General features: G+C 50.3%; 55 protein-coding genes and 1 other RNA gene (2 of these 56 cut by a window edge). 27 read left to right on the top strand and 29 right to left on the bottom strand.

Annotated features, from left to right (window positions below; genetic code table 11):
- The 4 genes from A0127_RS06265 to A0127_RS06250 all read right to left on the bottom strand — a co-directional run.
- A protein-coding gene (locus A0127_RS06265; protein ID WP_062389378.1) for an AAA family ATPase crosses the window boundary here: on the bottom strand, positions 1-727 show its start. The gene continues 1,988 nt to the left of window position 1, outside the view; only the first 727 of its 2,715 coding nucleotides appear in the window; it begins with the start codon at positions 725-727; the stop codon falls past the left edge of the window.
- Entirely contained in the window at positions 718-1,167 is a 450-nt protein-coding gene (locus A0127_RS06260; RefSeq protein ID WP_062389374.1) for a hypothetical protein, read from the bottom strand. Before A0127_RS06260 ends, A0127_RS06265 begins: the two co-directional genes overlap by 10 nt.
- A gap of 263 nt (positions 1,168-1,430) precedes the next feature.
- Positions 1,431-2,651, bottom strand: coding sequence for a tyrosine-type recombinase/integrase (locus A0127_RS06255; RefSeq protein WP_156471169.1), 1,221 nt, complete (start codon positions 2,649-2,651; stop codon positions 1,431-1,433).
- Positions 2,652-2,844: 193 nt separating this feature from the next.
- Positions 2,845-4,035, bottom strand: a complete 1,191-nt coding sequence (locus A0127_RS06250; RefSeq protein ID WP_062389370.1) for a class I SAM-dependent rRNA methyltransferase — start codon at positions 4,033-4,035, stop codon at positions 2,845-2,847.
- A 144-nt stretch (positions 4,036-4,179) separates the two neighbouring features.
- On the opposite strand from A0127_RS06250, the gene A0127_RS06245 reads away from it, so the two are divergent.
- On the top strand, positions 4,180-4,488 hold the full coding sequence (locus A0127_RS06245; RefSeq protein WP_062389367.1) for a DUF5748 family protein: 309 nt from the start codon (positions 4,180-4,182) through the stop codon (positions 4,486-4,488).
- A gap of 47 nt (positions 4,489-4,535) precedes the next feature.
- Here A0127_RS06245 and A0127_RS06240 read toward each other — a convergent pair whose 3' ends face one another.
- The 3 genes from A0127_RS06240 to A0127_RS06230 all read right to left on the bottom strand — a co-directional run bounded on the left by A0127_RS06240 (position 4,536) and on the right by A0127_RS06230 (position 7,673).
- Entirely contained in the window at positions 4,536-5,660 is a 1,125-nt protein-coding gene (locus A0127_RS06240) for a tripartite tricarboxylate transporter permease (RefSeq protein WP_062389365.1), read from the bottom strand.
- Positions 5,639-6,769 (bottom strand): hypothetical protein, encoded by a 1,131-nt coding sequence (locus A0127_RS06235; protein WP_231855737.1) that lies wholly within the window; start codon positions 6,767-6,769, stop codon positions 5,639-5,641. Before A0127_RS06235 ends, A0127_RS06240 begins: the two co-directional genes overlap by 22 nt.
- A gap of 154 nt (positions 6,770-6,923) precedes the next feature.
- Positions 6,924-7,673 (bottom strand): ATPase domain-containing protein, encoded by a 750-nt coding sequence (locus A0127_RS06230; protein WP_062389360.1) that lies wholly within the window; start codon positions 7,671-7,673, stop codon positions 6,924-6,926.
- 197 nt (positions 7,674-7,870) lie between these two features.
- Here A0127_RS06230 and priL point away from each other — a divergent pair, with 197 nt between their 5' ends.
- From priL to A0127_RS06215, 3 genes are read left to right on the top strand one after another with little or no spacing between them, the layout of a single operon-like run.
- On the top strand, positions 7,871-9,073 hold the full coding sequence (priL, locus tag A0127_RS06225) for a DNA primase large subunit PriL (protein WP_062389354.1): 1,203 nt from the start codon (positions 7,871-7,873) through the stop codon (positions 9,071-9,073).
- Positions 9,066-10,106, top strand: coding sequence for a DNA primase catalytic subunit PriS (gene priS, locus A0127_RS06220; RefSeq protein WP_062389351.1), 1,041 nt, complete (start codon positions 9,066-9,068; stop codon positions 10,104-10,106). The genes priL and priS overlap by 8 nt, the downstream gene beginning before the upstream one ends.
- Positions 10,103-10,948: a DMT family transporter gene (locus A0127_RS06215; protein WP_062389345.1), complete on the top strand. Its 846-nt coding sequence runs from the start codon at positions 10,103-10,105 to the stop codon at positions 10,946-10,948. The genes priS and A0127_RS06215 overlap by 4 nt, the downstream gene beginning before the upstream one ends.
- A gap of 1 nt (position 10,949) precedes the next feature.
- On the opposite strand, the gene rnpB is transcribed toward A0127_RS06215, so the two are convergent.
- The 4 genes from rnpB to A0127_RS06195 all read right to left on the bottom strand — a co-directional run bounded on the left by rnpB (position 10,950) and on the right by A0127_RS06195 (position 13,666).
- Positions 10,950-11,271: RNase P RNA component (gene rnpB, locus A0127_RS06210), an RNA gene on the bottom strand.
- A 38-nt stretch (positions 11,272-11,309) separates the two neighbouring features.
- Complete coding sequence (locus A0127_RS06205; protein ID WP_062389343.1) at positions 11,310-12,935, bottom strand: COG1361 family protein; 1,626 nt, start codon at positions 12,933-12,935, stop codon at positions 11,310-11,312.
- A 42-nt stretch (positions 12,936-12,977) separates the two neighbouring features.
- Complete coding sequence (locus A0127_RS06200) at positions 12,978-13,253, bottom strand: hypothetical protein (RefSeq protein WP_062389340.1); 276 nt, start codon at positions 13,251-13,253, stop codon at positions 12,978-12,980.
- Between the two features lie 5 nt (positions 13,254-13,258).
- Entirely contained in the window at positions 13,259-13,666 is a 408-nt protein-coding gene (locus tag A0127_RS06195) for a DUF61 family protein (protein ID WP_062389337.1), read from the bottom strand.
- Between the two features lie 220 nt (positions 13,667-13,886).
- Between A0127_RS06195 and glnA the strand changes: the two genes are divergently transcribed.
- Positions 13,887-15,218 (top strand): type I glutamate--ammonia ligase, encoded by a 1,332-nt coding sequence (gene glnA / locus A0127_RS06190; protein WP_062389334.1) that lies wholly within the window; start codon positions 13,887-13,889, stop codon positions 15,216-15,218.
- Here the strand turns inward: glnA and A0127_RS06185 are convergent.
- From A0127_RS06185 to A0127_RS06150, 8 genes are all read right to left on the bottom strand, one after another.
- Entirely contained in the window at positions 15,215-16,087 is an 873-nt protein-coding gene (locus tag A0127_RS06185) for an EamA family transporter (protein ID WP_062389328.1), read from the bottom strand. The two genes, glnA and A0127_RS06185, sit on opposite strands and share 4 nt — an antisense overlap.
- Positions 16,088-16,096: 9 nt before the next feature.
- Positions 16,097-16,861, bottom strand: coding sequence for an NAD+ synthase (locus tag A0127_RS06180; protein WP_062389326.1), 765 nt, complete (start codon positions 16,859-16,861; stop codon positions 16,097-16,099).
- Entirely contained in the window at positions 16,848-17,336 is a 489-nt protein-coding gene (locus A0127_RS06175; protein ID WP_062389324.1) for a hypothetical protein, read from the bottom strand. Before A0127_RS06175 ends, A0127_RS06180 begins: the two co-directional genes overlap by 14 nt.
- Positions 17,337-17,367: 31 nt before the next feature.
- The gene (locus A0127_RS06170) at positions 17,368-18,375 is read right to left on the bottom strand and encodes an ABC transporter ATP-binding protein (protein ID WP_062389321.1); all 1,008 of its coding nucleotides are present in this window, start codon (positions 18,373-18,375) and stop codon (positions 17,368-17,370) included.
- Positions 18,376-18,385: 10 nt separating this feature from the next.
- Positions 18,386-19,345, bottom strand: a complete 960-nt coding sequence (locus A0127_RS06165) for an ABC transporter ATP-binding protein (protein WP_062389318.1) — start codon at positions 19,343-19,345, stop codon at positions 18,386-18,388.
- A gap of 10 nt (positions 19,346-19,355) precedes the next feature.
- Positions 19,356-20,900 (bottom strand): ABC transporter permease, encoded by a 1,545-nt coding sequence (locus A0127_RS06160; protein WP_062389315.1) that lies wholly within the window; start codon positions 20,898-20,900, stop codon positions 19,356-19,358.
- A gap of 10 nt (positions 20,901-20,910) precedes the next feature.
- Positions 20,911-21,951 (bottom strand): ABC transporter permease, encoded by a 1,041-nt coding sequence (locus tag A0127_RS06155; RefSeq protein ID WP_331710441.1) that lies wholly within the window; start codon positions 21,949-21,951, stop codon positions 20,911-20,913.
- 190 nt (positions 21,952-22,141) lie between these two features.
- Positions 22,142-24,664, bottom strand: a complete 2,523-nt coding sequence (locus A0127_RS06150) for an ABC transporter substrate-binding protein (RefSeq protein ID WP_062389312.1) — start codon at positions 24,662-24,664, stop codon at positions 22,142-22,144.
- Positions 24,665-25,005: 341 nt separating this feature from the next.
- Here A0127_RS06150 and A0127_RS06145 point away from each other — a divergent pair, with 341 nt between their 5' ends.
- The 6 genes from A0127_RS06145 to A0127_RS06120 all read left to right on the top strand — a co-directional run bounded on the left by A0127_RS06145 (position 25,006) and on the right by A0127_RS06120 (position 31,067).
- Positions 25,006-26,238 (top strand): dihydroorotase, encoded by a 1,233-nt coding sequence (locus A0127_RS06145; RefSeq protein WP_062389310.1) that lies wholly within the window; start codon positions 25,006-25,008, stop codon positions 26,236-26,238.
- Positions 26,216-26,917 (top strand): dihydroorotate dehydrogenase electron transfer subunit, encoded by a 702-nt coding sequence (locus tag A0127_RS06140; RefSeq protein WP_062389308.1) that lies wholly within the window; start codon positions 26,216-26,218, stop codon positions 26,915-26,917. Before A0127_RS06145 ends, A0127_RS06140 begins: the two co-directional genes overlap by 23 nt.
- A 47-nt stretch (positions 26,918-26,964) precedes the next feature.
- Positions 26,965-27,873: a radical SAM protein gene (locus A0127_RS06135; RefSeq protein WP_062389305.1), complete on the top strand. Its 909-nt coding sequence runs from the start codon at positions 26,965-26,967 to the stop codon at positions 27,871-27,873.
- Between the two features lie 145 nt (positions 27,874-28,018).
- Complete coding sequence (locus A0127_RS06130; RefSeq protein ID WP_082781399.1) at positions 28,019-29,053, top strand: ABC transporter permease subunit; 1,035 nt, start codon at positions 28,019-28,021, stop codon at positions 29,051-29,053.
- A complete protein-coding gene (locus tag A0127_RS06125) occupies positions 29,040-30,371 on the top strand; it encodes an ABC transporter permease (RefSeq protein ID WP_062389299.1) in 1,332 nt (443 codons plus the stop codon). The genes A0127_RS06130 and A0127_RS06125 overlap by 14 nt, the downstream gene beginning before the upstream one ends.
- A 48-nt stretch (positions 30,372-30,419) precedes the next feature.
- Positions 30,420-31,067: a hypothetical protein gene (locus A0127_RS06120; RefSeq protein WP_062389296.1), complete on the top strand. Its 648-nt coding sequence runs from the start codon at positions 30,420-30,422 to the stop codon at positions 31,065-31,067.
- On the opposite strand, the gene A0127_RS06115 is transcribed toward A0127_RS06120, so the two are convergent.
- Positions 31,054-33,018: an alpha-amylase/4-alpha-glucanotransferase domain-containing protein gene (locus tag A0127_RS06115; RefSeq protein WP_197463563.1), complete on the bottom strand. Its 1,965-nt coding sequence runs from the start codon at positions 33,016-33,018 to the stop codon at positions 31,054-31,056. The genes A0127_RS06120 and A0127_RS06115 overlap by 14 nt on opposite strands.
- 124 nt (positions 33,019-33,142) lie before the next feature.
- On the opposite strand from A0127_RS06115, the gene A0127_RS06110 reads away from it, so the two are divergent.
- Complete coding sequence (locus tag A0127_RS06110) at positions 33,143-36,586, top strand: CARDB domain-containing protein (RefSeq protein WP_062389288.1); 3,444 nt, start codon at positions 33,143-33,145, stop codon at positions 36,584-36,586.
- Positions 36,587-36,625: 39 nt separating this feature from the next.
- Here A0127_RS06110 and A0127_RS06105 read toward each other — a convergent pair whose 3' ends face one another.
- Positions 36,626-37,255 carry a diacylglycerol/polyprenol kinase family protein gene (locus A0127_RS06105; RefSeq protein ID WP_062389284.1) on the bottom strand — a complete coding sequence of 210 codons (630 nt, stop codon included), beginning with the start codon at positions 37,253-37,255 and terminating at the stop codon, positions 36,626-36,628.
- Complete coding sequence (locus A0127_RS06100) at positions 37,227-37,922, bottom strand: HAD family hydrolase (protein WP_062389281.1); 696 nt, start codon at positions 37,920-37,922, stop codon at positions 37,227-37,229. Before A0127_RS06100 ends, A0127_RS06105 begins: the two co-directional genes overlap by 29 nt.
- 73 nt (positions 37,923-37,995) lie before the next feature.
- On the opposite strand from A0127_RS06100, the gene A0127_RS06095 reads away from it, so the two are divergent.
- From A0127_RS06095 to mfnA, 3 genes are read left to right on the top strand one after another with little or no spacing between them, the layout of a single operon-like run.
- Positions 37,996-38,241: a TIGR00304 family membrane protein gene (locus A0127_RS06095; protein WP_062389279.1), complete on the top strand. Its 246-nt coding sequence runs from the start codon at positions 37,996-37,998 to the stop codon at positions 38,239-38,241.
- A gap of 1 nt (position 38,242) precedes the next feature.
- Positions 38,243-39,433 (top strand): cation:proton antiporter, encoded by a 1,191-nt coding sequence (locus tag A0127_RS06090; protein WP_062389276.1) that lies wholly within the window; start codon positions 38,243-38,245, stop codon positions 39,431-39,433.
- Between the two features lie 20 nt (positions 39,434-39,453).
- Positions 39,454-40,614, top strand: a complete 1,161-nt coding sequence (gene mfnA / locus A0127_RS06085) for a tyrosine decarboxylase MfnA (RefSeq protein ID WP_062389272.1) — start codon at positions 39,454-39,456, stop codon at positions 40,612-40,614.
- On the opposite strand, the gene A0127_RS06080 is transcribed toward mfnA, so the two are convergent.
- Together A0127_RS06080 and A0127_RS06075 are read right to left on the bottom strand one after the other, a co-directional pair.
- Entirely contained in the window at positions 40,604-41,464 is an 861-nt protein-coding gene (locus A0127_RS06080) for a cation diffusion facilitator family transporter (protein WP_062389269.1), read from the bottom strand. The two genes, mfnA and A0127_RS06080, sit on opposite strands and share 11 nt — an antisense overlap.
- 206 nt (positions 41,465-41,670) lie before the next feature.
- The gene (locus A0127_RS06075) at positions 41,671-42,267 is read right to left on the bottom strand and encodes a TasA family protein (protein WP_054840682.1); all 597 of its coding nucleotides are present in this window, start codon (positions 42,265-42,267) and stop codon (positions 41,671-41,673) included.
- A 182-nt stretch (positions 42,268-42,449) separates the two neighbouring features.
- Here A0127_RS06075 and A0127_RS06070 point away from each other — a divergent pair, with 182 nt between their 5' ends.
- Together A0127_RS06070 and A0127_RS06065 are read left to right on the top strand one after the other, a co-directional pair.
- A complete protein-coding gene (locus A0127_RS06070) occupies positions 42,450-43,994 on the top strand; it encodes a flippase (RefSeq protein ID WP_062390861.1) in 1,545 nt (514 codons plus the stop codon).
- Positions 43,995-44,093: 99 nt separating this feature from the next.
- Complete coding sequence (locus tag A0127_RS06065) at positions 44,094-45,254, top strand: site-2 protease family protein (protein WP_062389267.1); 1,161 nt, start codon at positions 44,094-44,096, stop codon at positions 45,252-45,254.
- A 14-nt stretch (positions 45,255-45,268) separates the two neighbouring features.
- Here A0127_RS06065 and A0127_RS06060 read toward each other — a convergent pair whose 3' ends face one another.
- Positions 45,269-45,826: a hypothetical protein gene (locus A0127_RS06060; protein WP_062389263.1), complete on the bottom strand. Its 558-nt coding sequence runs from the start codon at positions 45,824-45,826 to the stop codon at positions 45,269-45,271.
- A gap of 274 nt (positions 45,827-46,100) precedes the next feature.
- Between A0127_RS06060 and A0127_RS06055 the strand changes: the two genes are divergently transcribed.
- Both A0127_RS06055 and A0127_RS06050 read left to right on the top strand, forming a co-directional pair.
- Positions 46,101-47,072 (top strand): TIGR00269 family protein, encoded by a 972-nt coding sequence (locus A0127_RS06055; protein WP_062389258.1) that lies wholly within the window; start codon positions 46,101-46,103, stop codon positions 47,070-47,072.
- A 28-nt stretch (positions 47,073-47,100) separates the two neighbouring features.
- Positions 47,101-47,301: a TIGR04140 family protein gene (locus tag A0127_RS06050; protein WP_062389255.1), complete on the top strand. Its 201-nt coding sequence runs from the start codon at positions 47,101-47,103 to the stop codon at positions 47,299-47,301.
- 58 nt (positions 47,302-47,359) lie between these two features.
- Here A0127_RS06050 and A0127_RS10735 read toward each other — a convergent pair whose 3' ends face one another.
- Entirely contained in the window at positions 47,360-47,518 is a 159-nt protein-coding gene (locus A0127_RS10735) for a hypothetical protein (RefSeq protein WP_231855736.1), read from the bottom strand.
- A gap of 429 nt (positions 47,519-47,947) precedes the next feature.
- Between A0127_RS10735 and A0127_RS06045 the strand changes: the two genes are divergently transcribed.
- Complete coding sequence (locus A0127_RS06045; protein WP_331710440.1) at positions 47,948-48,559, top strand: hypothetical protein; 612 nt, start codon at positions 47,948-47,950, stop codon at positions 48,557-48,559.
- Positions 48,560-48,563: 4 nt separating this feature from the next.
- Positions 48,564-48,863, top strand: coding sequence for a transcriptional regulator (locus A0127_RS06040; RefSeq protein ID WP_054840684.1), 300 nt, complete (start codon positions 48,564-48,566; stop codon positions 48,861-48,863).
- A gap of 4 nt (positions 48,864-48,867) precedes the next feature.
- On the opposite strand, the gene A0127_RS06035 is transcribed toward A0127_RS06040, so the two are convergent.
- Positions 48,868-50,823: a DUF460 domain-containing protein gene (locus A0127_RS06035; protein ID WP_082781398.1), complete on the bottom strand. Its 1,956-nt coding sequence runs from the start codon at positions 50,821-50,823 to the stop codon at positions 48,868-48,870.
- A gap of 166 nt (positions 50,824-50,989) precedes the next feature.
- Here A0127_RS06035 and A0127_RS06030 point away from each other — a divergent pair, with 166 nt between their 5' ends.
- Positions 50,990-51,316: a hypothetical protein gene (locus tag A0127_RS06030; protein WP_062389244.1), complete on the top strand. Its 327-nt coding sequence runs from the start codon at positions 50,990-50,992 to the stop codon at positions 51,314-51,316.
- Here A0127_RS06030 and pcp read toward each other — a convergent pair whose 3' ends face one another.
- Positions 51,317-51,934 carry a pyroglutamyl-peptidase I gene (gene pcp, locus A0127_RS06025; protein ID WP_062389241.1) on the bottom strand — a complete coding sequence of 206 codons (618 nt, stop codon included), beginning with the start codon at positions 51,932-51,934 and terminating at the stop codon, positions 51,317-51,319.
- A gap of 61 nt (positions 51,935-51,995) precedes the next feature.
- Here pcp and A0127_RS06020 point away from each other — a divergent pair, with 61 nt between their 5' ends.
- The 5 genes from A0127_RS06020 to A0127_RS06000 all read left to right on the top strand — a co-directional run bounded on the left by A0127_RS06020 (position 51,996) and on the right by A0127_RS06000 (position 55,091).
- A complete protein-coding gene (locus A0127_RS06020; protein WP_062389238.1) occupies positions 51,996-53,111 on the top strand; it encodes a geranylgeranyl reductase family protein in 1,116 nt (371 codons plus the stop codon).
- 9 nt (positions 53,112-53,120) lie between these two features.
- Positions 53,121-53,456, top strand: coding sequence for an ASCH domain-containing protein (locus A0127_RS06015; RefSeq protein WP_062389233.1), 336 nt, complete (start codon positions 53,121-53,123; stop codon positions 53,454-53,456).
- 133 nt (positions 53,457-53,589) lie between these two features.
- Positions 53,590-54,024 carry a prenyltransferase/squalene oxidase repeat-containing protein gene (locus A0127_RS06010; protein WP_156471167.1) on the top strand — a complete coding sequence of 145 codons (435 nt, stop codon included), beginning with the start codon at positions 53,590-53,592 and terminating at the stop codon, positions 54,022-54,024.
- A gap of 256 nt (positions 54,025-54,280) precedes the next feature.
- Positions 54,281-54,631, top strand: a complete 351-nt coding sequence (locus A0127_RS06005) for a hypothetical protein (protein WP_156471165.1) — start codon at positions 54,281-54,283, stop codon at positions 54,629-54,631.
- 49 nt (positions 54,632-54,680) lie between these two features.
- Positions 54,681-55,091: a hypothetical protein gene (locus tag A0127_RS06000; protein ID WP_054840688.1), complete on the top strand. Its 411-nt coding sequence runs from the start codon at positions 54,681-54,683 to the stop codon at positions 55,089-55,091.
- Here the strand turns inward: A0127_RS06000 and A0127_RS05995 are convergent.
- Positions 55,077-57,671, bottom strand: the 3' portion of a protein-coding gene (locus A0127_RS05995) for an NHL repeat-containing protein (RefSeq protein WP_062389222.1). It continues 846 nt past the right edge of the window; only the last 2,595 of its 3,441 coding nucleotides appear in the window; its start codon lies off the right edge, out of view — the gene reads right to left on this strand; its stop codon occupies positions 55,077-55,079. The genes A0127_RS06000 and A0127_RS05995 overlap by 15 nt on opposite strands.

Genomic DNA, 57,671 nt, shown 5'->3' with positions numbered 1-57,671 from the left:
TTCCTCTATTGAGCGAAATTAATGTTCCCTTGATTTTAACGGGCTTGTAGAGATAGAGTTTTCTGTTTTTGTTATATTCTGTTAATGTTATTGCTTTCACATTTTCTAATTTGAATTTGATTGTATCGATTGTCGGATACTTTCTCAAAACATTATCGATTATGACGTCAAAGTCAAGCGGATATAATCTCTTATACTCGTCGAGTAACGGTTCTATGTAAACTATGCCTGCCTTGTTTGAGCCGTAGTACTTATAGTGGGCAACTATATACATATTTGTATCTGCGTCTGTATACGTGAAGTCTTCTTCTGTTAGTGTTTCAACTCCCCCTATCTTTTCTGTTGTATAGTATCTTATGAAGCCGGTAATGTCAAATTCGAAATCTCTTACGGTGTTTTTTATCAATTCTATTTTTTCTGCGACTTCTTTTGACGGTCTAAAGATTTCTTGAAGCAATTTGTTGTTGGAATTGTAGAGCTTAACAACGTCGCTGAAAACTTCTACATTTGTTAGTATTGTTTGCTCATCAAAATCCATCACTGTGAGTGTATCCTCTATTTTCTCTTTGAGTTGTGTGAGTATGTTTTCGATCTGCTTATACCTGACTATGATCTCGTCTGCTGTTTCAACCGTTTCTTTGATGTCATCGAGCATTTCGATGAGTTGTAGTGCTTTTTCTGTGTTTTTCTTGAATTCTTCTATTGCTTTTATTGTGCTTACTGCCATTTTCTATCACCCCCTATAGTGTTAATTGTAATCACCTCCTCATCTCTCCTATCATTTTTGATATTATCTTCTGTATTTTGTATTATATTTTGAACGTTTATGCCAGACTGAACAATAAGCATTATATTGTCTCTAATGATGACATCTGCCTCAATTGTTTTACTTTCTAAGTAAGCTTTTGCAATCGAAAGTGGGATTTTATAGCGGATTATGTTTTTGTGTTTGAATGTATTTGTTTTGAATCTAACAACGCCTTTCTTAGTAATGAGAACCGCGTTATAGTCTGTTTTCAAGACTATGTTTGATGGAAGTGTCCTTTTATGTATAACAAGCTCCGCAGACTTCTTATCACTAATATTATAGATTTTTGCCTTGCATCTTACAGTGTACGTTTCGTCATAGGACATTATATAAGGGATCTTGGAATTGATTTCTATCATCCTGACCACCTCTTTATTATATCATTAATACCAAATTCACTTAGGGTTTCTATAAATATAGAACATTCAGTTTTTATAAACTTGTGCATAATTTCAAACAAAAAAGTGATCAAAAATAAAATTAGTAACTGTTAATTTTCTCCAAAACTTCATCAAAGACACTCCAAGTTGTACAACAAAGCGGATATGGAGGTTTTAATTTACTTTTCATTTATTTTGAATTCAAAGATTGAAAAATGATAAATTGGGGGCTTACCCCTGATTTACTCTTTTATTAGCTCCTTTTGAAAGTGCAAAAAGAAATCCCTCGGGAGTAACTTGACGTCCTTGAACGCCTTATACCACATCGACCTAAGCTCTTCCCTCAATCCAGCGTCGCTATGAGGATAGCGGTTAAGATAATGCTCATATATTGTCTTTTGCACAGGGACAGGCACATCTTTGCGACGGTGGTGGGTGAGAAGCGATATGTGCGGTTCTGATACTCCTTTTGCGAGCAGGCGATTAGCATAAGCCTTCTTACAGAACTTGAGTTGCAACGGATAAAGCTTTTTGACAATAGTGTTGTTTGTGATGTACGCCATCGCCAACGTTTGCGGTGTATAGAGCTTCTTACGGGTCTTTCTGAGCTGTTCATCTAATCTGACAAACTGGAAGAGCTTATCATCATTGTTGAGACCATACCAGTTAATGTAGAATTTGATTAACTCTGTAGCCTCATCTGTTAAAAAATAGATTTCTGGAAGCCCGATTTTTGTGTTTTGCCCCCAGATGACCTTTTCTTTGAAATCAATGTCAGAGACTTTGACTTGTTGCAAATCATTGAACCTCATACCCGTTGTACTTAAAACAACATAAGCAAGGGCTGATGACAGGGTAAAGTTGTCTGTAACCAGCTCATTTAGATAAAGCTGGAATATGACCTCGATCGACTTCTTGATGTCTTCCAGCGAGACATCCTTCAACGTCCTAGCTTCCCGCTCTGCTCTCAGTTTGTTGGGAGATACAAGCTTACGGGGACTGAAATTCTTCTTCATAGCTTTGAGAAATATTGCATTCTCCGCTTCAACGTCACTAACTGTTTCAATAAAAGCTGTATAGAAGTCGAGGAAGTCAAAGAACATATGGTAATACTTTTCATAACTACTGTAACTGTACTTTCTGAATAAATGTCGCAAAAAGTTTACAATGAGATTTCTTGTAATGACAATGTAACGCTCATCATACTGTCTCCGAATGAGGTCTGGATAGTTCTCTTCGACGTAGTTGATGAAATCAACCTTAAAAAAGCGTTCAATCTTCCTGAGCCAGTTTGCCGTTATTCCTTTATCCCTCTTGAACTCGACAAAGCGGTCAAAGTCACTCTCAAAGACTGTGATATACCTGACGCCTGCATTCTGTCGCACTAATTGAGTGTCGAGCATCTGCTGTTTTAATCTTCTCAACTCATCTGCAACGTAAACATCTTCTCTCATCATCTTCATCACCCATGTTTTCGGGGCAGGTGAGGTGACTATTACTCACAGCGGCGTTGCTTCTTTTAAAGATAACCATATGTTCTGTTTTCGAACCTGAAAAACGGCTGTTTTTGGTAGTCTCTACTGTAACTTTCCAATACAAAAATTTATAAAGGTGGGGACTTTTTGCGTTGTGCTTTCTCCTCATCGTCCCCTAACTTCATTTCATATCCTCAACGTAGAGGAAGAGGGCTTTAAGGTACTCGGTGTCCTTTGAAGCCATCAATATTGGGTGGTCTGGGGCCTGCGTCCTGTAGGGTTCGAGCATCTTGAGGAACTTGCCGGCCTTGGCTGCAGCAGCTATGACCATGTCCTTGAAGGTCTGCATGTCAACGTGCTGTGAGCAGGAGGCAGTGACGAGTATTCCTCCCTCCTTGACCAGCTGAAGGCCCGCGTAGTTCACGTTGAAGTAGGCCCTGAGTCCGCGCTTTAGGTCTTTTTCATGCTGAACGAAGGCGGGGGGATCGAGGATGACGATGTCAAACTTCTCGCCCCTCTTTATCATCTCCTCCATAACTGGGAAAGCGCTTCCAACGATGTACTTCATTTTATCCTCGACGCCGTTCAGCTTCGCGTTCTCCTTCACCATGTTGATTGCCCATGGTGACTTATCAACTGCCACAACCTCGTCGGCACCTGCAACAGCTGCGTGGATGGCAAAGCCGCCCGTGTACGTGAAAACATCGAGAACGCGCATACCTGGCTTGACGTACTTCTCAAGTGCTATCCTGTTCTCCCTCTGGTCGAGGAAGAAGCCCGTTTTCTGGCCGCGCATGTCAACTATGAACTTTGCCCTGCCCTCTTCGATTACCGTCCGATATTTCTCCTTCCCCAGGAGGACACGCTCTATCTCCGGGAGTCCCTCTCTCCTCCTGCTCCTGCCGGTGTTCTTCTCAAAGACTGTCTCGATTTCAGGCTCTGCTTCCATAATGGCCTCTGCAAGGTCGAGCTTGAACCTCTCCATGCCAACGCTGGAAATCTGAATCGACGCTATTTCGTTGAAGCGGTCAACTATCAAACCCGGGAGATAATCAGCCTCGCCGTAGACCATACGGTAAGCCTTATCGTAGCCGAGAACCTTCTTTCGGTATTCATTGGCCTTCTTTATCCTCTCGCGGAACAGCTCCTTGTTTATTTTAGTCTCCCTATCCTTTGTGACGAGCCTGACCATGATGTTTGAGTTCGGGTTGACAAAACCTTTCCCGAGGAACTTTCCGCCCCTTGTGTAAACCTCAACGATGTCACCGGGAGCTATCTCACCCTCAGTCCTCACGACACCCTTCTTGAAGACTATCATCGCGCCCTTACCTATTGCCCTCGCTGCTTGAGCATCAACTATAACTCTCGCCATTCTCACCACCACCTGCGTTAAAAGGTGAGGGCTTTAAAAACTGTTGCTTTTCATTGCTGGATTTCTAAGCCCTTCAAAACCTTCCAACACTACCGAGCGATAGGTATTTAACCATTGCCGCCCTATAATCTCAAGGGTGATTCTATGCACTTCGAGGTAGTAAAGGAGTTTCTGGAGGACATCGGAGCCGACTGGATTGAGATTGAGGGGGAGATACACCTCGACCCCGAGGTCTTCTATGAGGTCTGGAAGTATGTCGGCCAGCCAGAGCTTAAGACGTATGTTATTGAGGACGAGGTCGTCGAGCCCGGTTCTTACGACCCCCCCGAGATGAAGTATACAGACGTTAAGAAGGTCAAGATTAAGAAGGTCTATTTCGAGACCCTTGACGGTAAGAAAATAGTTACCGATTACTCCGAATTCCAGAAGATTATGAAAGGCAAGTCTGCTTGATTCTTTTTCTGCTTAACTTTCGTTTTGTAGTTTTATTCATCTAAGGCTTAATTCAGGAGTATAGGCACCATCAGAGCGCCCATACAGTTTGTGCGTTTAACTCCGAGTAGAACCGCCAGAAGGCCAACAATGGAAGAAGCAACGAGAGCCAGAGCTCCAGCAATCCCGTCGAAGTACACCGAGAGGACAGCGAGGAAGACAAGCACTCCAAGGTTGAGGGCTTTGTACGGAATTTTAAAAACAACCGATGCCAGAATTTTTGAGATAACCTCACCGTAGAGCATTACCAAAATTCCGACGAAGAGCGAAGCGAAGAGAAATGCTAGAAGGGCGGAAAGACCCATCGGGGGCATCCTCATTACTATGCCGTTTCTGGCTCTCCCGGTTTCGAGAAAGTTAACCAGAGAAAAGAGGAAGTTTGCCGTGTTCGTTGAGTAAACAACAGTCAAAAACGAGCGTTCGTCCTTTGAGAAAAACGACCCCATCAGCGCCGCCTGGGATGATGTAAATGCGGGAACCAAAGAAGCGATCATCCCAAGAAGTGTTCCCAGGAAGGAAAAAGAGAGTAAAGATTTAGTATCCATCTCAAGGTCAGCACTTCCAGGCGATACCCCAGACATCTCATAAAACAATGCAACGAGAACAACGGGAACTCCAAATAGACCCGTCAAAAGATGATAAAGAGGTTCATGGAGGGAAATCCTGAGAACCATAAATCCAACCAGTCCAGAAAGGATCACTATAAACGCCGCCCAGAGCTTTTTTATGCCCCTTTCTGTTAGCACCAGCAGGGCTATTAAAAACAAGACTGCAATCTTGCCGATATTGAAAGTGTACAGCGGGGCTATCACAAGATAAAATGGGACTAGGGGGATAAATAGCAGTGTCGCAAGAAAACTCGAATACAGCGCTATCCTTATGACTTCCATTCCTTTCCCAGCAAGGACGAGTCTATGTGCTGGCAAAATGCTGAGGGCAGTCCCTTCATCCGGAATTCCGAGGAAAGTTGATGGAAACGCGTCGAGGTAGGTGTGGGTAAGTCCCATTGCAAACAGAGTGAGTGAAGGTAGCAATGCACCATTGAGCAAAACTGCTAAAGTATTGACATGGACTCCCGGCATTAGACCAGTAAAGGTCCCAAAGAGCGCCCCTAGCAGGAGCTCCCTGAGCATATGTCATCACCCGACCGAACTTCAAATGCAGGCTTTTCTCGGTAAGTCGTGAAAAAGCCGTAGGCGGTTACGTTCTCGCCAGAAGTCACTGATACTCCAAGGGATGTGGGGAGTTTGAGAAGAACCCAGCAGTTTCCATAGGTAACGTTGGCCAGCCCGAAGCCGTTCCGATACCTCTTCACCCAGGTAACGGTTCCAGATATCTTGGCGAAGTTTCCAGGTGAGTAACCACAGAGCTCGTTTGGCAGCTTTTCTCTAGGCTGAACAATTGAGCAGTTTAGACACAGTAGAGAAGACTTTCTCCTCAAAGCCCGGATGTGGAGGAGATCCCCCGTCCTCGCTTTAAACCCGTAGAGTCTTAGGTCAGTACAGTTAAGCTTTAGAGTGCTCCCCGAATTCAAAACGAGGCACTCCGTTTCAACAATGTCACCGATGGACGAATTCCAGAGGGGTTTAGACTCTGAATACCCCAGAAGTGTTATATCCTCCGATTCTGAAGGATAAAGGTAGATGTAATCTCTAACTCTGACAATACCAACTACTCGAACCCTCTGGCCGGGAGAGACCTCCACGCCCCTTAACTTTAAGACTTTGAACTCCTCGCTCCCGTTCCAGATTGATATGTATCGGCCAGTGGACAGGACCACGCCTTCAACCACAAATGGAAACCCGTTCTTGGGGGATGCAGGAAGTCCGCGCGTATGGACTTCAATGGGGTAGAAATTCTTCCCATACTCCAGACCCTTCACTAAAACCAGCTCTCCCTTAGAGGCGTTAATTGGAGACGCCAGATACACCCTCTCCGGTGTTAGAAGCTGAGGAGACCTATCTGTCCAGTATGCCCCTTCAATCGACTCCAGTGGAAAGTTGGGAGGCGATACCTGAAGAGATGACACATCCATCCAGAGACCTCTGCTAGTCTTCCTTAAACGACCATAGGCAGTGTAGACTCTTCCAACTTCAAGGGATCTCCCAATGGCGACACTCTGATTTCCATTGTAGAGGGTGGAGAAGCCCGGTGACGAATACACGCACAGCCCGGTGAACGCATCCTCCTTTGGTGGAGAGATTCGAATAAGCGCGAGAGAAACTATTGTCAGGGATATCAATAAAACGATGATTAATCTAGTTTTCATAACTCCTCAAAAAGGTAAACATTCGGAAGATTTAAAAATGTTTTGAAACGAAGGAGAACACTAACCAGAACAGAGCACAGTGTAACCAGTCGAATCTTCAAGCGAACGCTTTTCACCAGGAAAATGCTCAGTATATTTCGCCGCTCGGGTATACGACAAGCCCGTCGCTCATTATTTCAAAGGGATATTTCTTCATTGAGTGCTTAGTCTCACGCATCTTCCTTATCAGGAGGTACCTCTTTAATTCAACCTCACGCTCGATGAAATCCAGGAGGACAACACCTCTAGCTATGTACTCCTCTATTCCATACCTGCTGATTTTTCCTCTGGCCGGTTCGGGGGCCTCAGTAGTCAGGATAGAAGTTACGCCCATTTCGAGGAGTATCGTATTCAGCTGAAGAAGAACTTCTCTGAGTTCTTCCTCTTTCTTTAAGCGGAACGCGATAGAAGGGATCGAATCAATTACAAGTCTTTTGGCATCTATGGCCTTAACAACACGGTATATGTACCTGAGAAAGTCCTCGGTATTCAGATTGCCTTCAAGTACATACTGCTCCTCGGAGGGAAGACCAACAACCGCGCTGACACCATCAATTATAGCTATCTTGCCCTCTTTTTCGTATTTCTCTATGTCCCATCCAAACGCACGCATCTCCCTTCTGAGATCAACAGCACGCTCTTCGAGTGTCACTATGACACCCGGCTCGTCGTAGAGTTCAACACCTTTATAAACAAACTGAACCGCGAAGGTAGTCTTACCGCTACCAGTAGGACCAGTTACTAGAACAGTTGTACCTTTGGGGAACCCGCCGTTTACAAGCTCATCGAACCCCGGAATCCCGCTTTTTACTCTCGGAACAGTCCATTCACCGGTCATTCTAATCACCGCGATATTGCTATGATTATATTAAACCACACCTACCGACTGCTACGTATTAGAAACTATCACAATATAAAACTTTTGGATGTTCAGGCACCATAGAGAATTTTATTGTCCCCATAGTACATTATTATACACCCCAAAAAAAGGAAACCGTTTTATGGTTGATTATGCCACTCACATCAGGTGGGAGCATGCTAGACCCCTTTGGAAAGAGAGCTGAGGGCTTAATAAAGGAAGAATTTGGGGACATAATAACTTTCCTAGAGCGAATACCTTCTGCCCTCTCAATTGACGAGCCAGTAGCTATGATACAGCTGCTGCTTGAATCGGAGAATCCACCTCAAGAACTGATTGAAGTAGACAACCTAGAAGAACTTCGTGATCTGTTCAAGTTTTATGCTCTTCTCGGAGCGGCCTCCATCTCACCCTATGGGCTTGAAGCCGAGATAGTTAAGAGGGCCGCTCTGCGGTTGTATTCCGAGAGAATAAAAGCCTCCAAGAAGCTCAATGAAACTATGTTGCCCGTTACGCCCGTTGAAAAGGATGAACTTCCCCATAATGACCTTAACATCCTTGAAAGGCGAATGGACCGACATCTATCCCCCGAGGAGAAGGAAAAACTTGAGATAAAATATAGGATACCCCTAAAGAGCTTTCTGAACCTTTGGACGGGTTCCCTGAAAGAAGTGTACATAAGAAATGGGCACGCATACCTACGATGGGAAACCACCCTGAAGATGTGGGAGAAAGCCTTCGAGAGGAGGTTTGAGAGGGCCATTAACCTCCTCTACGATTACAGAGATGAACTCCCAGAATTCTACCACAGGCTCAGGGAGAAACTCGAAGAAATCGCTGAGGAGTACTTTAAAGAGAGGGGGGAGATGTTCAAAGGGACAGCATCTCCATTAAGGTTCGACCTTTTCCCGCCGTGCGTTAAGGAAGCGCTCAAGGGAGTGCCCGCAGGCATGAGAAACTATGCCATAACCGTACTCTTGACCAGTTTCCTCAGCTACGCGAGAATCTGCCCTAATCCACCCAAAAAAGACGTCAGAATAAAGGACTGCATTAACGACCTCAAAATCATCGAAGAGGAGATACTCCCCGTCATAATAGAAGCTGGAAACCGCTGCAAACCGCCGCTCTTCGAAGACCAGCCCCATGAGATAAAGAACATCTGGTACCACCTCGGCTTTGGTCTGACTGACAGCCCAACAATGGAGGACAGCGGAAACTCAACGTGGTACTTTCCTCCAAACTGCGACAAGATCCAGACAAACGCCCCCCAGCTGTGCAAACCGGACAGGTACTGCCGCGGAATAAAGAACCCGCTGAGCTACTACCTTAAGAGGCTCTACCTTGAGGGAAAAAAGAAAGAAGGTGAGACCGGTGAGTGAGCTGCTGAGAGAAGCGACACCGGAAGAAAGGAGGCTCTACTACTCAAGGGAATGGGACGCCAAAAAGCTGCCAGAGTTCATAGTGAAAAGCATTGAAAGGAGAGAATTTGGCTTTGATCACACAGGAGAGGGGCCAAGCGACAGGAAGAACGCATTCTCAGACGTCAGAGACCTTGAGGATTACATAAGGGCGACCGCCCCATATGCCGCATATTCCAGCGTTGCCTTTTACAGGAATCCCCAAGAAATGGAAGGCTGGATCGGTGCTGAGCTCGTCTTTGACATAGACGCCAAAGACCTCCCGCTCAGACGTTGCCAGAACGAACATCCCTCCGGCCAGGTGTGTCCAATCTGTCTCGAAGACGCAAAGGAGCTCGCCAGAGACACGCTGATCATTCTAAAGGAGGACTTCGGCTTTGAAAACGTCCACGTGATATACTCCGGCAGGGGATACCACATCAGGGTGCTCGATGAATGGGCGCTCAAGCTCGACTCCAAGGCCCGCGAGAGGATACTCTCCTACGTCAGCGCAGCAGAAGAGGTAACTTTTGACGACATCCAGAAGAGGTACATAATGCTGTCAAGCGGGTACTTCAGGGTTTTCAGGCTGAGGTTTGGATACTTTATTCAGAGAATAAACGAAAACCACCTCCGGAACATTGGTCTTAAGAAGTCAACGACCGAAAAGCTCCTTGACGAAAAGACCAGACAGAATATAATTGAAAAGTTCGTCAAAAAAGGCTTGCTTGCCGCATTTCCAGAGGGGGTTGGATACAGGACGTTGCTGAGACTGTTTGGACTCTCAACAACGTTTTCAAAGGCCTATTTCGACGGCCGTGTTACCGTTGACCTGAAGAGAATACTACGCCTTCCCTCAACTCTCCACTCCAAGGTTGGACTGGTTGCGACTTACATCGGAAGCGACGAAAAAAGGCTGGAAAAGTTCGACCCCTTCAGGGACGCAGTGCCGGAGTTCAGAAAAGAGGAAGTGAAAAAAGCTTATCAGGAATGGAAGGAGCTACATGGGGGATGAACGGAAGGACAAAAGTAGCAGTTTCTATGCTCATATGGGGCAGCGTAGGGATATTCGGAAGATTATCCCGCCTAAGTGGTCTTGGGGTCGCTTTTGCCAGAGTTTCCCTGGGTGCTCTGGTTCTGCTTATTGTTATTGGATTAACTAAGATAAAGCTACTAAGGGAGCTCCCCATAATTTTCAGAAACAACTGGAAACCGTTGCTTGGCCTCGGCACAGCCCTGGCACTTAACTGGGCGTTCCTGTTTACGGCCTTCAACTACACCACCATAGCAAATGCCGTAATGGTATACTACATCGCTCCCATTCTGGCCACTCTCATGTCCTGGCGTTTTCTTGGAGAAACCATAGACAGGAAAACGCTGGGCCTTATCATCCTGGCATTTTCGGGCCTCCTCCTGATAATGAGCGGTCAGGAAATAGGTTTCGAAAACCGAGACTTTGTGGGAATCCTGCTCGCGTTCACGGCAGCGTTTTTCTACGCCATGATACCCAACCTCGGAAGGTTCTTGAGGGAAGTTGAGGGAAAAATCCTAACGCTCAGCCAGTTGGGGATTGCTTCTCTCGTCCTCCTCCCCTTTGTCGTTGTCCAAGACGTTGGAAAGCCAGTCTGGTGGGCGGTTTTGGTACTCGTGCTCATCCATACGATTCTCGCGCTGTTCCTCTATATGGAGGGCCTTAAGGAAGTTGAAGTAAAGGACGCGGCGCTTTTGAGCTACCTTGACCCGGCAAGTGCAGTAGTTTACGCGTATCTCGTGTTTGGGGAGATTCCAAAAATAACGACGATCATCGGCGGCGCTTTGATACTTCTCGCTTCTGCCCTGGACATACTGAAGAAGTAAGGCGAGGGGGCCGTAGCCCGCCTTCTGTATCAAGGGGGCATTCGACTGAGCGGCCTACCACGGGGCTCACACCGGGAACTCATCGCCCCTCCCTTGGCCTTGCACCCCGCGGGACGGCCGTTTCACCGCATCCTCCGGGATCGTCTGCGGGTTAGCTCGGGCACCGTCGCCGGGCCCTTCGCCGCCTTCATCCACATCCCCCGGAGGCCGTGTCGTTTCTGCGCCGTTGCCCGGCCTCTCGGCCGGTGCCTTGCGGCACCGCGGCCCCGGTGCGGTGGGCGGAACTTCCTCGGGAGCACCCCGAGAGCCCCCGACCCCCTCGCCCGAATAAGGTTAGAAGAGGGGAAATAAAAAGGTTTGGTCACCTTTTCTTCGGAAGTGACTTAAAGCTCCTGAATTTTGGCGGTTTGGGCCTCTTGAACCTCCCCAATGGGGAACGGCGCTTTGGCCTCGGCCTCACCCTTCGTTTGTTCTTTGCTCCAAACTCCCGTTGCCACACGACCCAGGCCAGGGTGGTAATAAGGACGATAACCAAAAGGATTACTCCCCAAAACGCTCTCCCGCGGGCAGAGTAGATCTCTCCCACGGATGAATTCGATTCTGAGGTTGGAGTAGTGCTGGTGGAAGTTTCGGATGACGTTACGACCGTGGGAGTGCTTGTTTCTTCAGGCGCAGGATAGACCCAGAGCCCAGAATACGAAGAGATGTACTCACCAACCTTCAGCGTGAAATTGTAGGCAACGTCACCAGCGGCAGCTAGCGGAATGGTAAGAACCACCAAACCCTCTCCCGGTGGAATCTCAACAAGGGTCGAACCAGAGTAAGAAACTGCCCCATCAATTGTTACGTTGTAGAGAAGAACTCCCGATTTTTTGGAATCGGGATTATACGTCTGAATGTTGAATACAACCCCCTTTTCACCTCCGACCACGCTGATATTCGTGATGCTTGGGGGACTTAAGACCGTGTAATGAACCTCACCCCCACTTATTCCGACACCCAAGAGAGATACGCGGTACTTGAGTGTATAGTTCCCAGGAATCTCAGTCAGCAACGGAACTTTAACGACCTGAGTGCCTTCTGTTACAGTTACTGGAATAGTCGTATTTTTCACAAACCGATTCTCATTATAGTAACTTGCAACGAGGGTTAAATTTGCATTCCTCACGGACATCAGAGTTATGTACAGACTTCCGGTGTCATTCAGATAGAGGCGGTCTTTTTCAAGGGAAACAGAAACCACTGAAACACCCATAAGAACCTTAAACTTTCTTAGCCGTGAGATTGAAGTATTGGAGCACCTGACAGTAAGCTCAACCGTGTACTCTCCCTCGGAATACTTTGAATCAATAGGAATCTCAAAAACCAGCGATGAATCCCCTGGGGCAATGACCATGCTTTTGGAGATAGAATAGAGCTCTCCAACCCCCCTAACTGAAAGACGGACATTGACGCTTACATTCTTGTGTCCCAGATTAGATATTGGAGAATAAACCACTAGAGAATCCCCTATGAAAACTGTCCCGTCTTCAGGCTGAATACTCAATTGTCCAACGCTTACTGGGACAGAAAGAACCTCCAGGGGAATTGACACGACGAACGTTCTTAAACTGCCCGAAGGGAGAGTCGCAAGAAAACGAAGTTTCAAACTGTAGTTTCCAGCGGGAACCCGCTCGGAACAAGTTATATAGTAAGAAAAAGTGACAACCTCATCTTTGTTCCAGCCTCCCAGAATTAAGGGGGTGAGTGTTACATTGATACCTTCAACTTGACTGCCATTCTGGGACTCAACCCAGACGGCCCGAAGGTATGTTCGCCCATACGCCTCCCCAGTTGGATTCATAATCGGTACTACGCCTTTAGAATAGTCACCAGAAACAACGACTATAGACACGTTGACAGAAGACTCAGAGAGCACAGGAGGAACATAGGTGACGAAGATGAGCAGAGCAATGACTACTGGAATTATAGACGCCTTAATGGCCATAGCAATCACCTGAAAATAATTGGAACTTTATGATATAAAACATTAGCGCATGTTCAGCAAAATTAAAACGCCTCCGCCAACGAGGAACAGCGCTATACTGAGGAAAATCTTGTAGAGGGAAGATTTCGAAAAATGGTCTCTAACTACCGCCGCTAGGATCGCCAAGACCGTGCCATACACAAGAGAAAATATCCCCGCAGCCATCTCAGGCCTCACTTTAAGAACCAAAAGGACTCCCAACAATGCCCCTGCAAGGACGGTTGCATGGGGTACTGTAAACATAAGGTACCTGAGAAAAACTTTCTCGTCTTCGTTCATAGCCATCACTCCATTATGAATGCGTAGGTGGTCGTTGTCGGAAGGACTCTTCTTATCCTCGGAAGGAGATACCTAGGGTACCTCCCCTCCGATTTTTCCTCTAACGGGTCAAACTGTCCAAGAACGGTCTCGATTACTTTGACTTCGATCTTCCCCCTAACCCTGAAGTATCCCCTATCAACCGTGCTGATCTCCAGGACTATCGGAAGCATCAATCTGTTTTTCTCGTCCTCATCTAAAATTGAAGATAGATACTCAAGTTCTGAACTTCTAAAATAGTGTCTGCTCCCGTCCCTTAGGGTAACGTAGTCCTTTCCACCATCGATAAGATCCCCAAGAGTGACCCTGCGCCGGGGGAGGTGGAGGTTAACACGCATTATCTCCCTGTTCAGGATGTCTTCGATTTTTGACATGAGTAGTGTTAAGGTTTGAAGTTCAAAAACTTTGATAATCACCTAACTGTTAATTACTGGACTATATTCAACAAAATTTGAACAGATAAATGCAAAACTCTGATTCGAGAGGCTCAGTTTTGTCATTGTGACAAATGTTCAGTAGAAAAGATTAAATTTGAAAATAAGTGCAATATATAGCGATAACTATGAACTAACTCACAAGTGTGGAGGGAGCTAAATGAACGAGATTAAAACAATCCCAGAGGAGTTCAAAACAAGTACGAAGAAACCAAGATTTCTGCTGCTGGCGTTTACTGACATCAACGGATCGCTAAAGGGTATGGAAATACCAATAGAGCGCTATGAAGAGGCAGTTGAAAATGGAATCTCCTTTGATGGATCCTCAATACCCGGATTCGAAGGAATAGAGGACAGTGACCTTATATTCAAGGCCGATCCCGACACCTATGCTGAACTACCGTGGGAGGGCATTGGAAGGGTCTACGGGTACATATACAAGGGGGACAAACCGTACCACGCTGATCCGAGGGGAATTCTGAAGAAAGCCCTCGAAGAACTGGAAAAGAAAGGAATAAAAGCCTATATCGGCCCCGAGCCAGAGTTCTACATATTCAAGAAAAACGGGACATGGGAGCTCCATATTCCCGACAACGGCGGCTATTTCGACCTTGTTGCCCTCGACAAAGCCAGGGATATAAGAAGGGAGATTGCACTCTACATGCCCTATCTCGGCCTCAAGCCGGAGGTTCTGCACCACGAGGTTGGAAAAGCCCAGCACGAGATTGACTTCCGCTACGACGAGGCCCTCAGAACTGCCGACAATATAATAAGTTTCAAGCATGTTGTTAAGGCAGTTGCAGAGCTCCACAGCTACTACGCCACCTTTATGCCCAAGCCCCTCTACGGTCTTCCCGGGAACGGAATGCACCTCCACATAAGCCTGTGGAAAGATGGCGAGAACATCTTCGTCGGCGAAAACGGCTTGAGTGATACGGCCCTGTACTTCATCGGCGGAATACTGAAGCACGCGAAGGCCCTAACGGCCCTTACCAACCCAACCGTCAACAGCTACAAGCGGCTCGTACCAGGTTATGAAGCACCGGTTTACATCAGCTGGGGCTACCGTAACAGGAGCGCCCTTATCAGGGTTCCGGCCTTCAAGGGAAGCGGTGCGAGGATAGAGTACCGCTGCCCAGACCCGAGTGCAAACCCATACCTCGCCTTCGCTGGGATACTTATGGCAGGACTGGACGGAATAAAGAGAAAGATTGAGCCGGACTCATACGTCGAGACCAACGTTTATGAAATGGACGAGGTTGAGAGGGAGAGGCTTGGAATAGAGACACTCCCGGGAAGCCTTGGAGAGGCCCTTGAAGAGCTGAAGAAAGATAAAACAGTCAGAGAAGCCCTCGGCAGGGCCTGCAGGAACTTCATCGATTACAAGGAGAGGGAATGGGAAGAATACCTTGAATACCTGAGCTTGAGGGATATCCCAATTGACACCAAGAAAGTTACAGAGTGGGAGCTTGAAAGGTACTTCTACGTTTAATGTGTCTCCTCCAGCGAGGCCTCTTCAGTCCTCTCCTTCTCCCCAATGTGCACTATGATGGAACCCCCTATTATGAGCGCCGCGCCTAGTAGCTGAACTGAACCTAACTTCTCTCCAAAGAGGAGAAAAGCCAGAAAAATTGCCACGACAGGCTCCACAGTTGCCACTATACTTGCCCTGCTGACTTCAACTTCTTTGAGGGCATGGTTATAGAGAACATATCCTAGAAACGTCGGAAAGAGTGCCAGAGCAAAGAGGTATGGGATTGCTCCAGTTGGTACACTAAAATCTGAGAAGGGAGCGAGGAACATTAGACCAAACAGCAGTGTGTAAAAGAGCGCCTTTTCGGGCTCTTCTTTTCTAACCGCAAACTTGGCAAGGACACCATAGAGAGCATAAGTAAAGCCCGAAAGGAGACCAAAAAGCAGGGCTTTGGCCGAGAATGAAGCACCGAACCCGTTCACCAGAAACACACCAATGGTGACCATAACCAATGCCGTTAGCTTTTCCTTCGTTATTTTTTCATTGAAAATCAGCCTTCCAAGGATTATAGAGTACATCGGAGCAGTATAAAGCAGGAGGACGGCGAAGGAAACGGAGGATATCGTGACCGTGTAAAAGTAGAGGGTGTAAAACAGGAAAATGCTGAAGAAGCCATAGAGGACGTAGAACCTGAGCCTCGAGCGTTCAATTGAAAAGCCGATGCCCTTCAGCTTGATGTAGGTACCGAGGAGAAAAAGGGCAAAAACGACGCGGTAAAAGACCATCGTGAAGGGCGTCAGGCCAAAGCTATCCAAGTATTTGGCAAAGATGCCGAGTGTTCCCCACATCGAAGCCGCCAGAAAAACAAAAAGGTAGCCCTTCTTCATGATTTCACCTCAAAACTCAGGCCCCACTGGAAGTCTCCGCTTGTGCTCGCTTCTCCTTACAAGGCTCTCAACGTATTCGACTTTCTCGACGCTTATTCCAAGCTCCTCCGCTATCTCCTCTTTCGGCATCCTGAGGTCAACGAGGCGCCAGAGTATCTCGTCAAGAAGGTGATAGCTTATTCCCAGCTCGTCCTCATCAGTCTGTCCTTCCCATAGACCCGCCGTGGGCTTCTTCTGGATTATCCTTTCTGGAACATCGAGCAACTTTGCTATCTCCCAGACTTCAGTCTTATACAGGTTTATCAGCGGTGCGTAGTCGCTCGCCCCGTCTCCCCACTTCGTAAAGTAGCCAGTTAGGAACTCGCTCCTGTTGCTGGTTCCAAGGACGAGCCTGTTGAGCTGGTTTGCGTGGGCGTATAAAAGTATCATCCTCGCTCTAGCCATGATGTTCCCAAGGGAGCGTTTGTCGGGCCTGAAGCCGAGCTGAGAAACGAAAGACTCAACAATCGGCTTGATGTTTATAATCTTGCACCCTATCCCGAGAGAACTGCAGACGAGCTTTGCATCCTCAACGTCGCTGTTCTCGTAGTAGGGCATAATAAGACCCAGAACTTTTTCTTTCCCTAAAGCTCTGACGGCCAGATATGCCGTTGTGGCGCTGTCTATTCCCCCGCTTATACCGACGACGACACCTTCAACCCCAGCCTCCCCGACCTTTTCTCGAATGAACTTCGCTATCCTCTCAACCACTGAATGGTAGTCAAGATTTCTCATCTTTCCTCCCCTCCCTAACATCCCGGAGAGCTTTGGCATAACCAACCCAGAGAAAGACCGACCCCACCACTGCCAGGATTAGTGCAGGTATTGAGAGGTCAGAGTATGGATAGTCCAAAGCTTTCACGCGATAAGTATAACTGACACTCCCATTGTAGACGACAACGTCTGGCCTTTCGTTGGGATAAAGAACTAGCTGTCCTGTTAGGTTGTATGAATGGTTTTCGCCCGAAGAGACGAGCAAAGTGGCGTTATTGGATGTGAGAACAAGTGTTCTATTTGGATACAGGTATTTGCTCTCAAAGCTCTCGTTTCCCAGGGTATACTCACCAGGCCCGAGTTCTCCACTCTGGCTGTACACCTTATCCTCAACTACAAAACTTGCTACAGCAGACAGCACGAGGGCTAAGATGAGCATGAGGAGGCCCAAAGACAGAACTCTGGACTTTTTAAACGCCTGAATGACTTCTCCCATAAGCACCACCAGAAAAATAGAAGGAAAGAAATCAGTACTTGCCAACGAGGTGGCACTCTGCCCAGTGGTTGTGCTCGTATTCGATGAGCTTGGGCTGCTGGACGTCGCAGAGGCCCTTCTGAGCGTAGATGCACCTCGGGTGGAAGCGGCATCCCGGTGGTATGTTGACGGCGCTCGGAACTTCACCCTTGATGGGCAGTTCCTTTATGACGTTCCTCCTCTCCGGCTTCGGCTCGGGAACCGCTGCCAGCAGTGCCCTCGTGTACGGATGAAGCGGGTTGTCAATAACCTTCTTTGCAGGTCCCATTTCTACGATCCTTCCGAGGTACATCACCGCCATCCAGTCGGCGAAGTACCTTGCGGTAGACATGTCGTGCGTGATGTAGAGGTACGTAACGCCCATCTTCTCCTTGAGTTCCTTCATCAGCTCGAGGATTTCCGCACGTATGGAAACGTCAAGCATCGAGACAGGCTCGTCCGCTACAACGAACGTTGGGTTGAGGATGAGGGCGCGGGCTATGGCGACACGCTGCCTCTGACCACCTGAGAGCATGTGGGGGAACCTGCCGACGTAGTCTTCCGGTGGAGTAACCTTGACCATCTCAAGGGCCTTGTATATAAGCTCCTCACGCTCCGCCCTGGTTTCGCCGATTCCGTGTATGAGGAGCGGCTCTTCAAGGACGTCAAATATCCTGAAGCGAGGATTGAGGGAAGCGAACGGGTCCTGGAATATCATCTGGACTTTCCTTCTGTAGGCGAGGATCTCCTCCTTGGTGTTTATCTGAGTAACGTCCTGCCCTTCGAGGTATATCTTTCCGTCGGTGGGTTCAAGGAGCTTAACTATCAGCCTCCCGGTAGTGGACTTACCACATCCGCTTTCACCAACGAGGGCAAAGACTTGCTTCTCGTATATTTCAAAGCTCACTCCATCAACGGCATGAACGAAGCGCTGAGGTTCACCGCGAAGTGCCGCAAGCAGACCCCTCTTGAGCGGAAAGTACTTCTTGAGGTTTTCAACTTTGAGTATTGGCTCCGCCATCTCTCACACCTCACAGCAGCCAGCATGCGGCGTAGTGATCCTTATCAATTTCCTTCATCTCGGGCTCCTGCTCCCTACAAACGTCCATGGCATATGGACACCTCGGATGGAAGCGGCATCCCTTTGGCGGGTTGATGAGGTTGGGCGGCTGTCCGGGTATGAATTCAAGCCTCTCAACGTCCTCATGGAGCCTTGGGATGGCTGCAAGAAGCTTCTGGGTGTACGGGTGGGCCGGCTCGTAGTAGATTTTCTCGCTGTCACCTATTTCCACTATCTTACCAGCGTACATTATTGCAACCTTATCGCTGATCTCTGCGAGAATGCTCAGGTCGTGAGTAATGAATATCATCGAGAGGTTGAGTTCCTTCTTGAGGCGCTTCATCAGGTTGATAATCTGGGCCTGGACGATAACGTCAAGGGCCGTTGTCGGCTCGTCCGCTATGACGACGCTCGGCTCCATGAGGAGAGCCATGGCTATTACGACACGCTGCTTCATACCGCCGGAAAGCTCGTGTGGATAGCGGTAAACTATCTCGGGGTCGAGACCGACGAGCTCAAGGTACTTCTGAGCCCTGTCGAGAGCTTCTTCCTGGCTCATTCCCTTGTGGTAAATGAGCGGCTCCGTCATTTGGTAGCCGATGGTGTAAACTGGGTTGAGGGCGTTCATGGCACCCTGAAAGATCATGGATATCTTCTGCCAGCGAATTTCCTTCCTCAGCACATCCTCGGGAAGTCCGACTATCTCCCTGCCCTCGATCTTGATGCTACCATCTACTATCTTGCCAGGGGGCGTTGGCATTCCTAAAAGGGTAAAGCCGAGGGAGGACTTGCCGCAACCGCTCTCTCCGGCAAGTCCCAGAACCTCACCCTTGTTGAGGGTAAAGCTGATGTCGTCCACTGCCTTGACAACGCCCTTGTTCGTGAAGTAATACATCTTGAGGTTCTTAACTTCAAGTACTGGCCTGCTCATCTAAACCACCTCATGCGCGCTTGAGCTTCGGATTGAGCACGGTGTCGAGCGACACACCTATCAGGACGAATATCAGTCCAACGAACGCTATTGCCAGTCCTGGCGGAATGACCTGCCACCAGTAGCCGTTGAGCGTTGCGCCGTTCTGCTGGGCAGCGTTGAGCATCTGACCCCACGTAATCATATTGTTGCTTGTCAGGCCGAGGAAGCTCAGACCCGCTTCGCTGAGGATGGCACCCGGAACGCTGAGGGCTATGCTGGCGAATGCATACGGCAGGAGCTGTGGAACTATGTGCCTGAACACAATCCTGCCGGTGCTTGCCCCAAGTGCCCTCGCAGCTTCGATGTAGGTCTGCTCCTTGATCTGCAGTGCCATACTCCTGGCGACCTTGGTCGTACCCATCCATCCGAAGAGGACGAGAATCAGAACTAGCTGCTTCAGTGTAATCCTGCCTCCAAAGTACAGGGAGAGCAGGATGAGCATAGGCAGTACTGGTAGTGTCATAAAGAACTCCGTTATTCTCTGTATTACCTCATCGGCCCAGCCTCCAAGGTAGGCACTGGTAACGCCTATGAGGATTCCGATGACGACAGAGCTTATGGAGACTGCAAGGCCAATTGCTATAGCAACACGGATTCCCCACAGAAGACCAACCGCTATGGGCCTTCCGTACTGGTCAGTTCCAAGGAGACCAAACGTCCTACCGACCATGGCAACCTCGAAGTTGCTGAGGTCAACTTTGACGTTCTCCGGAGCTTTTACAACGATTGTGAACTTGTAGTCGCCCTGGAGGGCTACTGGCTCGCTAATAACCTGCTCAAGGGTACGGAGCTGTCCGTTCTCTGTGAGAGAGCCAAAGAGAACCTTCATCGGATCCATTGACTGGAAGTACCCGTAGAGCTTGCTGTCGAGCTGTATCTGCTGGTTAATCTGCATGAGCTTAATCTCCATCGGGAGGGCCTCTGGGGGAGCCATTGGGAGCTGGATGATACCGTTCTGGTAGAGCCAGTAAAAGAGGAGGGTCTTGACTTCCTTCAGGTATGAAAGCTGGAGCACACCCTTGCTGGGGAGCTGAGTATCCGGTAGCAGGAGAAATTTCTCAACCGTGACACCCTGCTCTTCGGGTCTCTCCACGTAGACTGACACCAGCGGGTTGTCCTGAGGTCTGCTTGCATTGGAGTTCAGTCCGGTAATGACGATATCCTTCGGTGGAACGTCATAGTTCATGTTATACGTGAAGGTGAGTGTATACACCTTGTAACTACCGTTCTTACTTTCAGCAACGTTCATATCGTGTATTGTATATACTTTTTGATCAGCAAGTTTCTGGTCTGAAAAGGCGTTTTCCCATGAGGGAGGGGCGTTCTTTGGATTGACAATCCAAGCCTCACCGGTCTGCCATTGCTTGGGTATGTCCGGGCTTGTGATGTAAGGGGCCCCTATTCCAAGGACTAAGAGGATAATGAGGAATATTAGACCAAGCATTCCACTCTTCTGGTGCTTGTATTCGCTCCAAAACCTCTTGACACTGTCCTTAAAGTCAACCCATCTCATTCACATCACCTCATGAACGGGCGGCTGCACCAATCCTGATTCTCGGGTCGAGGTATCCGTAGAGTATATCCGCGAGAACCATCGAGAGCACGGTAAGCACTGCGAACATGTAGTTGAGAGCCATCATCGTCCTGACGGCGTTGAGCTGAAGGGCCTCGTAGTAGAGACGTCCCATCCCCGGCCAGTTGAAGACGATCTCCGTGATGATTGCACCACCAAGAGAACCTATGAGTCCGAAGATAACCATGGTAATGATCGGCGGGGCGGCTGCCTTGAGAGCGTGTCCGTAGATAATCTTCCTCTCGGGAACACCCTTGGCCCTGGCAACCATGATAAAGTCTTCCTGCATGGTGCCGATCATGATGTTTCTGGTCGTCCACGCCCATCCACCGAAGGACACGAGAACTATTGTGAGGACCGGAAGGCTCATCTTCTTCAGTATGTTGATCCACCCGGAGACTTCAACCTGGGAGTAGAGCGTTATTGGGAGCCAGCCAAGATAGACGACGAATAGGAGTATCATAAGCATTCCGACCCACCACATTGGAAGACTCGAGGCTATCATGGCCAGTATGGATATTGTCCTGTCAAGCAGGCTTCCTGGGTGGCGGGCGCTCTTCAGACCAAGCGAGAGACCTATGAGAATTATGAATATCTGTGAAGTTGTGAAAAGCAACACTGTTCTTGCGAGTGCCGTCTTAATCTGGCTTACAATGTCCGTTGTTCCAAAGACTTTGACAAATGAATTACCCCATCTAAAGAAGAATGTGTCAATTGTATACATCCACATCCTCTTCCAATAGGGCTGGTCAAGGCGGTAGTATTTGATTCTTGCCTCACGGTACTTTTCTATCATCTCCTGCGTGGGCTGCTGGTGGTGCTGCTGTGTGTATCCACGCACCCACATCTGGACTTCTTCGTCAACCTGAGAGGTTAGCTGGATTGTTGCCAGTTTTGTAAAGAGGGCGGACATCAACAGAACCGCCAGGAATAGTATTATTACGGCGTTCACAAGCCTGTACGCCACGTATCTTCCGAAGCTCATTCCCATTCTATCCCCTCCAGATGTGATACTACCAAGCTTTCATGGAGTCAACTTTTACGTGAAAGTTAAACTTTAAATAGTTTTCTCCCTTCAGTGCACAAATGCACACAAGAGGACATAATCACTTCATTTTATTCACATGCACCGAAGATTGCCAAGAAACATTCAAGGAAAAATCAAGAAAAGAAGGAAAAGGTCACTTCCTCCTCCTGAGGAGGAGTGGGACTACTGCGAGGCCAACGAGGAACGCCGGACCGCAGATTCCGCCCTTCTCGCCACCGCTGCTGGTCTGGGTAGCGCTGGTCGTAGTAGCGGCCGGCTTGCTGGTAGTAGTGCTCTGGGTGGTGCTCTGCGTGGCAGTCTTAGTAGTCTCAGTAGCGCTTGTAGTGGTCGTCTCAGTCTTGGCCGGAGCAAGGCTCCTGGCACCGAGGAAGCCACCGACACCGCTGATCGGGTCAACCATCACTGCCTGAATCTTCTTGTTGGTCAGGAAGAAGTTCCAGGTCTCGGCTGTGTAGACGCGAGGAGCGTTGTAGATGTGTGCACCGTAGGCGAGCTTGAAGAGGTCCCAGAACTGGTCGAGGCTCTGGAGTGAGACGGTGACGTTGTTCGGGCCGGTCCACTCGGCGTACGGAAGGACGTTGGCGAGGTCGTAGCCCGTCCAGTCCATTATGTCGTTGAGCTTGTCAGGGGTGTTGTAGTACTTGAGATCGAGGGTCTGGATGAACTTGTTAACGTCGCCACCGGCGATAACGTTAACGAGATCCCTGACGGTAATCGGGTTGTGGTAGTCAGTACCCCAGTTCGGGTCAACGTAGATGTCGAAGAACCAGAAGTCCCAGGCAAGGCTGGCAACGTCCTGTATTCCGCTGACGACCCAACCCTCAGTGTAGACGTTCCACTGGAGGGTGCTCGGGTCGCTGAGGTAGACAGCCTTGCTGGCCTGGCTCCTCTGCCACTGAAGGAGGTTGACCTGGAAGCCAGCCTTCTCAAGGAGCTGGGCAATGTACTTACCCTCATCAAGCCTCTCGTCCTCAACACGGGCAATGACGCTGACGGTAACCGGCTCGCCGTCGAAGTACCACTTGCCATCCTTCTTCTCGAGGGTGTGGCCCTTAGCCTTGAGGGCCTGAGCGGCCTTGTTCATACCCTCGTCGATGAGCTTAAGGGCGTAGTTCTCGTCACCCTGGGCGGTAAGGCCGAGGGCCTTTGCAACCTTCATGTAGTTGGTGTAGGCGTCAACCTGACCGCTGACCTCAGCACCGAAGAGCGGAGCACCGCTACCCTGGAGGATCTGGCTGACGATGTACTGCCTGTTGACGAGCCAGTTCATCGCGTACCTGACTTCCCTGATGGCGAACGGGTTGAACTTCTCGGTTCCTGAGGAGTTAACGAGACCGGTCTGCGGGTCGCCGACGAGGTTGAGGTTGAGGCTCCACCAGACGGCGATGGTCTTTATCGGGTTGACCTGGTCGCCATACTCCTCAATGGCCTTGGCAAGCTTGTTGTAAGGCCTTGCGTACCAGTAGAGGTCGTACTCACCCTTTGCAACGGCAAGAACTGCGGTGTCGTCGTTGAGGCTACCGTAGATGTCGATCTCCTTCCAGAACGGCTCAAACGGTATCTTCTGGCCGTTGACCTCACCTGGGAAGCCAACCCTCTTGTTGTTGGCGAGCTTAAGGACAACGGTCATGGCCTTCGGGTCGTACTTCTCAACATAGTACGGACCGTCGCCGATGAGGATGTTCTTGTAGTTGTCAACCCACTTGATGATGTTCTCATAACCGACCTTGGCCATGTCGTCGGTGAGTCCAGCCTGCTCCTTGCTGATGCCCCACTTCTGGAGGTAGTCGGCGAGGTTGCTGCTCAGCCAGACCGGAATGAGTTCGCCGCTGTTGAGGATGGCCTGGGCTTCGGCCTTGAAGTACGGGGCCTGGTCCGGGTCGATCATGTCAAGCTGGTAGCCGTCGGTCGGCTGGGTGCTCCAGTCGAAGACCTTACCGTTAACGCCCTCAGCAACCATCTTGCTGACGGTGTAGTAGACCTGCCACGGGAAGCCGGGCTTAACCATGTAGTTAACGGCGGTGGCCCACTCGCTGTACGGGACGACGTAGTCCTGGTAGACGGTGTACTCGATGTAGTCGTCGGTGAGCTTGTCAACATTGATACCCATTATGCTCTCAAGGGTGCCCTGAAGGGCGTTGCCCCAGTTCTCGTTGTAGTACTTGTCGTCCTCACCGTTCTGGTAGGCCCACTCCCAGTCCATTGCGTATGAGAACAGATAGTCCGCAAGGGTTATCTTGTGGCCGTCAACCCACTGGCCGAGACCACACTTCCAGGTGACGGCACTCTTAGCGGTCTTTCCAGCGTATGGAGCCTCCCACTTCTTGGAGGTTCCGTTCCAGATTATGGCGCTGTCCGGAACCTGGACGTTGTACTTAACATCAACAAGCTGGCACCTGTAGCCGTGCCTTTGGGCGTCGGGACCCATAACAATGGCGGCATCGTTGAGGAAGTACCAGACACGGTTGGTGTAAACGTCGGTCATTCCATCGGGTGATGGGTTGAAGACGCCCATGAAGAGGCTTCCCTGGGCGGCGAGATAGACTATTTTGAGGGTGTCCCCTGGAACTTCTGCGGCGCTTGCTGGCTTGGCCACGTAGAAGGTGCTCAACAGCATCAGGCCCATAACGAACAGGCCTAGGACTTTCCTACTCATATTCCACTGCCTCCTTCAAGTTTATAGCAGCATTTGCCATATACGGCGTGTAATGGCATAATGCTATACATTCGAGACCTATTTAAGGGTTACGTTAAAAACCTTGAGCAGGCATGAGAACAGACTGGAAAAAGGTCAACTAGCCTACATCCAGGATAAAGGCACAGCATAATTTGATTGCGCCACATATCACATATTTAATGGATTTTACAACCTTGGAAATTCTAAATCAGAGTAAAAAACAGCAGACATACCTGTAGAAAACCAGAAAAAGGATGTGAGTTCAGAAACCTCTACAAAAAAGCTTAAAACTAAGGAAGATTAAGCCCGCGTGGGCACTCATGCATGAGCTGGTTCTATCTGGAAAGTTTGTACTAAACGGTGAGATAGTCAGAGGGAGCATCGGCATAGATAACGGCATTATAACAGATATCTCCAAGAGAGACATTAAAGGTGAAGAGACAATAGTTTTCAGGAATAATGAAGTTATACTGCCTGGTCTTATAGACACTCACGTCCATTTGAGAGACTTTGAGCAAAAGGAAAAGGAGACCGTGGAAAGTGGAACTAAGGCAGCCGTCCATGGAGGCATAACGGCAGTCTTTGACATGCCGAACACAAAACCTCCTATCATGGACATCAAAACTTTCAAAGAAAGATTGAACATCCTTGAGAAGCATGCCTACACCGACTATGCCGCGGGCTTCCTTCTTGCCGGAAACTGCGGGGAAGCGTCTGGAGTGAGGGCAGATTTTTATAAAATATTCATGGGAACATCGACCGGAGGGATATTCTCAGAGGACTTTGAAATCGACTATTCCTGCGCCCCCGGCATCGCCAGCGTCCATGCCGAAGACCCAGAGGCCATAAATAAGAATCCCGACCGACCTCCGGAAGCTGAAATCAGAGCGATAAATAAAGCTCTTAATGCCGCGGAAAAACTGGGGAAGCCACTCAACATATGTCACGTCTCAACTGCAGGTGGAATTGAGGCAATACTCAAAAAGAACTTTCCCTGGGTGAGCTTCGAGGTTACACCACACCATCTCTTTCTCACGAAAATGGACTTTGAGGAGAACCCCCTGCTCAAGGTCTACCCGCCGCTGAGAAGTGAGGAGCACAGAAAAGCCCTCTGGCAGAGCCTCTCAAAAATCCCAATAATAGCGAGCGACCACGCGCCGCACACCATTGAAGATAAAAAAGCGGGCGCAGCAGGAATTCCGGGGCTGGAAACCGAGGTAGCACTCCTTCTGGACGCCACAAACAGGGGACTCATGACGATATTCGACATCGTTGAGAAGATGCACGACAACCCCGTGAGGTTCTTCGGCATTAAGGGACGCGATTTCTCACCGGGAAACGAGGCGACTTTCACGATAGCTGACCCCCGGAGAGAATGGACGGTCAAGCCCGAGGAGTTCTACACAAAGGCAAAATGGAGTCCCTGGGAAGGGAAAAAGCTGAAGGGAAAGGTCGTGATGACTGTTCTTAAGGGAAGGGTCGTTATGGAAGACGATGAAATCATAGGAAAGCCGGAGGGGGTAAGGCTGGATGTACAGGGTGGTAAATATTGAGGAGATATGGGATGTGGCAAAGGACGTGAAGGCCTTTAGATTCAATAAGAGGATCGAGTTCACACCGGGGCAGTTCGTGATGACCTGGCTCCCGGGTGTTGGGGAGAAACCATTCAGCCTAGCATGGAGGGATATGATAGTCGTAAAGCGCGTCGGACCGTTCACTACAGAGCTCTTCAAGCTTGAAGAGGGGGACAGGCTTTGGATCAGAGGGCCCTACGGCCATGGATTTATCAAGAAGGGAGAAAAAGTAGCCCTCGTCGGCGGGGGTATAGGTATCCCACCCCTATATGCCTTCGCAAGGAAAAACCAGAAAGAATTCGACCAGATAACCCTCATATACGGGGCCCGATCAAAGGACGAACTTGCACTACTGGACATTGGAGACTACGTGGACGATGTTGTAATAACAACGGACGATGGCTCCGCAGGAAGGAAGGGTTTTCCGACTGATATTCTCACCGAGAGAAAGGAAGAGTTCGACCAGGTCTACGCCTGCGGTCCGGAGCCGATGCTGAAGGCGGTGCTGCGGGCTATGGACTACAAAAATGTCCAAATATCAGCGGAGAGGTACATGAAGTGTGGTATAGGTGTCTGCGGATCCTGCAACCTTGGGAAATATCTCGTCTGCAGAGATGGACCCGTCTTTGAGGGAGAAAAGCTCGTTGGACTTCTATGACCAATCACCTTTTTAAACCCACCTTTTCTGCTCTCTCCGGTGAGAAGATGGGTATAAAGATGAAGTGGGAAGACTTTGCGAGGAGCATGGGCGTCGAACCCCAGATACTCGAGAACAAAGAGGCCAGGCTTTTAAAGCAGTTCGTGATGGATTTGAAGTTTCCCACTCACTGCCAAGGCTGCCAGGGACTTGATTTAAGCAACCCGAATCCTGTTCACCATCCAAGCTACGAGCTGACTCCGGCGTGCAACCACGACTGTATCTTCTGCTACTCAAACGTCGCGGTGAAACTCGGAAAGGCACCGAAGCCCGGCTACTACGGCTGGGAAAACCCGTACGCAATAACAGTTTCCCAGTACGGAGAGCCGCTGATAAGCCCGCGCATAGTCGAGGTCAACAGGATGCTCCGCGAGAGGTTTCCGAATGCAAGACTTGATCTGCAGACCAACGGTTCCCTCCTGACCGAGGAGCTGTGGGCAAAGCTTGACTTCGATCTCGTAATGATAAGCCTCGACGCCGCGAGCAGAGAGAAGCACCTCAAGATTACAAACGCGGACACTTTTGAGGCCGTCGTCAACGCCCTCAAAATCGTTGGTTCAGACAAGTCCGTCCACTCGGTTGTGAGGACCATCTTCATGCCGGGCATAAACGACGAGGACATACCGAAGATAGCCGAGCTCGCCGCTTCCCTCGGAATAGACGAGATGATGCTCCAGCCGCTAACCATTCACGAGCTTAACGTTGAGAGACTGAAGAAAGCCGGTCTGGACTTCGAGAGAGCAGAGAGCATAAGGGAGTTTCTCAAGGCGGCTATGGAAGCCAAGAAGTACATAGACGTGAGGATAAGCGGCTGTCAGCTTGCGATATACAGGACAATGGATCCGCTGACGCTCTTCAGCGCGAAAAGGGTCGCTAGAGAAGTGGCACCTGCAGTTAAGAGGGAGAGGCTCCTTTAGTACTATTGCATGACATTATGACATCATTCGTCCTATTACTCCAGAGAATTATCTGCTTTGGACGTTCCCATATGCAACTATTTTGAATTCTATTAATTTCCACAAAAGTAAAAGTTAAAAACTTCGGAACTAAACTCGCTCAAGGGTGAAGCCCATTAGGCAACTAATGGAAAACCTTCTCCTCGTCGTTATTGCGCTTCTCATAACGGGGATCGCCATAGCATACGCCGATGAGAAAGCAGTTATGATTGGAGAGGAGCCACCCAGGGACCTAACCCTAAAAGAAGCCCTCTACAGAACCTGGGAGTATTTCCAGTTTTCAATAAGTGTTTTCACGAAAGGGAAAGGGGAGATAGGGTGGAGGGGCATCTTCTTCGGAGTGTTTAGGGACTATAAGACGACACCAAGGGAGCTTTTCCAATACGTAACTGGTATAACCCCCGAGACCACTGTTCTTACTACACTCTCGTTGCTGACGATTGTAATGCTCATAGTTCTGCCCCTCGGCCTCTACTGGGGGCTCCACGCGGGATATAGGGGCGGATTATCGGATAAAATCCTGCTCATCCTCGCGCCGGTTTTCTCTGGAATCCCCGCCTGGTTCTGGGGTTTATTCCTCCTGTGGACGCTGTGGTGGAAGTTCGACATAGGTACGATCAGCTATCTTAATTACATACACCGCGAAATGGCCAATGGAGGCCCCGGGATAAGCGACTATTTTACAGCCCTTCTAATCCCGCTCCTCGCCCTAACAATCGGCAACATAGCGGTCTACGCGTTCCACGTGAGGAACTTCGTGAAGAAAGAAGTTAAGGAGGACTACTTTTTCGCCGATGTCATGAAGGGACTTCCCGAGAGGAGGATCCTCCGAAAGCTTTTGAGAACAGTCACACCTTCCTTCTTAACCTACACGAGCTACAACTTCCTGAACCTTATGATAAACGGAATGGCTCTCGAAAAGCTCTTCGACGTTCCTGGCATTGGATTCGTCCTGACAAAGGCCATAGACAGGTTCTACGTCTTTACTGGCGATGGGTGGGCGCCAATGTTCTACTTCAACCCCTACCTCGTTTTCTTTGTGGCCTTCATCATGGCAATCCTCTACTTCCTGAACTCCACGATAATGGAAGCTCTGTACCTTCGCCTGGACCCCAGGAGGGAAGTGTATGGCGAGGATTAGAGTACCCCTCAGGATCATCCTGTCCATAACAATAGTCACCTCATACATCATAATGGCAATTATCGGACCTCACTTTTATCCGAATATAGCCGAGAAATGGGACGACCTAGATCTGTGGAAAAACAACCCTCCAAACGCTCCGCCCGCATTCTACGGAGAGCTGAGGGGACTTCCAAAGACGGAGTGGCTCCCCGGCGAGTACGTGGACGGAAGGGTGATTTTCACTTACGACTTCAAGTACTCCAAAGTGCCTAGAGATATACTCGTTCTCGCAAATTCAACTAGAAAAATACGAATAACAATCATAACCCCTCTCAACGAGAGCTACACCCTCTACGAAGGAGACCCCTTCCCAGATGGCATCTATATCGGCAGGAACCTGCTCTTCGCCCCCGACTGGGAGAGGATGAAGACTGAAAAGTGCCCCAACCTTGACAAGAAGGTCATGCTCAGACCTCCGTTCTCGATACTGTTTACAGAACCCGACACTCAAGACTGTTTCAACAATCCCAAATTGGTAAAAGGGAAGTACAAAATAATCTTGGAGCCGTTTTATTTTCCCGATGAAAAGTTCAGCCCAAAAGAAAGTGCTAGAATCCTAGTTCAAGGCGAGAGCTACGGGGTTCTTGGAACCGACCCATTCGGAAGGGACGTGTGGGCTGGCTTCATCGGGAGCACAAGGGACACGATACTGGTAACGATTGAAGGGGCATTCATTGCCGTCGGCCTCTCCTTCCTCCTCGGCATGAGCGGGGCTGTCCGGGGAAAAGTTGGCAGGCTCTCAAACCTGATCTCAAGGCTTCTCACGATAATTCCACTTCTGCCCTTTGTTGGAGCGGTGGCAATAGACCTCGGAACGTTCAACGCCTCAAAACAGATGGCCACTGCAAGACCTATAGTGGTGGCATTCATCCTCGGCCTTATAGTTGCCGGTGAAGCATCAAGAAGCGTCAGGGCGATAGTGAAGGAAGAGCTTAGGAAGGGATACGTAGAATCCGCAATAGCACTCGGGGGCAACTGGTCGTGGATATTGAAGAAACACATGCCTAGGGTCCTCATTCCATACTCCCTTCACCAGTTCTCGATAACCATCCCGAAAATCCTCGCTCTGATAACGCTCCTCGGGTTCTTCTCCATAGTGCCGGGCTTTAACTGGGGCTCCATAATGAGCCAGACTGTCGTGATGGGCAGGACGAGCCTCTACTCCTACAACCTCAATTGGTGGCAGGTTCTACCGGTGGCCGTTTCGATAGCGGTGCTTTCGGTTTCCTTCACTCTGATAGCCACGTGGATAGAGGACGAGTTTATGAAAGTCTAGCCAAAGTTTTATTTTTTTCAACCCATATGACTACGTGGTGACCCCCCCATGAACGTCTGGACGCTGGTGGCGGTTTACATCCTGATACTCCTCTCCCTCGCAAACCTCTTCATCAAGCCAATCCTTTTTGCAAAGCGGATGGCTGGCAAAGTTCTGAAGAAGCTCCTACGCATCCAGGTTCCTGAAAACCAAAAGAAAAGTTTGGAGAGGTTATACACCCCAGTGTGGGTCCTCATTGGCCTCGGGGCCTTTTTCAAGCTGAAAGATGCAAGTCTGCTCGGCGCGGTCTTCGGTCTTTTAGCCTTCCGGAGCGGGGCGAACATAGCGAGGCTCCTAGTTTACTCCAGCCACGATGGAAAGATTCTCAAGGAGATGGCAGAGGGAAGGGTTTTGGGCATCCTTGAAAAAGCCGTCAGGATTTCTCTAATACTCGAAGCGGCGTTCCCATTTGCCATGTTGCTGGCGTACAAGACTCTAAGTGCTGTAACGATTTCGCACGGGAGCGTGGGAAAGTTCCTCCTGGAGCTTTGGGTCGCCGGAGCGATTTTCGGGCTGGTATTTGGATACTTGATAGCGAAGGACAACAGGGGTCTGCTCCTTGAAGACAGTGTTGAGGCTCTAACATTTATGATAGCACTGAAAGGGAAGCAGAAGGCGGAAAAGGCAAAGGAGAGAATAAAGTTCAGAGCTCCCTGAAGCGGAGTCTGAACCTGAGTTCTCCCTCGACAGGGAAGAGAACGGTGTAGCTAACGCCCTGCTGGATGAAGTCCCATCCACTCTCACTCTGGCTGAGGGTCTTTATAGGGTACTTCCAGACTTTTGCCCTTCTGTCGAGCTCTATCTCAACCCTTCCGATGCCGTAGGGGTCGTTCACCTCGAACTTCTCCGCCTCGAACTCGGCCGGCTCCTCCATAACGCTGTGGACTGCCAGGTTGAGCTCGACGCCGAAGAGGGCTCTGGTATCGCTTCTGACGGTGTAGTCCACTATGAAACCATCATCGGTGAGCCTGACCGACTTTTCTACCCTGGCCTGCTTCTTTGTAACGCTCCCGTCGCGCTCAAGGGTTATTCCGTTCTCAATAAGGCTGAAGTTGTAAGCACCGGTGAGGAAGTCCCCAAGCTCGATGTAGCGGCTCAGCCTGTACTCGTCGAGCGTCGTCTCTGGGTCGAGGAAGTGGTCCTGCAGGATGGCCCTCAGGTGGCTGTCGTAGGCGAGCTCGCGCCTTATCTCGTCGGGAATCTGCTTTCCAAGCTCGTGGATGCTGGCAACACCCTCCCCGCCTTCTTCCTCTGGGGTTGCCGCCTCAGGAACCTCGTGGTAGTGCTCCCAGCGCCTCGCGAGAACGTCGTTGTAGTTGACTGCTTTCCTCTTGGAGGAGAGCTCGAAGAGGGCCCCACCGTAAGCTGGTTTGAAGACGGCGTAAAAGTTCTCGTTCTCGATGAAGACCTCGTCCCTGCCGTCGAAGTCGATGTCCCTGACGAAGTTTCCGGTTTTAACGTAGCTGTTGGCCTTTATGATGTTCTCCCAGACGGCCCTGCGGAGGTGCGGGAGGTAAACACCGCCGAAGACGCCGTGCCAGTAGGCGTCATTGCACTGGGCCCTGAGGATGAATTCCCTCGCCTCTAGGTTGTCCCTGACTGCCTTGCTCACCATCAGCATTCTCTTGTGCATGTAGTTGCTCTCAGGATACTTGAAGAAGAAGTTCTTCCAGATTCCGCCGCGGACGAAGACGCGGTAGCGGTCAAACTTGTTCTCTTTCTTCAGCTCCTCGACGAACTCTACAAAGAGCTTGGCCTGCTTTGCCGGAAGGCTCCACTCGCTCATCTCAAAGTAGGAGGCTATCGGGAGATAAACTAGGCCACGCGGCCTGAACCTCTGAAGGTACTCGGAGTAGAGTATGAGGTTTATCCTCTCGTCGCTTGAAACATTGTCAAAGAACTCCCTGAGCCAGCCCTTCTCGTAGACCCACTCGTAGGTTCCAGGCCAGACGCCGAACTTCTCGCCGTCGTCGTGGAAGACAGCAACCTTGCTTTCATCGCCGTCATCGAGCGAGTGGAGGTACTCAATGGTCTTATCAACCGGGCGGAAGGGGATTAGATAGCGGAGCTTCTCATCTATCGGAAAGACGGATATAACCTCTCCGCCGTCCTCTGTGTAGTAGGGCCAGAACAGTTCCTCCTTCGAGAGGCCCGCACTCATGAAGTGGTAGTCGTCAACGATGACGTAGTCTATTCCAGCCGCGCGGAGGCTCTTAACCAGTTCTGGCTGCCAGACCCTCTCGGTGAGCCAGACCCCCTTTGCCTCGTACCCGAGCTCCTTGGCAAACTCCTTGAGCTTCTCTATCTGGACTATTCTGTCTTCCTTCGGAATCGAGGCAAGAACAGGCTCGTAGAAGCCAGCAACCACTATCTCAAGCTGTCCCCTCTTGACGAGCGAGCGGAGCAAATCGAGGTGTTCTGGTTTGTTGTTCTGTATCCACTCGAGGAGCGGGCCGGAGTAGTGGGCCGCGACCTTCATGTTTGGATACTCCTCAAGGGTCTCCATGAAAGGCCTGTAAGACTTCTCGTAGGCGCTCTCCATCACCCATCCAAAATTTCCGAGTGGCTGATGGTTGTGGATACCAAATATGAAGTTCACCATCCCCATCACCAACAAACCTTGTTATCACTAGCGGTGATATGAGAAGAAAGGCATATAAACCTTTTCTTCTCAATACTCACTGAAGGTGACTACTGAACCCCCACAGGGGAATGGAATAGAGGTGAGCACTATGGGGAGAACAGCTACACTCCTGATAGTTTTTGTTTTGATGTTTAGCTTAGTGCCAGCGTCGCACTTTGCCTCCGCGATGTACGGCACTAAAATAATAGATGGCAACCTCAACGACTGGACGATTTCAGACCTTGTGACTGTTGGGAAGGACAACGGCCAAGCGGGGGCCAACCTAGACAAGCTCTACGTTGCCTGGGACGACCAGTACCTGTACATAGCAATAAAGACAAACAACACCCAGAGTTGGGACGTGGCCTACGGCTTTGGGATAGACGTTGACCCAGGGACAGGAAACGGCTACAACGGAACAAGCGACTCCTGGGGAAGAAAGATTGAGTTCTCCAATGGCTTTGCGGTTGACTACGAGATATACTTCTGGTGGAGTGGCGGTTCAGGAATGGGAACCGACAACTTCAACACTTGGACCGGGAGCGGATGGGACTACAAGGGCATAGCCGAGGTTGGTGGAGAGTTTTCATACATCGGAAACACCTCAATCGGTCTCCAGACCCTTGAGATAAAGATACCATGGAGTGCCCTCGGCGGAAGACCCGACGAGATCGCAATCATAGCATGGGTGGCCGGTGGTGACGGATCATCGGCTGTGGACAGTCTTCCGGTTGACCCTGCCATAGACTACTCCAACATTGGAGGCGAATGGGGAGACACCGACACCTTCACCAACCTTGCAGTCCTCTACGTCGAAAGCAAGACCATCGACGGTAATTTGAATGACTGGAGCTCTAACGAGATAGCGGCCGTTGACAAGATGGGTGTTGGAGTCCCAGGCGGCAACCTCAGCAAGCTCTACGTCTCCTGGGACAAGGACTACCTCTACCTTGCAATAGTCACCAACAACACCGCCAACTGGGGGATGGCCTACGGCTTTGGGATAGACGTTGACCCAGGGACAGGAAACGGCTACACCGGTGGTGGAGACGCCTGGGGCAGGCAGATAAACTTCACAAACGGCTATGCGATTGACTATGAGGTCTACTTCTGGTGGGACGACGGACAGGCCAAGATAACGGCCGCCCAGCTCAACCCGTACAACGGCAACTGGGACTGGCCGAACCTCGTGGACGTTGGAGGCAAGTATAACTACACTGGAGACTCCTCAACGGGCCTCAAGACCCTTGAAGTGGCGATACCATGGTCGGCCATAGGTGGGATGCACAGCCACTTTGCGGTTTCAGCATGGATAACTGGGGGAAGCGGAAGTGCAGTTGACATCCTCCCTCAGGAAAGCGTCGCCGTAGACAGCGCAGATGAGTGGAATGACATCGACGCTATCTCCCAGATGGCGGAGTTCGAGATGTTCCTTATGCCCGACCTCAAAGTGAGCCTCAGCGGCCCAGGTGTAGCCGGCCTCAACAGAACAACCACTTACAACGTCACAGTCGAAAACGGAGGCTCCCTTCCGGCGAACAACGTAAACGTCAGGGTTTACGTAAACGACACCCTCTACACCAACTGGACGACCGACCTGGGAGCTGGAGAGAAGAAGTGGTTTACACTCACATGGAAGCCCAACGAGACGGGCGTTTATACAATAAAGACCACTGTTGATGAGGAGAACAAGATACCCGAGGCCAACGAGGACAACAACGTTGCGACAATGAACGTTGAGGTAATCTGGGTCGGCAAGATCGACGTTGACGGCGACCCGAGTGACTGGCCCACTGCAGAAATAAGTGAGAACAACTACACAGTTGTCAACGGCACGTTCATATGGGCGGACAAAATTGGGGACAACAGAAAAGACAAAGATGAGTACCTGCCTGGAAAAACATCCTCCCACGCCGACCTGACTGAGATCGCCGTAACAAAGGACGACCGCTACGTTTACTTCATGTTCCGCTTCGCAAACATGAGCAACATAAAGATAGGAGACAACGGTGCAACGTTCGTCGCGGTTCCGATAGACTACAAAGATGGGGGAGCCGACTGGGTAGCGGGAAGAATGGACACCAGGACGAGCTTCCTCTGGGACGTCCAGATGGCGGTCAACCTCAAGTGCAACCAGGACGTTGGGAAGACCAGCGCCATCGAAGGAGCTGGAAACTCGCTTACCTCAATGCTTTACTTCGTAGACCCCGATGGGAACATCCTAACTGTCAACGGGGCCGTTGTTGGCGTTGACCTGTCTAAGAACACCATTGAGGTTAGGGTTCCAGTCGAGCTGTTCGAGAACACGACCAAGTTCAATTTTACTGTGGCAACGGGACTGAGCTACGGAGAGGGCGTCTGGAACTTTGGAAATGACTTCGAAGACGACACCAAAAGCGATGCGGTCGATGTGCTGAGCATTAAATCTACTGAGGACGAAGTCGCGGATGGCTACCTTGACTATGCAATACAGCTGGAAACCAACGGAATCGTCGAAAACGCTAAGAGCATCGACTACGAACAGATCAGAAGGGAGATACAGAGAAAAGAGGAGGAGAGAAAGAGAAGGGAAAGGTGGAACCACTTTATCAACCTGAACAAGTACTACGGCGCAACCAAGTTCAGAGAGTACTACATGAACTACACCTACCTAGACCAGTACTTGAGAAACCAGACGCTTACATCAGAAATGGCCGAAAAGCTCTCGGAGTACGAAAACGAAGTTGCCGAACTCCTCAGCATGTACAACGAAGGAATGGACATGATAAACAAGGAGTCTGCCGTGTTCATCGGGGCCATAAAGGTATTCAGGGCGTACACTGGACTCATCAAGATCGTTAAAGAAATGCAGGAGATGAAAGAGCTCATTGAGATGGGAATCGCGGAGAGGCAGGCGCACATCGAGGAGCTCTCCAAGAAGCTCACGAAGACCATAGACGGCAACCTTGACGACTGGAAAGTCCAGCCGGTCGCAGTTGACACAGAAGGATACGGCCAAGATGGTGCCAACCTTAAGGCTCTTTACGTGGACTACGACGACAACTTCCTGTACATAGCCCTCACCACGGACAACAAAGCTTCCTGGAGGGTTGTCTATGGAATCTCCCTCGACTACAAGGACGGCGGCTACACCACCGGACAGGACAGCTGGGGCAAGAAGCTCAGCTTCACTAGGGGAATAGATGCACAGCTCTACTTCTTCTGGAACGGTGAGTTCTTCGGAGACCCCGGAACGAGCACGATAACCAGCGCTCAGCTGGTGATCTGGAACGGAAGCGGATGGGACTACAAGAACCTCCAGTGGGTTGGATTCTACAACTACACCGGAGGAGCAGAAAACGGCCTGCAGACCCTTGAAATAGCCATCCCATGGGAGGAGCTTGGTGGAAAGCCCAAGGAAATCAACATCGTTGCCTATGTCACTGGACAGGGTGTCGGAGACTCCGCCGTTGATTCACTGCCGCTCCAAGATGCAGTCAGGGACAAGCAGCCAGGAGACGAGTGGGGCGACGAGGACACGTTTACCGAGTTCGCCTCGGTCTCCATAACCTGAAGCCTTCCTTTTCTTCCTTTTCGCTTTTCTCCCGGTGAATCAAACTACCACCGATGCCAAATACACTGCAACTGCAACGGCCAGCTGGTTTGAAAAGTTATCATCGGGTGGAACGTTGTAGAACTCCACAATAGTGCCGACGGCCGCACCAATTAAAGCGGGAGCAAACCCCACAAGAGGGATTAAAACCAGCAGGGCTGTAACGAAGTATGCCAAGCTCCCCTCAAGGCTCTTACCATTTGAGAAGCGGTGCCTCCCGAGGCTTTTACCGATTATAGCGGCCAGGGCATCCCCCAGAGTTGCAACGGTTATGGCGCCCACCGCCACCTTCATCGGGAAGAAATACACAACTATGAACGAAGCGGCCGCAAAGTAAATGTGAGCCGCAACCCTCTCACGCTCATGGGGTCTCGTTATAGCCTCAATATGGTTTTCTATAAGCTCAATTCCCCTGCCCAGCTCGGGGGAAGGATACATATTCAGAAGGCGGTACTTTATCCTATCCCTCCATTCTTCAATTATCCTGAATGGCTCAAGCACGACGAAGAGAACAAAAGCAAAACCTATGAAAACAAGCGTTGTGGTCTTGCCACAGCAGAGATAAATGGCAGGCACCGTAAGTCCAGTGAGATGGAGCGCCTTACGCTTCAGCTCGCTTCTTATGCTCACGCTCTATCACCTCCAGGGCCTCAAGAAGGCTGTTCACAACGTAATCAGCGAACCTGACTTTTCGGGACTTAAAGTAGCCCCTGCGAACCAGTATGGTAGTGGCCCCAATCGCCCTACCTCCGCGCATGTCAGTCTCGTCACGGTCACCAACAACGTAGACCTCGCTGGAGGGAAACTTTTGAAGGGCAAGCCTGAAGTTGTAGTCCTCGAGCTTGCTGTGGCCGGTTTCACCGCTTATTATGATTCCATCAAAGTACTTGGAGATACCGAGGAGTTCAAGTTTTTTCCTCTGCCACTCAGTTGATGAGTCTGTCACGAGGACGATTTTTGCTCCGAGTTCCTTCAGACCGGAGAGAAACGGCAGGGCATCGGGGAAAAGACTGAGATGGTCAAAGAATGTGCGCTCAACAAAGGACACAACTTCCCCGATTTCATCGTCAGAAGCATCTGGGTAAACGTCCCTAAAGACGGTTTCAACAAGCTCATCCAAATCCATCAGGTGGACTGCCTCAGAGCTTTCAAAACGACGGTACTTTTTTAGCAGGAAGTACGCTATGGCCCGGAGCTTTCTTCTCCTGAACAGGAACAGAAGCGTCCTAAGGAGGGCCTTTTTTCCCGCCGCCCACGTGTTGCAGAGGGTATCATCGAGGTCGGTGATTACCAGCATATTGATATTATTCCTCTGGGGCTTTTAAAGGATAATGCAAAGCTTTTAAAGACGACAAACGAGTTCTGGATTGATGAGAGGCGAAGAACTCGTACTGGCGGGGATAGCCCTGATATTTCTGGGGTTCATCCTAGTGTTCATCGGGACTCTGCTATCCGCCTTCAGCGGTGAGACGGACGTTGAGGGCGGTGGGGTCATAATGATAGGCCCCATTCCAATAGTCTTTGGGACTGGGAGAGGCGTCACCCTGGCCATGATTCTGGCGGTGCTCCTGATGGTTCTGTGGATAATAGGTACTCTTCTCGCAAGGAGGGGATGACGTGGAGTTCCTCGGCTACCTTGCAATCCTTCTAGTTGTGGCAAAGAGCATAGAATGGGTCTTTGAGAGGGCGGAGATACACCCGATCATCGCCCACGTTATAACGGGCATTCTCCTCGGGCCGTTTGCACTTGGAATCGTAAAACAGGGAGAAGAAATTGAGGTACTGGCCCAGTTCGGACTTATAATGATGATGCTCTACATGGGACTGACCAGCAACTTCTCTGCAATAGCCCAGAACACGAAGAAAGCCACGTTCGTGGCCGTTCTCGGGGTTGCTTTCTCATTCATACTGGGCTTTGCCACTGTGTACCTCTTTGGAAAGGGGTTCTCCGCGGCGGTGTTCGTTGGCGTAACCCTCGGGAACACGGCAATCGAGGTCACAAGCGGCGTCCTTGTTAAGGAGAGGGTGAACAGAAGGGTCTCTGCCATACTCATGGGAGCGGCGTTCGCGGACGACATACTGGCCGTTTACCTAATAGGCATCATAACCGGCATGGCGAGCGGGAACTTCAACGCCCAGTCCCTCCTTATCCTGACGGGGAAAATCTTTGCCTTCATAGTCGCGACGCTCCTGATTTCGGAGTACATCTTCAAGCGCTCCAGGTGGTTCTACAGCGTGGTCAGAAACCTGAACGTCTTCTTTACCTTCACCCTCATCCTCACGTTTGCACTCGCCATAATATCGGAGTGGGTCGGGCTGAACCAGATAATCGGGGCATACTTGGCAGGTTTGACCATAAGCAGGCTCCGCGAGAGAAAAGACCCCCTCGTCGTTACCAGGATAAAGCTCAACGAGCTCATAGGCGACCTTCAGGTTGTTCTCACGGAGTTTTTCATGCCGCTGTTCTTTATCTACGTCGGCCTGATGTTCAACCCCCCCATCAGAGACATCAACGTTCTCCTCATTCTGGCACTCTACGCCTCGGCAGTCCTTGGCAAGCTGATCGGCTGCGGTCTTGGTTCAAAGCTGGTTGGCCTCTCCTGGGAAGATTCGATAGCAGTGGGAATTGGGATGGGTGGAAGGGGAAGCCTGGAACTGGCTATCCTCACGTTCGGCCTCAGCACGGGACTCATAGACCAGAGCATCTTCGCGAGCGTTATAATAGTGTCAATGATGACGGCCTTAACAACGCCGATATTCTTCAAGGCGTACCTGAAGAGGCAAAGGCTTAAAGCCGGGGAGAGTTAGTACCGCAAGGCGGTGAAATAATGTTTCCAGAAATGGGGGCGAGCGAGAAAGAAGTCCTGCGGGAGCTTGAAGAGAAAACGAGAGAAGACTTGACCTTTGACTCGGGCAAGATACTCGGTTCCATGTGCACTTACCCACATCCCTTAGCAGTGAAGGTCGTTATGAGGTACATAGACAGGAACCTCGGCGATCCTGGTCTCCACGTTGGGAGCCAGAAAATCGAGAAAGAAGCCGTTGACATGCTGGCCAACCTCCTCGGACTTGAGAAGGGCTACGGCCACATAGTCTCCGGCGGGACGGAGGCCAACATCCTGGCAGTGAGGGCAATGAGGAACCTCGCTGGAATAGAAAAGCCCGAACTGATCCTTCCAGAGAGCGCTCACTTCTCATTCATAAAGGCCGCCGAGATGCTAGGGGTGAAGCTCGTCTGGGCGGAACTGAACGATGACTACACAGTCAACGTGAAGGACGTTGAGGAAAAGATAACGGACAGGACGATAGGAATAGTAGGGATAGCAGGGTCAACTGGTCTCGGCGTGGTTGACGACATCCCGGCCCTGAGCGACTTAGCACTTGACTACGGTCTTCCTCTCCACGTTGATGCCGCCTTCGGCGGCTTCGTGATACCCTTCGCAAAGGCCCTCGGTTACGACCTCCCGGACTTCGACTTCCACCTTAAGGGCGTGAAGAGCATAACCATAGACCCACACAAGATGGGCATGGTACCGATCCCAGCGGGGGGAATAATCTTCCGCGAGAAGAAGTTTCTGGACAGCATAAGTGTTTTAGCTCCGTATTTGGCTGGAGGCAAAATCCGGCAGGCGACGATAACGGGGACTAGACCAGGAGCCAACGCTCTGGCAGTATGGGCAATGATAAAGCATCTCGGCTTTGAAGGGTACAAGGAAGTTGTAAGAGAGAAGATGGAGCTCGCTAGATGGTTCGCATCGGAGCTGAAGAAGATTCCAGGGATTTACCTCATCAGGGAGCCAGTGCTGAACATCGTCTCCTTCGGCTCTGAAAAGCTGGAAGATCTCGAAGAGGAACTTAAAGCACGGGGCTGGGGAATAAGTGCCCACCGCGGCTACATAAGGATCGTCGTTATGCCACACGTGAGAAAGGAACATCTGGAGGCGTTTTTGGTGGATTTAAGAAGCATTATGGCTATTCTCACTCAGTAACGCCCTTTATGTCCACGTGGACAAAGGCCCTCTCAACTTGGGGCATACCCTCAATCTTCTTCCTGACTTCCTCGCTGATGTCATGGGCCTCCTTGAGTGTGATTTCCGGTGGAACCTCAATGTGGAGCTCGACGTGGAGCTTGTTCCCGACGTAGTGCGCCCTGAGGTCATGGACTCCGAGAACGTTTGGGACGCTCATAGCACGCTTTTCAATCTCCCTGCAAACCTCAAAGGGCGGAGCTTGGCCCGTCAGGTAGCCGAGGTTCTCAAGGAGGACATCAAAGGCCACCTTCACGAGAAAGAGAGATACCAGGAGGCCTGCGAGACCATCCCCATACCTGAACCCGAGCCTCTGGAGGCTAAGACCCACGAGAACAGCCACACTGCTCAGCGAGTCGCTCCTGTGGTGGTAGGCGTCGGCAACGAGGATCTGGCTGTTGAGCTTCCTGCCGACGTGTAGGGAGTACCTGAACATAGCCTCTTTAGCAAGGATTGATAGAACCGTGACTCCAAGCATTAGGGAGTTTACCTCAATGGTCTCCCCCTTGAGAAGCCTGAAGACTGAATCCCTTCCGATTTCATAGGCGACCAAGAGAAGCGCCTCGCCTATGAGAAAGGCCACCAGAGGTTCAAAGCGGGAGTGTCCGAAGGGGTGACTTCTGTCCGGGGGCTTTGATGATACCTTCATTCCAAAGTAGCCGATGACGCTCGTGATTAAGTCGCTCAGAGAGTGGATTCCATCCGAGATGAGGGCTATGCTGGAGTATAGAAAGCCAACTACCAGCTTGAGCACACCGAGGAGAACGTTTCCGACTATCGAAACCCATATCGGTCGGTAAAGTCCCTCCAAACTCCATCCCCCATGGGCAACTTGGGCGGTCAGTCCGTCACTCCCTCGTCACAGCTCGGACAAGGCTGAACTCATCATCCCAGAAAAGGTAAAGGATGGGGCTTAAAAGGGTTGCTCAGCGATCACCTTTCCTTCCTCATCGGTCGGTTCGCCCATCACTCATCATCGCAGGAAAAAATTGGAGAGGGGGTTTAAGTGGCTTCCGCTCATTGTGAAGCAGTTATGAGCATAGCCACCTCGGAGGTATCGGTCTGGCACTCGTTTCCGGCATCGGGAGAGAGTTCTATACGCATGGTAACTTCTATGGCCTTGTTCTCAGCCAGTTTGCCGTCAAAGAGGTGTATTAGTGTGCCGTTAAGCTCCCGAAGGGATTTTCCAGCATAGCGGTCAAGTTCCATGACTGTCCCGTTAAACGAGACACGGATGTCCTTAACTATCAGGTACTCGCTGAGCTCTCCAACGTCGGGCGTGCTGTCCACGAGCACCTCGGCTTTGGATGGAGTTCCATCTTCACGATCGGTCACGTTGAGAATCATTGAGATTCTAGAAACAGGGTAATCGCCGCGGTTCTTGATGTAGAAGCGGATCGTCCTTTCCTCTCCCGGCAGGAGACTTCCAAACTCAAAGACCTTGTAGGCATCGTAGTACCTCTCGCCATTCTTGCTTATCCCGATATCGAACTCGCCCGTTGAAAACTCGTTGCCCGTGGACTTCGCCACATCGCTGAAGTACGAGAGACCGAATCTAAGGCCGACGAGGAAGACCAACAGAGCCGCCAGCATGACGATCAACATTTGTTTCATCACTACCACCAACTATAGTTTTCAAGTGAAAAACGAGTAGCAATATATAAGTTTTTCGGAAGCCAAGTTGTAAAAATTGCCAGCGTAACATATTCTACTAAGCCATAAAAATAGAACAGAGAGAATATCCAATTAACAGACCCAAAACTGTTTAAAGGTATTCCTTGGAAGACAGTACCACGGTGAAACCCTTGGAGAGAGGCGAAGAGACTCTGGGGAAGGTCGCAAAGGGGGCGGGCATAGTCCTCGCCGGGACCGTGCTGGGAATGCTCCTCAACTTTCTCACAAAGGCGGTTCTAGCGAGATACTACGAGAGAAGCCAGTACGGGTCGTTCACGCTCACTGTAACAGTTCTGAGCATTGCAATGACCATTGCACTCCTCGGACTTCAGAACGGCCTCTCCAGGGAGATAGCCCGCCACCTCCAGAGAGATAGAAACGTTGCACTAAAACTTGCATCAACGGGAGTTTTGATAGGGTCTAGCTCATCCCTGGCTCTTACGGTACTCGTATTTACCTTGGCCCCCAATCTTGGGAATGTCCTAAACGACCCTCACCTCAACTTGGTTCTCAGAATAGCCTCTCCAGCGCTTCTCCCGATGGTTTTAACTATGATAATCGTGGCAATATCCCGGGGGCACGGAAGAGTCCGGGAAAACTTCTACTACAGGAACGTCCTCCCACAGCTCCTTTTTCTGATTCTCTTACTCATTGTGCTCATCCTAAATCTTAGCTTCAACTGGGTGTTCATTGCGTATGTCGCCGCTTGGACAATCCCAGCGTTTTTAGGCTTCCGAGACGGCAGGAAGTTCGGACTGTTGCCGAGAAGGCCAGAGTTCGATTGGGATCTCGCAAAAGAGCTTTTAGCGTTTTCATTCCCCCTCATGCTGACGGGCATATTGGACTATGTTCTCGGCTGGACAGACTCCCTGATGCTGGGCTACTATTTTGGACCGGATAAGGTTGGCCTCTACAACGGGGCGGCGCCAATAGCCAGAGCGTTGCCCGTGGTTCTAAACTCGCTTGGATTCGTTTTTATGCCGATGGCGACGGTGCTCTTCACAGGCAGGGATCTTAAAGGATTGAAAAGGCTCTATCAGAGCACTACGAAGTGGGGCTTTATCCTGACTTTTCCGGCCTTCCTGCTGCTCTTTGCATTTCCAGGGGGGACAATAAACCTGTTCTTCGGACCAAAATACACTGAAGCGGTGACCGCCCTAAGAATACTGTCCCTAGGTTTCATGTTCCATGTGGTAATGGGGCTCAACGCGATGAGTCTGGTAGCCGTCGGAAGAACTTCAGACAACCTCATCGGCAACCTCCTTGCCGCCGTACTTAACATAGCCCTCAATGCGGCACTCATTCCAGTGTACGGGATAAATGGGGCAGCTTTGGCAACGGCTTCCTCATATATAGCGGCGAACCTGTACAGGGTGTCCGTCCTCTACAGGACGACGGGAGTCCAGCCATTTGGAAAAGCTTACACTAAGGCCCTCATAATAGGCGCTGTAACGCTCGTCTTCGGAGTTTTCCTGGGAGATTCAGGCTCGATCCCTGGAGCGATCTTAAAGACTGCCGCTCTCTACGGCGGTTATTTCCTCTTAGTCCTTCTAAGTGGGTGCATAGAGAAAGAGGAAGCTAAAAATCTGGAAAAATTCGCAGAGAAAGTTGGTTTGAATCTGGAATGGCTCATTAGGATTATAGAAAGGCTTTCAAAGGATGAATGAGGCAAAAAGGCTTTTGCGAGTAGAAGTCCCAACACCTCGGCAAATTTATAAGCCTGCCAATTTAATACGCACACGAGAAACAAAAAGAGGAGATGGGTTATGGTCTCAACTCTCGCAGTGATCCTCGCGGGAATCGTGGGCTTCTGGATAGTTTTGTACGCCCTCTTCGGAAAGAAGGAGATAGACCCGGAAACGGGAGAGCCCATAGAGAAGGAAGAAGGTCTCAGCGTTAACATGTTCATTGCAATGTGGAGGACAAAGCGCCTTTTAGGATTCATAGACAGGGTATCACGCATCAATCCACGCTTCTGGAAGGTCTATGCCGACGTTGGGATAATCCTCGGTTATATGGGCATGGTCTACGTCTTCTACGCCCTCGCAAAAACCGCCGTTCAAACTCTTCAGACTAAGGGCCAGCAGGCAGGAGTCCAGCTCGTGATCCCGGGAGTGACAATCCCCCTGTGGTACGGATTGATAGGTCTTGTGGTTGTGATGGTAGTCCATGAGCTAAGCCACGGAATAGTCGCCAGGGCGGATAAGCTCCCTCTGAAGTCCGTCGGGCTGGTTCTCCTGGCCGTGATTCCAGGGGCTTTTGTTGAGCCTGATGAAGAGGAACTGGCAAAGGCACCTCTCCGCTCGCGCCTTAGGGTGTATGGAGCGGGATCAATGGCCAACATAACAACGGCAATAATAACGGCCCTTTTAATAACCTACGCGATAAACCCGCTTCTTATCCCCTCGGGGGTGGAGGTGAAGGGGATAATACCCGGCTCGCCCGCTGAGAAAGTCCTCCAGAAGGGTGACGTTATAATCGGCATAAACGGGCAGGAAATAAAGACCATGGAAGATTTCATGGAGTTCATGGACAAAACCAAGCCTGGAGAGACCCTAGAACTTGAAGTCCTTAGAGATGGTGAAAAAACCAGCGTTAAACTGACCCTCGCAGAGCACCCAGACAGGCCAGGAAAGGGCTTCGTAGGAATACAGCCAGCACAGCACGTTGAATCAAAGGTGGGGTCTGCGAAGGTAGTCCTCCCGATTTTCTTCGCCCTCTACTGGATATACCTGCTCAACGTCGGAATAGGCCTCATGAACCTCTTCCCGCTCGTGCCCCTTGATGGAGGGAGAATGCTGGACGACGTCCTCAAGGAGTACCTCCCAGAGAAAATAGCGAGGCCGGTGAGGTACACGACCATAGGTGTTGGACTGCTCCTCCTTGCCCTAAACCTGTGGCCGGCCTTAATGAACCTCGCCGGTTGAAAGCGTTTTTCTTTTTACTTTAACATACTCGGCCTTATCTCAAATCTGCCCTTTGAAAACCTGAACTCTGCCTCTGCAGGGGTGAATTCTGGGAGAAGGGACTTCCTAACCACCATGCGTTCTACTCCAGGTATCTCCGTAGTATTAAAGTCCACTATGTGCTCCGCGTACTGCAAAAGCCATGCCATGAACTTCGGAGAAACCCTGTCCCTATTCATCAGGAATATGTTTAACGGCCCCGGTTTGTTTTCGCTTTCTCTGGCTTTAATTTTGAGTGCTATGTTCCTGCGGAGAATTTTGATTGTAGCTTCTTCCCCAAAGAGATCCACCATGCCGTCTATTGTCAGGGTATATTCCAATCGGTTTTCTGTTTCCTGAAACTTGGAGAATTCTGCGGTACACTGCAACGGTCTTCGCCAGAAATGTCGTGGGATCAACACCCGGGATGTAATGTACAAACGGATAATCAGCCTTGAATCATTAAAACTGCCAAAGATGTCTATGATCGTCAGTTTCTCCTGGAGACCTTCTTTGAAAACATCGTAGCGAACGGCAAGCCCGTACCTCTCCAAGAGAAGGGTCGGAAACGAGTAGTTTGTGACTACGCCAAATCCTCCCTTATCAACAAGTCTTCTGAAAATTCAACAGCCAGAACCCACCCGAATGAATAAGTCTCGTAGATGATTAAGAAGCGTACTGTCGTCTAGCAGTCCTCCACCAAGCATCCTATCAAGTTCAGGGATGCCAGTCTTTACGATATTCTCCATAGCCACCACCAAGTACCCAATATCCAGCATCCGCATTAACAGTTTTAAGCCTATCAAAGAATCCAGACCCGGTGAGGAAATGAAGTGCTCCAAGTGCGGAAGACCCGCAGTATACCACGCGCGCTACACAGGAAGGTACTACTGTAAGAAGCACTTCAATGAGATGGTGGAGAAGAAGTTCAAGGAGACAGTGAAGAAGTACCGGCTCATAGAGAAGGGTGAGAGGATAGCCGTCGGCGTGAGCGGCGGTAAGGACAGCGTTGTCCTAATGCACCTTTTGGCAAAGCTACGCGAGAAGTTCCCCTTCGAGCTGGTTGCGATAACCATAGACGAGGGGATAGCTGGCTACAGGCCTCCAAGCGTCGAAATAGCGAGGAGGAACGCGAAGAAGCTCGGGATTGAGCACCGCATCTATTCGTTTAAGGAATATATAGGCTTCACGCTGGACGAAACCGTTGAGATAATGGGTAGCTTCGAGAAGGGGGAAAGGGTAGGTGCCTGCTCCTACTGCGGAGTGTGGAGGCGCTGGCTCCTCAACTACGCGGCTAAAGACGTTGGAGCCGACAAATTAGCTGTCGGCCACAACCTCGACGATGAAGTGCAGATGTTCCTGATGAACATCCTGAGGGGAGACATAGCAAGGCTCGGAAGGACCGGGCCGTACTACGAGGAGATTCACCCAGAGCTCGTCCCGAGGATAAAGCCCCTCCGCGAGATTCCGGAGAAGGAGATAGTACTCTACGCCGTTCTGAATAACATTGAGGTGGACTTAAGCGAGTGTCCATACGCCGTCGAGGCCTTCAGGGCCGAGATAAGGGACTGGATAAACGAGATGGAGGAAAAGCATCCCGGAACGAAATACCAGATATTGAGGAGCTACGACAAGCTCTTCCCGCTGATAGCGAAGACCTACACGAAGAAGACAAGCGAGCTGAACCGCTGCAAAATATGCGGGCAGCCAACGACGGGAGATATATGCAAGGCCTGCCAGTTCAGACTCCAGGTGGAGAAGAAGGCCAGAGAAAAGGGTCCGAATTTCAGGCTCGAGTGAGTCCCAAGAATTTCCAGAGGTTCGAAAAATGAAGCTGGAAATCTTAACCCCGATCCCGCTCGAAGAGCTTGAAGAACTCCGCCGGCGGAGCGGAGCAGAGGTAAGCCTGAGGCTTCTTGAAGTTACCAGACGAAACAGAATCCCCCTCAACAGGGTGCTCATCGAAGGTGAAGAGGGGGAGGTAAAAAGGTTCATGGGGTCTCTAATGAGGGCAAGGGCCGGTGGATAGCTACTCGATGTGGACTTGCCCTTCTTCTACCCAGAAGTTATATCCACATTCTTTGGGCTTAAAGTCCAGCAAAGGCGATTTTCTTATTTACCATTATTGCAGTCAACATATCCAATGCCCTACCCTTGTTCAAGAGAAAGATGTTTATCGGGCGCTTCCTCTTTTCGGTTATCTTCTCCTCAAGGATGCACTGATAGAGGTAGTTGTATTTGGGCACAAATCAACACCATAAATTGACGAGAATAAACCCACGATTGCGAGAGTATTCTTTTGCCAAATTTCTCAATGTCAAATCGAATAGGCCCAAGCTCCATTTTTAAGTTAAGGGAGTAAAAGGCAGCACTGAGTCCAGAATAACACCGAAATCGCCTTCTTTATACGGTTTCTCAGTATCTCAAGGGCTAAGTCCAACCGTTTGAGTACGAATCATAAGCTATGAGAGGGTTGCTGTCTTCCAGTAGTCCTCCTCCCAGGGTATCATCAAGTATAGAGATGCCCGACTTAGAAGTTCCGTTCCATGATCGTCCACCAAGGTATTTAGTGCGCATAAAATGTTTAACTGTATTGTGTCCTCGGAGGGAAGTTCTGAAATTCAGAGAAACTCCACGCTATAAATAGGAGAACGTCCTAATTTTAAACCGAGGTGATGAGTATGGAAGAAGTTAGGGAACTTAAAGACGTGCTCGAGAAGGTTGAGGGTAGGCTAATAGCCGCTGGGAAAATGTACGCCGCGATGAACTTCACGGGATTTCTGGCGGTAATGACCCTGTTCTACGTGGTACTCCGGTTCTTCAACGGCGGATCAGCTTTCAGCGTTTCGTACTGGACAGTAGCCACGATCGTTATGATTACTTTCACCTCAAAGGTTTGGAAGAGAATAGTGACCGTCTCTGGAATCAAAAGGGGCTCCGGAAAAAAAGTTGGCCTGAAAATAGCGGGTGCATGGGTAATCGGTGCCGCGCTTGGTTGGGTTTTGATCCCCTCACTGAACCCTGGGATAAACGAGGAGGCAAGCCTGGCCGTGGGCTTCCTGAGCTTTATCAGCGTTTCGCTCCTCGGCCAGTGGGAGGTTTTGAAAAAGTGCTGTGGGGCCGAGAACGAGATGGTTCCTGCGTTTCTGACTCCGGCACTGGCCATACCTCTAGCGTGGAGAATGGGAAGTGGGGCGATGCTCTGGTCCGGCTACGTAGTCTCACTCGGCTTTGCCACGACTATACTCCTATACCTCCACTCAGCTTTTAAAGCCGTTGAGCGGTGATAAAATGGAAGCCCTAAAGGAGCTGAGTGGCAACCACACACTCGGAAACCCGATAAGGCTCGCCATCATGCTCTACCTCCTGCCGAGGGAAAGGGCACTCTTCAGAGACCTCCTGGAAGTGATTGAGGTAACGCCTGGCAACTTGGACTCGCACCTTAAGGCCCTTGAGAGGGAAGGCTACGTTGAGGTCTTCAAGGTCATAGCCGACAGGCCGAGGACAGCCGTGAGGATAACTGAAAAAGGTGCGAGTGAGACCAGAGACTATCTCCAAAAGCTCAAATCTGTGCTTAAGGAGCTATATTAACATACTAACGCTTGTTTCTCCTCTCTTCCTCAAGCTCCTCCCTGGCCTTTCTCTTCAGTTCTCTGGCCCTCTCGATTCTGTATTCTTCAACGAGGCGGAGAAGTTTTTCAGCTTCCCTCTCACGGTCTTCCTCCTCCCATCTTGTGAGGAGCTCCCCAATGGCCCTTTCAAGCGTCTCCCTCTCAACAACGGCGAACTCATCTATCCTCTTGACGTCAAGCTCCTCGCTCGTGAAGAACGGTACGTGAGCCTCGCGGAGAACCTCCCTCACAACTTCGGGCAGAGGCTTTTCGGTTATTATCGCCCTTATTCCCTTCTCAACGAGCTCCTCCGCTATCGCCTTCCCCGCTCCAGCAGGGTTTATAACGAAGAGGACGTCGCCCCTCCTCAAGCCGACTTCCCGCTCTATCCTCTCCAGCTCATCCCAGCTGAGAACCTTGAGAACCTTAAGCGGAACGGCCGAACCCCTGACTTCTATGACGTTCATCCTCTTGACCTGGACTAAATCCCTGCTCAGCCTCTCAATGACGGCCTTCGCTTCCCTCAGCTGTTTTTCAAGGATTTCAATGCGCTTGACCTTAGCCTCCAGCTCTCGCTCGCGTAGAACCTTTCTCCTTACCTCCTCGTCGTAGTCGGCTATCTTCCGCTCAAGCTTTCCTATCGTCTTCCTCTGCTCCTTTATAATCTCCCTCAGCTCCTCGTTCTCCCTCTCAAGGAACTCTATTCTCCTTTCAAGTTCCCGTATCCTCTTGAGGTAGAGTTCAGCATCGAAGCTTTTCTCGGTCTCGGGCTCTTCCTTCTCTTCCTCCCTCCTTCTCTCCCGTAAGGTTACCTTCTGCATGGCCTCGCCGAGGTTGTAGCCTGCTATGACGAGAGCCTTGACCTCGTCGGACTTCTTGCTCAGACCGGCTTCTCTCAGACGGGCGTCTATTCTCTCAAGCTTCGGCTTTATCCTGAGGTACGCCTTGTACGCAGCCGCTAAAGCGTCCCTCTGGTGGTCGTCGTCAACTGTTATCCCCAGATCCCTGAGGAGCTCGTTCTTCTCCCCCACACGGAGGCTCTCCCTCGGCACGAAGAGCTGGGCCTTGAAGGAGCGGGCTATCTTCTCAACGAAGCCCGGAGCAGGAGAAACGTCCGTCGCTATTATAACCGGATGCCCGAGCTCGCTGATGAAGCGGAAGACTTCACCAACCGGCATGTTCCTCTCGCTGTGGAGGGCAACTATCCTGCCGTCGAGGTCTATCGCCGCTATTCCAACGGTTATCCCAGGGTCTATGCCAACTATGAGGCTCTTCCTTTCTCTTATCGCCTCCTCCTTCTTCAGCGGAGCGAAGCCTAGCTCCGCCCTCTCAACGGGCTGAATTCTGACCTCGACGTCTCCACCTCTCATCGGCCGTATCAGACCAGCAAGCTCCTCCCTGCTGGCGTAGACCCGGAACTCGCCCCTGGCCAGTCCGTAGTCCTTCTCTTCGGTCTCAAGGTCGAATGGTATATCCGCCCTCCTAAGCCGGTCCTCTATCTCTCTCACCTTGTCCCTTACGAGGTTGTGAACGCGTTTCCTGTACCTGTCCTGACTCCAGCCCCCCTTCCCGTGGCTCCTGCCGCGGGTTACCTTCACAATAACCTCGTCCTCAAATGCGAGGACTTCGTAGCCGACTCCTTTACTCGCGAGAAGGGCCGCCAGCTTTGCCTCCTCGTAAGGATCGAAGCGGTCACCAGTCCTTATTCCATGTTCCTTAGCGAGGCTCTGAAGGGTCCTCTGCTCGCCGGGTTTTCCAGTGACCTGGACGAGCTTTGTTCCAGGCGGGAGGGCACGCAAAAACCTCCTCAGGTCGTCACCGAGTTCTGTAACGCTGTCAATGGCAACTATATCGGGCCTTTTTGTCCGAATGAAGCGGACTAACCGATAGAGTGTAAACTCACCCTTTCTCTCAAGCTTCCCGTTGAACCAGCTCACCACCGCAAACCTCTTGGGATTCTCTCCAACGACGTCAAGTCCGATTACTAGAATGAGCCACCACCTTCACTGGGAAGTTCGGACGTGACTTTAAAAGTTTAGGGGGTTTGAATATCAAACCAATAGGGTATTTAAGGTTGGATGCATAGGACCACTCGGGGGGAGTCCAATGAAGTTGAGGATAGTCTTTGACAAAGAATATGACATAATGAAGGGAACTTACAAGGTAAAAGTCCGAGAACTCGAGTTCGACGAAGAACTCCAGGAGATACTGAAAGGCATCACACCCACAGTCAGAATAGGCGAGGAAGACCTCCCGATATCGGAGCTAAAAGGAAGGGTCTTTGAGCTTCCAAGCAAGGACGCAGCGGAGAGGTTGATGGGGGAGATAAGGGGAGCACTGGTGGAAGCCCTCAGCGGGATAATAGCAAGGTTTAAGGAAGCCCAGAGCTTCAACGGCTCAGTATCCTACGAGATAGACTTCAACGAGCTTTAATCATGTTCCTTCTATCAAATCTTCAACGACAGTTTTAATCGCAATTTCCAGACCTTTTCTGATGGTTTCGAGTGCCATGGAAGGCCTCGGCTTGTCGAGGGCCTGTTCGTGGCTGAAAGGAACGTGGATGAAGCCTGCCTTTGTCGTCATTCCCGAAACTTCTATGGTGTGAAGGGCAGTGAACATGGCAGTGTTGCAGACGTAGGTCCCTGCAGTGTTCGAAACCGCCGCAGGGATCTTAGCCTCCCTGAGGGCTTTGACGATTGCCTTCACGGGAACCGTGGCAAAGTACGCGGCTGGAGCACCCTCAAAAACGGGCTCGTCTTCCGGCTTGTAGCCCTCGTTGTCCGGCATTGTTGAGTCCATAACGTTGATCGCGACTCTCTCCACGGTTATGTTCGGCCTTCCGCCCGCTTGCCCTGTTAGAACGACCGCGTCGGGATGTTCCTTGACAATCAGTCTCGGGAGCATCTCCCTCACACCGTTGAAAGTTACCGGCAGCTGGAACTTAACGACATCTGCCCCGTCAATCTCGTCTGGGAGCACTTTTACGGCCTCCCATGACGGATTAATTTCTTCACCACCAAAAGGCTCGAAGCCTGTAACAAGAACCTTCATTGGGACCACCAAAAAGGTTAGGTTTTTAGGGTTTAAAAACCACTGCATTCGAGGGGTGAGAATGAGATACGATATCCTTATAATCGGAGGGGGACCTGTTGGCAACTACCTAGCGTCTCTTCTCGCGAGAGACTTTAACGTTGCCGTCGTTGAGAGAAAAACGTCCTTCGGTGGAAAGGCCTGCACGGGAATAATAGGGGCAGAGAACTACGAAAGGCTGGGTCTTCCGGAAAAGGCCGTTCTAAACAGGCTCAGAGGGGCGGTTTTTTATTCAAAGATACAGAGTTTCGAAATCCAGAGAAAGCCCCCACAGGCCTACGTAGTGGACAGGAAAATCCTTGAAAAAGAGCTCGCCAAAAGTGCAGTGAAGAGGGGAGCCGACTACTTCATGGGGACGACCTTCCAGGGCTTCAAGAACGGGAAAGCGATACTAGGCCACATGAACGAAAGGCTTGAGATGGAGGCATCCTTTTACGTAGGTGCCGATGGTGTTGCGAGCACGGTAGCGAAGAGCATTGGAGCCTCAACAAAGGCGGAATTCTTAACGGGATATGAAGTAGAGGTCATAGGGAAGTTTGAAAGAACGGACTTTACGGAAGTATGGGTGAACAAGGAGATAACCCCCAAGTTTTTCGCGTGGGTAACTCCAGTTGAAGATGACTTGGCGAGAGTGGGGACGTTTGGAAACCTCGAAGACTTGAACAGGTTTCTAAGGGTTAGAATGCTGGAGCCGACTTCCGCCGTCGAGTTCAAAGCTGGCAGTGTCGGTCTCGGCTGGAGGAAGCCCTGGGTCAGGGGTAACGTTGCCCTTATTGGAGACGCCGCGCTCCAGATAAAGCCGACGACCGCCGGCGGAATCGCCTACGGAATGCTCTGCGCTCACGCTCTCAGGAAAGCCCTTATCGAGGGAGCACCCGAGAGGTACTGGAACTACTGTTCCTGGGTGAGAAAGCAGATAAGCTTCGGCCTGAAGTTCAGGAAGCTGTTCCTCGGACTCGACCAGGAGGTTATTGAAAAAATCTTTGAAGTCCTGAAGAGCGAGGAGGCGAAGGAGGTCATCGAGAGCCAGGCGGACTTCGACGACCACTGGAAGACGGCCAAGGCCATACTGAGAAAGCCGAGCCTTCTGGCGAGGCTTATAAAGGTCAGCCCGTCCATAATCAGGGCACTGCTGTGAGGTGGGATTATGGCGAGGTGGAGGATGGGCCTCCAGGAGGAGTACCTGATGGCGATAGCCGAGGGAAAGAAGAAAATTGAGGGCAGGCTGTACGACGAGAAGAGGCAGAAAATCAAGCCCGGCGACGAGATAGTCTTCGAGAACAAGCTCGTGTGCGTCGTCAAGGACATCAGGGTTTACTCTTCGTTCAGGGAGATGCTGGAGAAGGAGGGCCTTGAGAACGTTCTTCCTGGAGTTAAGAGCATCGAGGAGGGCGTGAAGGTTTACAGGAGGTTCTACTCGGAGGAAAAGGAGAAGAAGTACGGGGTTGCGGCGATAGAGGTCGAGCCCGTTGCGTGGATATGAGAGTACCCAGGGGTTATTACTTGAAAATTTATAAGAACAGAAAAACTTCTGAATTTAAAGTATTTAAATACAAACGATGAGTACAATGGTGTCCACACAGAGTCCTAAAGGCACAAAGCAAAAATTAACCGCCTTGGTTTTCATCATCTTTGTCACTTCAGCTTTATCCCCACTGGTTCTCGCTGACGGCTGGCTGCAAACGGGATGGGTAAGACACCCCATAGAAAAATACCAGCCAAGAACCCTCTACTCCTATCCATGGGACAGCACGGAAGGTCTCTCAGGATGGAATGCCTTCAGGGAGAACGAGAGCTTTTACTTGACCTGCCTGAAGGTTATAGCCCTTGCGCGGAGCGGCTACCCGCGGAACTCTTCCAAGTTTCGGAAGCTTGTTGAGTGGATAAAATCCCAGCAGGGAGAAGATGGTTCGTTTCCCGCGGTAATAACGGACGACTACCCTGAATCTGACTCTGAGTGGTTCTACTGGGAGCTCTCAAAGGCGGCCGGAACGGGGCTCGCTATTTTAACCCTCCTCGAAGCGGGGGAAAGCACAACTCCGGAGAGATAAGAAAAGCCGCCCAGTTCCTCCTGAAGAACGAGAGTAAAGACCACTGGACGAGCACCGTATACATATACTGGGAGAAAACTGGACTCCACGAGGTGAACGAGTCGCCCAGCATCGTTGCCACCGCCTACGCCGTGGCGGCGCTATCGAGGCTCGGCTACAACGTTTCCCGGGAATAGAATGGCTGAGGGAAAGACTAACACGGGAGAGGCTCATAACCCCGTATCTCGACAACTTCTTCACGGGTTTCCTCTTCCCGATGCCGTACAGAGACATGAGGGCGCCCTACGAGAGCATAGTTTTGCCCCTCCTATTTCTCAGAGAGGAGAACATGACGCCGCCGAACGATACGCTTGAGTTTATGGCTTCACTACTTGAAGAGACGCAGTACACCGGAAACGCGACTTTGAGGCTGAGCTTTAAGGGCGTTACCAACTACACTGTGAAAGAGCTGGATTACATCATAAACGGCTGGGAAGTCAGTGGGGAATGGAAAGGTAATGGGAAAGAAGCCAATATCCAACTCAACCCCCGACTTCTACGACAGAAAAAGCAGGTTTGTTGTAACCTCCGGAGAGCCTCTTCTTCTAAACGAGTCGGGCTTTTTTAAGGGGAGTTAAAGGCTGTACCCCCGTCTTCCAGAGAACTATATCGAGTTTGTGGGGGATTTTTACGCCGAGTTCCAGTTCGAAAACGGAAAGAACTACGCGATACTTGAAGTTCCAGCCCTCGATGGCTCCTGGAACCACAACGTTTATTCAACTGCTGTAGCCCTGATATGGCTGTACCTTGCTGGTGAAGAAGAGGACAACGTCGAAGAGGCGCTTCGGTTCCTGGAGCTTGCAAGTCCCAGGGACGATATGAGCTTCGACGGCGATGCCTACGCCTTGATAGCGCTGAGCCTCTACAGTGAAGAATGGAAGAACGAACAGGCAACGGTTGGAGAAGAGCAGAGCTCCCAACACCAGCTCCCACTGAAACTGCTGGCGGTTTTCATCCTTGGACTTCTGATAGGGGCGTTCGTTGGAATTAAAATTGAAAGGACAAAAAAGAAGTCACAGGCTGCCTAGGGCTTTTTTCAGGATTTCCACGGCTTCCTTCTCCATCAGGAACGCCTTTCTTATGTCCCAGAGACGTGGAATCTGCCTTGTGGGCGACTCGAAGTTCCATAGGTTCGCCCTGATGTCCTCTAAGTTGTCCGCCTCCCACGCACCCAACATCAAAGCCGTCGCATTGTCATTGAGTTCCAATGCCAATTGTATGGTTTCGTTATCAACCCCCAAGACCGTTGCGTTCTCATAGAGCTCAAAGAACTCGGTACGGTGATTGAAGAACCAGGTGGTCCACAGGCACGACAGCTTAATCCAGATATCGTACGTGGACTGGGTGTTGACCTTTATCGTTATTCCCCTAACCTCTGTGCTAAACCAGTTTCCAAGGGAATCCCTACCCCATACCCTAAGGGTGTAGTGACCGTTCCTTAATCCCGTCATGTTCAAGTACCAATTAGTGCCTGAAGCGTTGCTCATAGTGAAGTTCTTGCCATCCCACTCCAGTAGAGCAGACTCTAGAGGCTGGCTAGAGGTTACGTTGATGAAAACGCTGTCGGAGTTCAATACGTCACCATCCTCTGGAGTCGGGGGAATGAAGGAAAAGGTTATCGTCCTGTTGACGGCAATCGTTATAATACCACTGGCGAACCAGTTCCCTAAGGAATCCCTGCCCCATGCCCTAAACGTATAACGACCGTTTGTCAAATTGGTCACTTTTAGATACCAGCTCGTGTTCGATAGCATTTCCATGGTGAGATTCTGGCCGTTCCATTCCAGCAACGCAACCTGTAAAGGCTGACTGGAGGTAGCGTTCACTAGAACATAGTCAGTGTTAACCACCGCACCGTTTTCAGGAGTCGGAGGAGCAAAGGACAGCACGACCGTTGAATTCACGGCAACGGTTCTAACCTCAGTGCTAAACAGGTTTCCTAGGGGATCCCTACCCCAAGCCCTGAACTCGTAGTGGCCGTTTATTAGTCCGGTTATATTCAAATACCAATTGGTGCTTGACGTATTGTGCATGGTAAGGTTGTGTCCGTTCCATTCCAGTAAAGCAACCTCAAGAGGTTGATCTGCGGTAACGTTTACGAAAACGTAGTCGGAGTTTACTGCACTGTTATTCTGGGGGGTTGGTGGGACAAAGGATAGCAAAATCGTCCTGTTTATAGCAATGCTCCTAACCTCGCTGCCAAACCAGTTTCCCAGCTGATCCTCTCCCCATGCTCTAAACGTGTAGTATCCATTCGTTAAGGTGAGTACCTCAAGATACCAGTTTGTATTGGATGCACTCTGCATGGTGAGGTTCAGTCCGTTCCATTCCAGCAGGGCAATCTTTAGAGGCTGACCTGAGCTTACGTTTATTAGAACTCTATCGGTGTCCATAATAGCGCCGTTCTCAGGAGTCGGAGGGACAAAGGAGAGAACGACTGTTGAATTCACTGTGATTGTCCTTGTCTCACTGTTAAACCGGTTTCCGAGGGAGTCATTGCCCCAAACCTTAAAGGTGTAGTGTCCATTTGTAAGACCCGTCATGCTCAGATACCAACTCCCGCCAGACCCTCTGTGCATCGTGAAGTTCTGGTTATTCCACTCCAGTACGGCAGACTCAAGGGGCTGGCTTGAAGTGACGTTTATCACGACGCTATCAACGTCCACCACTGCTCCATCATTTGGAGTCGGTGAGACGAATGAGAGGATGATTGTTCCATTCACAGTAACTGTTCTAATCTCACTGGTAAACCAGTTCCCAAGGACGTCCCGACCCCACACTTTGAAATTGTAATGTCCATTAGTTAGATTGGTCACGTTCAAATACCACTTCATGCTTGAAGTGTTGCTCATAGTGAAGTTCTCACCGTTCCACTCCAGTAGGGCAGTCATCAATGGTTGGTCAGAAGTCACATTAATGAAAACGTAATCAGTGCTCACCACTGCACCATCATCAGGAGTCGGAGAGACAAATGAAAGATGGATAGTAGCGTTTACAGTTATTGCCCTAACTTCACTGGTAAACCAGTTTCCAAGGGAATCATTACCCCAAACTCTAAGGGTGTAATGACCGTTAGTCAGACCAGTCACATTCAAATACCAATTAGCATCGGAGGCCTTCTGCATCGTAATGTTCTCACCATTCCACTCCAGCTTTGCAATCTGTAGAGGCTGGCTAGAAGTTACGTTGACGAAAATATAATCAGTGTCTATCACTGCACCATCAGCCGGAGTTGGCGGGACGAAGGACAGAACGACTGTTGAATTCACGGTAACAGTTCTGACCTCGCTGGCAACCCACTTCTCAGATAAATCCTTACCCCAGACTTTGAAAGTGTACTCCCCGTTAGTCAAACCTGTCACGTTCAAGTACCAGTTCGTGTCCGAGGCTTTATTCATCGTAATGTTCTTACCATTCCACTCCAGCTTTGCACTCTCCAAAAGGTTGTTGGAGGTCACGTTGACAAAAACGTAGTCCGATGTTAGCACGCTACTGTTCTCTGGAGTTGGTGGAGTGAACGATAACTTGGTGGGTCCGGCGTAGTAGTACTGAGCCTCAGTTGTAGCGTTTGTTTCCTGCGGAACTGCGGAGGCAAGTTTAACTAAAAC

This window comes from Thermococcus peptonophilus (assembly GCF_001592435.1).
Taxonomy (GTDB): Archaea; Methanobacteriota_B; Thermococci; order Thermococcales; family Thermococcaceae; genus Thermococcus; species Thermococcus peptonophilus.
The sequence above is the reverse complement of the archived record's forward strand: the minus strand, read 5'-3'. Positions and strand labels throughout refer to the sequence as shown.

What these genes read in the sequence shown, in the direction of transcription:
- A0127_RS06260 (WP_062389374.1), bottom strand. Translation starts at nt 1,167, where the DNA reads ATGATAGAAATCAATTCCAAGATCCCTTATATAATGTCCTATGACGAA.
- A0127_RS06255 (WP_156471169.1), bottom strand. Translation starts at nt 2,651, where the DNA reads ATGAAGATGATGAGAGAAGATGTTTACGTTGCAGATGAGTTGAGAAGA.
- A0127_RS06250 (WP_062389370.1), bottom strand. Translation starts at nt 4,035, where the DNA reads ATGGCGAGAGTTATAGTTGATGCTCAAGCAGCGAGGGCAATAGGTAAG.
- A0127_RS06245 (WP_062389367.1), top strand. Translation starts at nt 4,180, where the DNA reads ATGCACTTCGAGGTAGTAAAGGAGTTTCTGGAGGACATCGGAGCCGAC.
- A0127_RS06240 (WP_062389365.1), bottom strand. Translation starts at nt 5,660, where the DNA reads ATGCTCAGGGAGCTCCTGCTAGGGGCGCTCTTTGGGACCTTTACTGGT.
- A0127_RS06230 (WP_062389360.1), bottom strand. Translation starts at nt 7,673, where the DNA reads ATGACCGGTGAATGGACTGTTCCGAGAGTAAAAAGCGGGATTCCGGGG.
- priL (WP_062389354.1), top strand. Translation starts at nt 7,871, where the DNA reads ATGCTAGACCCCTTTGGAAAGAGAGCTGAGGGCTTAATAAAGGAAGAA.
- A0127_RS06215 (WP_062389345.1), top strand. Translation starts at nt 10,103, where the DNA reads ATGAACGGAAGGACAAAAGTAGCAGTTTCTATGCTCATATGGGGCAGC.
- A0127_RS06205 (WP_062389343.1), bottom strand. Translation starts at nt 12,935, where the DNA reads ATGGCCATTAAGGCGTCTATAATTCCAGTAGTCATTGCTCTGCTCATC.
- A0127_RS06200 (WP_062389340.1), bottom strand. Translation starts at nt 13,253, where the DNA reads ATGAACGAAGACGAGAAAGTTTTTCTCAGGTACCTTATGTTTACAGTA.
- A0127_RS06195 (WP_062389337.1), bottom strand. Translation starts at nt 13,666, where the DNA reads ATGTCAAAAATCGAAGACATCCTGAACAGGGAGATAATGCGTGTTAAC.
- glnA (WP_062389334.1), top strand. Translation starts at nt 13,887, where the DNA reads ATGAACGAGATTAAAACAATCCCAGAGGAGTTCAAAACAAGTACGAAG.
- A0127_RS06185 (WP_062389328.1), bottom strand. Translation starts at nt 16,087, where the DNA reads ATGAAGAAGGGCTACCTTTTTGTTTTTCTGGCGGCTTCGATGTGGGGA.
- A0127_RS06180 (WP_062389326.1), bottom strand. Translation starts at nt 16,861, where the DNA reads ATGAGAAATCTTGACTACCATTCAGTGGTTGAGAGGATAGCGAAGTTC.
- A0127_RS06175 (WP_062389324.1), bottom strand. Translation starts at nt 17,336, where the DNA reads ATGGGAGAAGTCATTCAGGCGTTTAAAAAGTCCAGAGTTCTGTCTTTG.
- A0127_RS06170 (WP_062389321.1), bottom strand. Translation starts at nt 18,375, where the DNA reads ATGGCGGAGCCAATACTCAAAGTTGAAAACCTCAAGAAGTACTTTCCG.
- A0127_RS06165 (WP_062389318.1), bottom strand. Translation starts at nt 19,345, where the DNA reads ATGAGCAGGCCAGTACTTGAAGTTAAGAACCTCAAGATGTATTACTTC.
- A0127_RS06160 (WP_062389315.1), bottom strand. Translation starts at nt 20,900, where the DNA reads ATGAGATGGGTTGACTTTAAGGACAGTGTCAAGAGGTTTTGGAGCGAA.
- A0127_RS06155 (WP_331710441.1), bottom strand. Translation starts at nt 21,951, where the DNA reads ATGGGAATGAGCTTCGGAAGATACGTGGCGTACAGGCTTGTGAACGCC.
- A0127_RS06150 (WP_062389312.1), bottom strand. Translation starts at nt 24,664, where the DNA reads ATGAGTAGGAAAGTCCTAGGCCTGTTCGTTATGGGCCTGATGCTGTTG.
- A0127_RS06145 (WP_062389310.1), top strand. Translation starts at nt 25,006, where the DNA reads ATGCATGAGCTGGTTCTATCTGGAAAGTTTGTACTAAACGGTGAGATA.
- A0127_RS06140 (WP_062389308.1), top strand. Translation starts at nt 26,216, where the DNA reads ATGTACAGGGTGGTAAATATTGAGGAGATATGGGATGTGGCAAAGGAC.
- A0127_RS06135 (WP_062389305.1), top strand. Translation starts at nt 26,965, where the DNA reads ATGGGTATAAAGATGAAGTGGGAAGACTTTGCGAGGAGCATGGGCGTC.
- A0127_RS06125 (WP_062389299.1), top strand. Translation starts at nt 29,040, where the DNA reads ATGGCGAGGATTAGAGTACCCCTCAGGATCATCCTGTCCATAACAATA.
- A0127_RS06120 (WP_062389296.1), top strand. Translation starts at nt 30,420, where the DNA reads ATGAACGTCTGGACGCTGGTGGCGGTTTACATCCTGATACTCCTCTCC.
- A0127_RS06115 (WP_197463563.1), bottom strand. Translation starts at nt 33,018, where the DNA reads ATGGGGATGGTGAACTTCATATTTGGTATCCACAACCATCAGCCACTC.
- A0127_RS06110 (WP_062389288.1), top strand. Translation starts at nt 33,143, where the DNA reads ATGGGGAGAACAGCTACACTCCTGATAGTTTTTGTTTTGATGTTTAGC.
- A0127_RS06100 (WP_062389281.1), bottom strand. Translation starts at nt 37,922, where the DNA reads ATGCTGGTAATCACCGACCTCGATGATACCCTCTGCAACACGTGGGCG.
- A0127_RS06095 (WP_062389279.1), top strand. Translation starts at nt 37,996, where the DNA reads ATGAGAGGCGAAGAACTCGTACTGGCGGGGATAGCCCTGATATTTCTG.
- mfnA (WP_062389272.1), top strand. Translation starts at nt 39,454, where the DNA reads ATGTTTCCAGAAATGGGGGCGAGCGAGAAAGAAGTCCTGCGGGAGCTT.
- A0127_RS06075 (WP_054840682.1), bottom strand. Translation starts at nt 42,267, where the DNA reads ATGAAACAAATGTTGATCGTCATGCTGGCGGCTCTGTTGGTCTTCCTC.
- A0127_RS06065 (WP_062389267.1), top strand. Translation starts at nt 44,094, where the DNA reads ATGGTCTCAACTCTCGCAGTGATCCTCGCGGGAATCGTGGGCTTCTGG.
- A0127_RS06055 (WP_062389258.1), top strand. Translation starts at nt 46,101, where the DNA reads ATGAAGTGCTCCAAGTGCGGAAGACCCGCAGTATACCACGCGCGCTAC.
- A0127_RS06050 (WP_062389255.1), top strand. Translation starts at nt 47,101, where the DNA reads ATGAAGCTGGAAATCTTAACCCCGATCCCGCTCGAAGAGCTTGAAGAA.
- A0127_RS06045 (WP_331710440.1), top strand. Translation starts at nt 47,948, where the DNA reads ATGAGTATGGAAGAAGTTAGGGAACTTAAAGACGTGCTCGAGAAGGTT.
- A0127_RS06040 (WP_054840684.1), top strand. Translation starts at nt 48,564, where the DNA reads ATGGAAGCCCTAAAGGAGCTGAGTGGCAACCACACACTCGGAAACCCG.
- A0127_RS06030 (WP_062389244.1), top strand. Translation starts at nt 50,990, where the DNA reads ATGAAGTTGAGGATAGTCTTTGACAAAGAATATGACATAATGAAGGGA.
- pcp (WP_062389241.1), bottom strand. Translation starts at nt 51,934, where the DNA reads ATGAAGGTTCTTGTTACAGGCTTCGAGCCTTTTGGTGGTGAAGAAATT.
- A0127_RS06020 (WP_062389238.1), top strand. Translation starts at nt 51,996, where the DNA reads ATGAGATACGATATCCTTATAATCGGAGGGGGACCTGTTGGCAACTAC.
- A0127_RS06015 (WP_062389233.1), top strand. Translation starts at nt 53,121, where the DNA reads ATGGCGAGGTGGAGGATGGGCCTCCAGGAGGAGTACCTGATGGCGATA.
- A0127_RS06005 (WP_156471165.1), top strand. Translation starts at nt 54,281, where the DNA reads ATGCCGTACAGAGACATGAGGGCGCCCTACGAGAGCATAGTTTTGCCC.